Source organism: Caulobacter sp. FG121 (assembly GCF_057809815.1).
On record NZ_JBMDKR010000002.1, the window covers coordinates 277609 to 333313 of the forward strand.

Consider the following 55705-nt stretch of genomic DNA (forward strand, 5'->3'; position numbering starts at 1 on the left):
GACGCCGACGCCCTGAAAGCCGAGAGCAAGGCCGCCATTCCGGTCGACGCGGTGACCACCTCCGGTTCCGGCCTCGACCCGGACATCTCGCCCGCCTACGCCGAGCGGCAGGTCCAGCGGATCGCCGACGCGCGGGGCGTTTCGCCGGCCCAGATCCGGGCCATCATCGCCTCGGTGGCCGTCGGCCCGACACTGGGCTTTCTCGGCCAGCCGCGGGTCAATGTCCTGAAGGTCAATCTGGCGCTCGACGCCCGTCTCCCGGCGGCGCACGCTCCGGCGCAATGAGTCCGGACGAACCCAACAGACCCGATCCAGACGCCCTGCTGGCGACAGCGGGGCGTCATGGTCGGGGGCGGCTGAAGGTCTTCCTCGGCATGTCCCCCGGCGTCGGCAAGACCTATGGCATGCTCAACGCCGCCGCCCGTTTCAAAGCGGGCGGCGGCGACGTGCTTGTCGGCTTGGTCGAAACCCATGGCCGGAAGGAGACCGAGGCCCTGCTCGACGGCCTGGAGCTGTTGCCGCGCAAGCCGATCGACTACCGGGACCGAACCCTGATGGAGTTCGACATCGACGCCGCCCTCGCGCGTCGCCCCGGGCTGCTGCTGGTCGACGAATACGCGCACGCCAACGCCCCGGGCAGCCGCCACCCGAAGCGCTGGCAGGACGTCGAGGAACTGCTCGCGGCAGGGATCGACGTCTGGACCACCCTCAACGTCCAGCACCTCGAAAGCCTGGTCGACGTGGTCTGGAAGATCACCGGCGTGCGCCAGCGCGAGACGGTGCCCGACAGCGCCCTGTCGAAGGCCGACGAGATCGAGCTGATCGACATCACCCCGACCGAACTGCGCGAACGGATGGCGGCCGGAAAGGTCTATGTGCCGGAAACGGCCCGGCTGGCCGCCGACCGCTTCTTCAAGCCCGAGAACCTGACTGCCCTGCGCGAGCTGGCCCTGCGCCGCGCGGCCCAGACGGTCGACGACCAGCTGAACCAGGCGATGCGAGCGGCGGGCGTCGAGGGACCCTGGGCCGCCGGCGAACGGATCCTGGTGCTCGTCGGCCCGGACGCCATGGCCGGATCCCTCGTGCGGGCGGGCCGACGCCTGTCGGACATGATGATGGACGCGCCCTGGACGGTCGCCCACATCGAACGACCCAACAGGGTCGCCGGTGATCCGGTCGGCGGGGTGAAGCTCAACGAAGCCCTCAAGCTCGCCGAACAACTCGGCGGTTCTACCGTCGTCCTGACCGGCGATGATCTGGTCTCAGCGGTGCTCGATCATGCCCGGCGCAACAACGTCACGCAGATCGTCATCGGCAAGTCGCGGCGCTCGAGATGGCGCGGCCTGTTCGGGCGCGCGCTGGCGCCAGCGCTGCTTGATGAAGCGGCGGGCGCGGCGTTGCACATCATCACCGAGGCGGGGGCCGACGATCATCCCGTCCCGCCGGTCAGACGCGCCAAAGGCCTCGTCGTCTGGCGCGGCCATCTTGGCGCGGTTGGGCTGGTCGCCCTGGCCATGGGCGCGGCGGCCCTGATGGATCGTCGGGTTGAAAACGCCAATCTGGCGATGATCTTCATGCTGAGCGTGCTGGCCACCGGGCTGGCCTTCGGCTTCTGGCCCGCCCTCACAGCTGCCGCCCTAGCGGCGCTGAGCTATAACTTCTTCTTTCTCGATCCCCGGCTGACCTTTGTGATCGGCCATCCTGCGGACGTGCTGACCTTTGGCGTCTTCTTCGCGGTGGCGCTGACCACGGGCTGGCTGGCGGGACGCGTGCGTGACCAGGCGCGCGCCACCTCGCGCCGGGCCTCGGCTATTTCCGCGTTGCTCGCCGCCAGCCGCCGGCTGTCCGGCGCCGCGCGCAAGGAGGACGCCGCGACAGCCCTGGCCGAACAGCTGGCGGCGGCGACCGGCGGGCGGGCGGTGATCTTCCTTCCGGTCGACGGAGACATAGCGCCGACCGCGGCGTCGCCAGCCCTGGAACCACTGTCCACGGCCGACATGGCCGCCGCGCGCTGGGCCTGGGAAAAGGGCGAACCGGCCGGCGCCGGCACGGGCACCCTGCCGAACGCCGCCTGGACCTTCAGACCCCTGCAGGGCGTCAAGGCGCGCTCGGGCGTCGCCGGCCTCGAACCCCGCGCTCTGGCCGCCGAGGAAGACGAGCGCTTCGCCCTGGCCCTGATCGACCAGGGCGCCATCGCGCTGGAGCGGGCCGAGTTCGCCGCGGAGGCCGCCGATGCCGACGCGCTGCGTCGCGCCGACCGTCTGCGCTCGGCCCTGCTCAATTCCGTCAGCCACGACCTTCGCACGCCGCTGTCGACCGTGCTGGGCGCCGTGACCACCCTGATCGATTTCGGCAAGGCGATGCAGCCGAAGGTCCGGGCCGACCTGTTGCTGTCGATCCGCGAGGAGGCCGAGCGGCTGAACCGATACGTCGGCGACCTGCTGGACATGACCCGTCTGGAAGGCGGCGCGCTCAACACGCGCAAGGACTGGACCGACGTCCGCGACGTCCTCGCGGCGGCTATCGCTCGCGTCGAGCGTCGGCTGGAGGGCCGCCGGCTCGACCGCGACTTCCCCGTCCAGCTGTCGATGGTGATGGCGGACCCGTCACTGCTTGAGCAGGCGCTGGTGAACATCCTCGAGAACGCCATCGCCTACAGTCCCGACGGCTCGACGATCGAGACGGCCGCCTACGAGGACCGGGGCAATGTCGTGATCTCCATCGAAGACGAGGGCCGGGGTATCCCCACCGCCGAGCTGGAGCGTGTGTTCGAGCGCTTCCGGCGCATGGAGGAGGCCACTGACCGGGGCAAGGGCGCGGGCCTGGGTCTGGCCATCGCCAAGGGCTTCGTCGAGGCCATGGGCGGGCGGATCGCGGCGGCCAGCCCGATCCACGATGGACGCGGGACGCGTATCCTGATCAGCCTGCGCAAGGAAATCGTCACCCCCGGCCACATGCTTTGACCGCCCACCGCCCCCGTATCCTCGTCATCGACGACGAGCCACAGATTCACCGGTTCCTCGGCCCGGCGCTCGACGCGTCAGGCTATGAGCACGTCCGCGCCGACGATGCGGCGAGCGGCCTGCGGGAGATCGCCCGCAAGCCGCCCGACGCCGTCGTGCTGGACCTGGGTCTTCCCGATATGGACGGCAAGGAAGCCCTCGCGAAGGCCCGCGCCTTCTACGATGGCCCGATCCTGATCCTGTCGGCGCGCGACCGGGAAACCGAGAAGATCGACGCCCTCGACGCAGGGGCGGACGACTATGTGGAAAAGCCGTTTGGAGTCGGCGAACTCCTTGCCCGGCTACGGGTCGCGATGCGCCACCGTCTGCGCGGCGAAGGCGCGGAGCCGATCATGCGCGCGGGCGCCGTCGAGGTCGACCTGGTCAACCGCAGGGTCTCCCGGGCCGGCGAACCGGTGAAGCTATCACCCAAGGAATACGACCTGCTCGCCTGTCTCGCCGGCGGCGCAGGCCGGGTCCTGACCCACCGCCAGATCCTCACCACGGTCTGGGGTCCCGCGCACGAGCAGGATGTGCAGTACCTGCGGGTCTTCGTCGGCCAGCTGCGGCAGAAGCTGGAAGTGGATCCCGCCGCGCCCCGGATCATCACGACGGAGCCGGGCGTCGGCTACCGCTTCGAAACGGGCGACGCCTAGAAGCCCCGCGCGTCCAGCCAGCCGGTCACCGCCGCCACGGCCTGCGGCAGCAGCTCAGGGCGGTCGATGTAGTAGTGGTCGGCGTCCTTCACCTCGACGAAGGTCTTGTCCGCCGATCCCAGCGCCTCGTAGAGCCGCGCGGCGTGGCTGGGCGTGCAGGCGAGGTCGGCGGTGTTGGTGATCACCAGCGTCGGACAGGTCACGTTGGCGGCGTTCTTCAGGCCATGGGCGCGACTCTCGTCGTAGCTCCACTGCGACAGCCAGGAGCGCAGGGTGGTGAAACGGCCGAGGCCCACCGGCCCGTCGTTCACGATCCGCGGATCGCCGAGGTAGCAGGTGTAGGGCTTGCGGTCGGACGGATCCTGGGTCGGGTCGGTCCAGCGCACATCGCTCATGGTGCCATAGACGACGAACGGCCGCTCCATATCCGGGTCGGTCTTCTTCAGCTCGGCCAGGGTGGCCTTCACCCGGGCGGTGATGCGCCGGTTGCGGGCGATCTGGGCCTCACGGAAGCGGGCGACGAACTCGGCGCTGTAGGGGGGCTGGTGGGGGCAGGCCGGGTCGTAGATGTTCAGCTCGACGTCCCGCTCGAACGGCTTGTCCTCGTCGAGGATCGAGGGGTCCATCCATTCGGTCATGGTCACCGAGCGGCTGATGTGGGCGGCCAGCAGCATGATACCGTCGGCCGGCTGCAGGTTCGCGGCGGCGAGATCGATCGGGTCGCCGGCCGGCGTCTCGGTGATGGTCGGATTAACCGCCTGCTCCTGGTAGAACATCGACAGCGAGCCGCCGCCGGACCAGCCGCCGAGAATGACCTTTTCGTAGCCGAAGCGCTTTTTCAGGTCGGCGATGCAGGCGCCGAGATCGGTGACGCACTTCTCGAGGATCAGGGCTGTATCGTTCCCGCGATAGCGCGGGTTGCAGTAGATGACGTGCCGACCGGCGTGCGCCAGCGCGGTGACCAACGGCAGGAAGGAACCGCCGCCGATCGGATGGCTGAACAGGATGACCGTCTTCGACTCGCCCTCGGCCGGGCGGATGCGCATGCACTCGACGAACACCCGTCCCTCGGGGCCGCCGTAGGTCTCCTTCAGGCGGCTCGCCTCGGCGTAGGCGAAGCCATAGGGCTCGCGAATGATGCTCATGAGGTTCCCCTACGGCGCCTGTCCGCCCGCTTGCGGCGGGCCGTTGTTTCTGGTTTCTGAGTCCGGAATTCAGGGCGGAGAGTCAAGGAAACGACCATGTCCCAGCACCCTTCCGGCATCCATCACCTGGCCTTCATGGCCGCGGACATCAAAAAGCACATCGCCTTCTTCTCGGAGGTCATGGGCTGCCCGCTCGTGGCGCTGTTCGACATGCACGGCGTGCCGGGAGGCCTGCACGCCTTCCTGCGGATGAACGAGCACAGCTATTTCTCGATCGTCCAGCTGCCCGACGTCGACAAGATTCCGATCAAGCTGGGCGAGACCCATGCCGGCAACGGGGCCCTGCCCAGCGCCGCGGGCACGCTGCAGCACCTGGCCTTCCGGGCAGACACGCTGGAAGGCCTGATCGCCATGCGCGACCGGATCCGCAGCCACGGCGTCAATGTCATCGGTCCGATCGACCACGGCATGTGCCAGTCGATCTATTTCGCCGGGCCTGACCACATGACGCTTGAGGTGGCGACCGCCACCGGCGGCATCGACCCGGCCCTGTGGATCGACCCGGCCGTGCTGGCAAAGGCCGGCATCGACGACGCCGAAGCGGCACGCTTCAAGGCGCCCGCGCCCTACAACGGCCCCAGCCCCGTACCGCAACCGGCCTATGCCGAGGACAAGCCGCACATGGCCTACCCGAAGGAGGCCTATCTGAAGATGCTGGCCATTCCCGACGAGATGCTGACGGCCGGGGCCTCCTATGCCGAGCCGCCTGTGAAGGCGCACGCCTGATCCGGATGAGCGTCGCGGATCTCGCCGGCCGCATCGCCGATCGGGCCACGCCAGGCGAGGTTCTGGTCGTCGGCGTCACGGGCTCGGTGGCGGCGGGCAAGAGCACCCTCTGTGCAGCCCTCAAGGCGGCGCTGGAGCCCGCGCTGCGGGTCGAGGTGGTCTCGACCGACGGGTTCCTGTTTCCCAACGCGGCGCTGAACGAGCGCGGGACGCTGATGCGCAAGGGCTATCCGGAGACGTACGACGCGGCGGGGCTGGCGGCCGCGTTGCGCGGCGTGCGCGAGGGGCCGGTGACGGTCCCGGGCTACTCCCATGTGATCTATGACATCGACCCGGCGCTCGCCCGGGTTGTCGCTCCGCCAGACATTCTGATCGTCGAGGGTCTGGGCCTGACGCCCCGGCCCGCGGGGCTGGATCTGCTGATCTACATCGACGCCGAAGAGGCCGACCTGGAGGACTGGTTCGCCACGCGGTCCATGGACTTCTGGCGGGCGGCGGAGGCCGACCCGACGTCCTTCTACGCCCGCTTCCGGGCCATGTCGGAGACCGAGACAGAGGCGTTCGCGCGCGAGCGGGTCTGGACGCAGATGAACCTGCCCAACCTGCGGGAGCATATCATCAGGGCGCGGGACGAGGCGGACGTGGTGGTGCGCAAGCAGGCCGATCACAGCCTTCGGCTTGAACGGTAGTTACTTCCCGCCGCTGACGGTGATTTCCTTGATCAGCGCCTGGACCTGGGCCTTGCCGCCGGCGGCCCAGACCACCTTCAGGTGGGCGAGCGTACGCGCGGCGGCGTCATCGAAACGCCAGTCACAGGCATCGAAGCGGCAGTTGTCGAACACAGGCGGCTTGCCGCCGCTGAAGACCATGCGGCATTCGCGGAATTCGCAGTCGGTGAAGACTTCACCGTCCAGCGGGACAGTCTCGAGATTGAAGATGGTCGCGGTCTGCATGGCTGTCTCTATTCGTCGTCGTCATCGGCCGGCGCCGGGTCTTCCGGCTGGCCGGATTCGCGGGCGCGGCGCTTCGCTTCGGCCTTTTCGGCGGCCTTCACCGCCTTGAGCCGTTCGCGTTCACTGCGTTCGAAATTGTAGTTGGGTTTGCGGGCCATGGCGGCGCTCTCCGTCAGGGTCAGGGGCTATTGCCGGGCCTTGCGGGCGGCGTACTTGGCGTCGCGGGCGGCCTTCTGCTCGGCCTTGGTGAGGGCCTTGCGTTCCTTGCGCTCGCCGCGGCGGGCATCGAGGTCGGCTTCCGCGCGGGCGGCTTCGGCGAGACGCGCCGCTTCTTCAGCGTCGGCCTGGGCCTGCTTGGTGGCGGCCTTGGCGGCGGCGCGTTCCTCGCGGACCCGCTCCAGTTCGGCCGCCTTCATGGCGGCGCGCTCGGCGAACAGGGGATCGGTCACCGCGGCCTTCGGCTTCATCTTGGCCAGCAGGGCCTGTTTGGCTTCAGCGGCGGTCTTTAGCCGATCCGCGAAACCGGTCTTGAGAATATCGTTCATGTGTCTTTCGGACGTGCGGGCGCGAGCGGCCGGCCTATTCGGTCGGGTTCGGGGACTCGGGCGGCGTCTGGGGCTCGGTCGGCGTCGGAGGGTCGAGCGGCGGCTTGAAGGTGGCGGCGCAAATCGCTTCCAGATGCTTGCGGATCGAACGGGCCGCCAGCAGGGCGTCAACCGCGCGACAGCCTTCCGCCTTCAGTCGGTCCTTGAGGACATCGACATCGCGAAACTGGCCGGACCGGGCCAAGGCGTAAGCGCGTTGAACAGTGGACATGGTCTTGATCTGCTTGAGGACGCGCGGGCCGGGTCAGGCGCCGCACGATCAAAATGTCGGAGAGGAACGAGGGAGGCCCGGAACCCGATCCGAAGACCAAGTGTAGAGAGCAACCGAACCAGAACGAAATTCGACTTTGTCGTCATAGGGCAAAAGCCCGTCGGATGCCACTTAATAACGAAGCAGGCATCGGCACGTCTCCGGAAAGCGGGTCCGGACAACTGGATTTCCTCAATGATTGTGGGACCTCGGCAGTCGGAAGGCGGCGTCTCGAAAATGCCCGCCGCCCTCCGCGAAATGCTGCCCCGGTGAGTCGGTCAGGTCCGCGACCAGCCGCTCCCGTCAAGGTCCAGGCCCTTGGCGACCTCCTGAACCTCGGGAGAGAAGTCTTCCATCTCCTGGATACGCCGGACCTCTATGACCTCGTTCGGCTGGGCCGGGCACCGGGCGGCCCAGGCCGTGGCCTCTTCGAGCGAGCCGACCTCGATGATCCAGAAGCCGCCCAGCGCTTCCTTGGACTCGGCGAAGGGCCCGTCCGTGATCAACGGCTTTCCGCCGGCGAATGACACCCGCTTGCCGACGGCCGGCGGATGCAGGCCCTCGGCGGTGCGCAGGATGCCGGCGTCCACCAGGGACTGGTTGTAGGCCATCATCTTCTCGACCCCGTCGACCGGCAGGTCGAGCTCAGGGCCCGCGACCTCGTAGCCGCCGGGGATCATCAGCATCATGAATCGCATGGTCGGGATCCTGTACAGGAAGGGATGTCGTCAGGATGACGAACAGTCGCCGCCCATCCCGACAAACTTCTGTCAGTCAGCGCAGGTTGCGCCGGTAGAGCGACAGGATCCGCTCCCAGTGGCGCTCGGACGCTGCCTTGTCATAGGCCGCGCGCTGCGGAAAAACGTATCCGTGCTCGACGCCGGGGCACAGCTCGACCTCGGCCCTCACGCCGTTGGCGGCCAGGTCGTCGCGGAGCGGCGCGATGCTCTCCTCCGGGAACCAGCGGTCAATCTGGGCGCAGCCGAAATAGAGTTCCGCGTCGGTCTGGCGGGCCAGCAGGTGCGGGCTGTCGGGCGCGTCGGTCATCAGCGAGACGCCGTGGATCGAGGCGGCGGCCTTGACCCGGTCGCGGAAACGGGCGGCGGCGGCGATGGCGTAGGGGCCGCTCATGCAGTAGCCGACGGTCGCCACCGATTTTGTCCAGGCCGCCGGATCGCCCTCGGCGAAGGTCAGCAGGGTGGCAGCGTCGTCCATGACCAGCGGGATCGACAGGCTGTTCATCAGCTCGAACATACGCGCCCGGCCCGGATCGTTGGGGTCCGGCGACAAGGTCCCCAACTCCATCACGCCCGCACGATAATAGAGGTTGGGCAGCATGACGTAGTAGCCGCTGGTCGCCAGCCGCCGGGCCATGTCGCGCAGCTCCTCGCGGATCGCGGGCGCGTCCATGAAGAACAGGATGACCGGGTGCGGACCTTCCCGCTCCGGATGGACGATGAAAGTCGTGGTCGCGCCATCCTTCGTGCGGATGTCGAGCTGGCGTTCGATCATGGAGAATCCCCGGCTGTTCCGTCCGAGGCATATCAGGGCCGGGAAATCCTGTCCCGCGGTCAGCGCCGGCTGAAACGGGCCCCGACATCCGCGATCGCGGCCGGAGCCAGAAACCAGGGCTCGACCAGGTAGCGGTAGGCGAGCCGTTTCGGCTGGGACAGCAGGCGGTAGAGCCATTCGACGCCCAGCCGGCCGGTCCAGCGCGGCGCCGCCGCCTGTTCGCCAGCCTCGTAGTCGAAGGCCGCGCCGACGGGGAAGAAGACCCCCCGACCGATCCGGTGGCGGTTGGCGGCGATCCAGTCTTCCTGTCGCGGCATACCCATGCCGACGAGGATGATGTCCGGATCAAAGGCCGCGATGTCGTTACGCAGGGCGACGCTCTCTGCACTGTCCGGCGCGATGTCGAAGAAGCCGTTGCGAACGGCGAGGTTCACGCCCGGATGGCGACGACGGATCTCGACCGCCGCGCGCTCGCCAACGCCGGGCGCGCCGCCGACATGGAACACGCGCCAGTTCCGCTCACGGGCCAGAGCCCAGAAATCCTCGCGCCAGTCGAGATAGGTCGAGCGATGCTCGCGGCCGACCTTCAGGCCCATCAGCCGGCCCCAGAGGATCATCGGCAGGCTGTCGATCTGCGTCAGGTCCGCGTCTTCGAAGAAGGCGCGCAGGGCGGGTGTGCGCTGAAGAAGAAACAGACTGTGGCTGTTGTGGTTGGCGATCACGGCGGTGCCGCCCCCGGCGACGAAGATCTCGGTCGCCGCGAGCATCTCGGCGGGCGTGACGGGATCGACGTCTCCTCCAAGGAGATGCAGTCGCAGGGCAGGGGCGAAGAAATCCATGACCCGCAGGATGCACGGAGGCGATGTAGGGACGGTTAGGAGGCGTGGTTAAGGCCTTCTGAATTTCCACTTCAGCGCCAGCACCGCCCCGCTCAGAACCAGGCAGACCGTGTTGGACACCGCTACCGGCCAACTGCCGAGCATGATCCCGTAGGCCGTCCAAAGGCAGAAGCCTGTCACCGTCAGCAACCACATGCGCAGCGACACCGAAGAGGCGTCGCGGTCGCTCCATATCTTGAGGATCTGCGGCATGAAGCTGGCCATCGAACAGATCGCCGCCGCCGTGCCGATGGCATTGACCCAATGGGACGTCACGGGGTGCGCGGAAGGTCGTCAAGGCCCCAGCGGCTGGCCCAGGCCGGCGCGAGCTGCAACCCGGCGGGGGGCATGCCCGGCGCATGATCTTCGCGGAGGCAGACGCCGAGGTAACGCAGGGCCATCTTCACGCCATGCTCGGAATAGGGCTTGCCGATGACGCCGCAGGCGCCGGCGAAATCGTCGGGCAGGCGTTTGACGTTGGCCGTCATGAACAGGGCGACGCCGCCGCAGTTGCTGGTGATGGCGCGGGCGACGTCGATGCCGGTCGGACCGTCCTTCAGATGCACGTCGACCAGCGCCAGATCGGGGCGCAGCCGCGCGGCGAGGGCCAGGGCCTCGTCCGAAGACATGGCGTGGCCCACTTCACGGCAGCCGGCTTCTTCGATGAGGTAAGCCAACTCGGCCGCCAGAAGCACCTCGTCTTCGACGATCAGGATGTTGAGCGGGTCGGAGAACGCCATGACGGTTACTCAGGATCTGCCGTTTTCCGGAAACCGGATAACGGTTCGCACGCCGGGTTGGGCGTCTGTGGTCTCGTACCGTGCGCCGAGCTGTCCGCTCAGCAGTGACACGATCGTCCCACCAAAACCCGGTGCGGCGGCGGGAGTTCCCAAACCAACACCGTTGTCGGCGATCTCAATAGTGAACTCCCCCTGTTCGCGACGGACGGCGACGGTGATGACGCCGGCCCGACCGTCGGGAAAGGCATGGTGGATTGCATTGCTCAGAAGCTCATTGATCAGCAGCGCCAACGGGGCGGCGCCGGCCGCGGGAAGGTCCACGGGCTCGAGGTGCAATCGGCTCTGGATGTCTCGACGGCCCGACCCGCCGATCACGTCGGCAAGCAGATCCTGGACAAACGCGCCGACGTCGAAGCGCTCGACGTCCTCCCCGCGAAACAGACGGCGATGAACGGTCGCCACGGCATTGACCCGCTCCTGGGCGCCGATCAGGGCCCGCCGGACACTGGGGTCGCTTGATCGTCGCGCCTGCAACCGGAGCAGGGAGGTAATAAGCTGGAGGTTGTTCTTGACCCGGTGATCTATCTCGTGGAGCAGCGCGGATTTCTGTTGCAGCGCGTGGGCCAGGTCGCGGGTGCGGGAGTCGAGTTCGCCCTCGGCCACGATCCGCTGATCGACCTCATAGTCGCGTGAAAATTCGTCCTGCATGTCGCCTCGGGCTAGCCCAACCCCCGGCTGCAAACGAAGGAAACGCCGCCCGGTTCCTGACCGGACGGCGTTTCAGAGAGTGGCGCTCCATGCCGCCGCCGACATTACCCGCCCGGACGATAGATCCTGTCGAATACGCCGCCATCGGCGAAGTGGGCCTTCTGGGCCCTGGTCCAGCCGCCGAACGTGTCGTCGACCGTGACCAGGGGGATCTTCCTGAACTGTGCGCCGTACTTGGCCAGAGCCTGCGGATTGCGCGGCCGGTAGTGGTTCTTGCCGATCAGATCCTGCGCCAGCGGGCTGTACAGGAAGTTCAGATAGCCCTCGGCGACGGTGCGGGTTTTCTTCCGGTCAACGACCTTGTCGACGATGGCGACCGGAGGTTCCGCGAGGATCGACAGCGACGGATAGACGATATCGAACTTCGGCCCGAACTCCTCACTGGCGAGGTAGGCCTCGTTCTCCCAGGCCATCAGGACATCGCCGATGCCCCGCTGGGCAAAGGCCGTGGTCGAGCCACGAGCGCCGGTGTCGAGCACCGGAACGTGGCTGTAGAGCTGCTTGACGAAAGCCTCGGCCGTCGCGGGCGAACCGCCCGGCTGCTTGAGCGCCCAGGCCCAGGCGGCCAGGTAGTTCCAGCGCGCGCCGCCCGAGGTCTTGGGGTTGGGCGTGATCACGTCGATGCCGGGTTTGATCAGGTCGCCCCAGTCGCGGATCTTCCAAGGGTTCCCCTTACGGACCAGGAAGACAATCGTCGAGGAGTAGGGCGTCGAGTTGTTCGGAAGTCGCGATTGCCAGTTGGCGGGCAGCAGCTTCGCCTTCGCGGCGATCTCGTCGATGTCGTAGGCCAGCGCGAGGGTGACGACGTCGGCCTGAAGGCCGTCAATCACCGCCCGGGCCTGCTTGCCGGACCCGCCGTGACTTTGCTGGATGGTGATGATCTGTCCGGTCTTCGCCTTCCAGTACGCGGCGTAGGCCGTGTTGATGTCCTTGTAGAGCTCGCGCGTGGGGTCGTAGCTGACGTTGAGCAGGGTCAGCGGCTTGGCTTGCGCTTCCGCCGCGCCGGCGCCGAGCGCGGCCACCGCCGGTACCGAGAGGCCGCCAGCCAGCAGGCCGCGGCGCGAAGGGGTGTGGATCTTGTTGGTCATGCCCGGTGGCTCCAGCGGTCACGGCGACAGCCGCCTAACGCGTCAGAAGGCGATTGGGTGCGGAGGGAGAATATCTGCAGGTCCTGCCCAACCTGCTTGTTCAGCGCGGGGTCGAGCCGATAGCGGCGCTGGCCAACAGAACGGTGCGGAAAATTCCACGGGAGGCGGTCATGAATGTCCCCTCGATCCGCCGGTCGATCCCGGCGTGAACGGAGGTCAAGAAATCACCTAATTCCTATCGTATCAATATAGTTATAATTCGAAGCCCTTCAGGGAATCTGGTCTCTCCGCAGGAAGGTCAGATATTCGATGTCGGGACGGACGCGCCGCCAAACCTCCTGGGTTCGGCGGCGTCGCCTCAGAACATCATGCGGCCGGCGATCTGCAGGTTGTAGACGTCCTCACCGTCGGTCGCTTCGTATTCACCCTCGATGGCCACATAGGACATCGGCGTTCCGGCCTTGAGCGACAGGCCGATGATGGCCGCGCCGTCGGCGGCTTCGTCCGGCGTCAGGGCGACCAGCTGGCCGTTCTTGAAGCGGAACTGGGTCTGGCCGACCTCGCCGCCGAGGCGCGCGCGATAGCCGAGGCGGAGCTCGGGACGCCACCACAGTTCACGACCGAAGTTGGCGCCGAAGGCGACCTCGGCGGTGCCCGACAGGCGGCTGCTGTTGCGGCCATCGATGAACAGGTTGAACGCGTCCTGCCCGCCCGATTCCTGACGCGAGCCTTCGCTCAGGTACAGATAATCGACGCTGACCAGGGGCCGCAGATAGAAGATGCCGACATTGGCTTCGTAGGCGGCGCTGACACTGGCCGAGCCGGTAAAGCCGTTCCAGCCAGCGTCCGCCTGACGGATCAGGCTGTCGGTCGGCGATACGAAAACCCGGTCGCTGTCGAACCAGGCATAGCCGGCGCTGCCGCGTGCGCTGAAGAGCCAGTTGTTGACCGAACGACGCCAGTAAACGCCGGCTTCCAGCAGCGAAACGCTGGTGTTTTCGCCGACCTTTGAGATGTCGTCCTTTTCCTCGGACGTGACGAAGGCCAGCGTGGCGCCGAGCGCCCCGCCGTCCGCGCCCATGCTTTCGTACCCGCCCACAAAGCCGAAGGCCTGGGTGGTCGAGCCAACGCTGGCGCCCGCTTCGCGCATCACACTGACGTTGACTTCCTGCATCCAGAAACTGTCAGGGCCGTAGCGCTCGCGAGGATCGGGCCGGGTGGCGGCCAAGCGCGAGATCGTGCTCGTGATCGCGTCGAGTGACGAGAACATGCCTTCGCCCTGGTCGGGCAGCATCTGGTCATAGAGCGCAAGGAATTCCTTGCGGGTCTGGGCGCCAAGGAAGGCGTCGAGCACATCACTGTCGCTGCTCAGCGCGCTGTAAACGGCGTTCAGAGCCAGGGCCTCATTCGTCGACAGGCTCATTTCCGTAGCCGTCCGGCGGCGGATGTCCAGGTTGACCTCACCAGCAGTCGTGTTCGCCGACGCCGTGGCCACCACCATGAAGGGCGCATTGCCGAGCAGGCTGCTGTCGATCGTACCGACGGTGAGACCGCCGGGCGTGTCTGTCTTGATGATCGTGTAGTGCTGGGTCGTCGCCCCGACGAGGGTCGTCAGGTTCAGCCCCAGCTGGGCGCCGGTGGCGATATTGGCGGTGGCGACCGTGATCTGGGTCGCCGTGTTGCCGGTGGGGTCCGCCGTGACGATCAGGGTGGAGTCGGCCGACAGGGCGATGCTGGTCGCATCGATCACGCCGGTGTTGTTGAGCTGCACGGTCCCGTTGACGACGTTGATCGCCAGGTTGCCGTCGCTGTCGCTGATCGAACCGGAATAGCCGGCGACCCAGCTCCCGGACCCGACGTTGAAGGTGTCCGCACCGGCGCCGAACGCAATGTCGCCGATGATGACGCCATTCTGCAGGTTCAGCGTGTCGGCGCCCGAGCCCAGCAGGACCTCGCCGATAATCGACGCTTCCTGGGAGTCCGGAGCGCCGTCGCCATCGACGTCGTTGTTGTTGACCGTGTCGACCGTGTCGAGAATGCCGTCGTTGTCGTCGTCCGTGTCATCGGCGTTGATGATGCCGTCGCCGTCGATGTCCTTGTCGATCGTGTCCGGAACACCGTCGCTGTCGGTGTCGCCTGTATCAGAGACCTGGGTGATCGTGACGCCGGTGGTATTGTGGCTGAGGTCGATCGCGATCGCCCGGCCTGTGATGGTCTCGTTCGTCGCGTCCGTATCGGCGTCATCCGTATCGGAGGCGTCGTCGGTCGCCGTGACCAGGGCGTTGATCGAGCCGGTGTTGGTCACCGAGGTGAGCAGGCCCGAGCCGTCCCAGACGGAAATGGCGTTGCTGCGCTCGCCCAGCACCGAGGTCGTGATCGAACCGGAGTTGATCAGGCTCGTGGCCGTCGATCCGGCGTCGATGCGAATGCCATAGGCGTTGAAGGCGCCTTCGGTCGCGTAGGGAGCCGAGGTTGCGGTCAGGCCGGCGAAGATCGCGCCGGCGTTGTTTATGGTCGGGACCACCGCGCCGGAGGCGAGATGCAGACCCTGGGCCTGGGCGTTGTAACTCGTGACCGAGATGCTGCCGTTGATCAGCATGCCGTTGGTCAGTGTGGTGGCGAATCCGTTCGAGGCGCCGATCTTCACGCCCGTCGCGGAGATGTTGTCGTAGACGCCGTTGGCCGAGACGCTGCCCGCGATGATCAGGCCGTAATTCTGGGCGCCCGGGCCGACCACGCCGATGGTGATCGCCTGGGTGTCGGAGCCGATCAGCATGGCAGGGGCTGCGCCGCCGACGGAAATGTTGGCGTTGCCTTCGGCCGTGTCGATGATGCCGTCGCCGTCGGTGTCGCCGTCGATCAGGCCGTTGCCATCGTCGTCGGGGTCATCGGTGTCGAGAATGCCGTCGTTGTCGTCGTCGGTGTCCGTCGCGTTGGCCGTGCCGTCGTTGTCGTAGTCGTTGTCCTTGATGCCGTCGCCGTTGGCGTCGGCATCATCGGCGTCGAGAATGCCGTCGTTGTCGTCGTCCGGATCGGCCCCGTTCGTGAGACCGTCGTTGTCGATGTCGTCAATGACGGCCGGAGCCGACGCCAGATTGATGCCGCCTGTTACGTTGGCCGCGATACGGACCGCCGATCCGCTCTGGAGCAGATCATCGGCGTCGAGGATGGCGCGGGCCGCCGCGCTGGTCGGACGGGACGGATAACGATAGCCCGTGGCCGAAACAGCGCCCTGGAACTGAAGCGCGCCGGTGATATTTCCGTCGATCTCGACGCCCGTGGCGTTCAGACCAACCGCCGACACCGAGCCCGCGATGGTGACGTTGCCGGTGACGGGCCCGGCCATCTGGATGGCATAGGTGTTGTTGCCGAGAATATTGACCGTGCCGAAGTTCGTGAAATTCCCGTTCAGGGCGCTGTCGATGCGGACGCCCCAGGAATCATTACCCTCGACGGTGATGGAGCCGGCGATGTCGTTGAGGATGTTGCCCGTGAACGTGCCCGCGCCAGTCAGCAGCAGGCCGTAGCGGCCCGAGCCCGTCGCGTAGGCGCCGTCGAGGTCGCCGTCCTTGTCGGTGTCGTTGGCCGCCGCGTTCTGGTCGAACGAGTCGTTGATCGTGATCTGGCCATTGTTGGTGAATGACGTCGTCGTTCCGCCGTTCAGCTGAACGCCGATCGACCCGTTGACGTCCTGGGACGAGATCTCGCCCTTGTTCACCAGGGTATTGTTGGTGTTGACGTTGACGATGGGGCCGGCCGGCCCCGTCGAGGTCAGCTTAACGCTGCCGCCTGCGCCGATGATGATGTTGTCGGCCGCGCCGCCGTTGATCGTGCCGGTCGCGACAGGCGCGGTCCGCTTGTCGGTAATCGTCGTGTCGGCCATCGCCTGGCTCGCGAGGAGCAACAGGGGGGCGGCAGCGACAGTGGCGGCCAAACGCTTGCGGAACATGAACAGAGAACCCCGGACCTTATACGGCGACACGTTCGTCCCCTTTCGATGCGGCGAAATTGCGTCAGCCGTCATGAACCATCCCCAGGGACCCCGCCTCGTCTATCGCAAGGCCTGCAAGGGCGCCATATCTCCGCGCATCCTAGCCCGTCGAAAAAAATGAATCGAGGCTTTCGCGCCATGCCCCCACAGGATGACGTCAGGACGCATCGGCCGACGCTGTTGGCGGGGCTCGCCGCGGCCGCCGCGCCGCTCGCCCTGGCGGCCTTTGGCCAGGCGCAGGTCGGGCCGGCGATGATCGCCGCGCTGGCGGCCGGTGGGACGGGATTCTATCTGGCGAGGCGGCCGGTCGCCGAGTCAGCAACGGCCGCCTCTCCGGCGCCGCTGGCCGTCGCGACGGATCCCCTGCCCTGGGCCGCCATTATCGAGTCGCTCGAAGATCCCTTGCTGGTCGTCGCGGCGGGCGCGCCGAGCGAAATGGCGGGCCACCGCCTGGTGTTCGCCAACCTCGCCGCCCGGGCCCTGTTCAGGATTCAGCGGCAGGACGCCCGTCTGATCACCGCGATCCGCAATCCGCAAGTCATTGAACTGGTCGATGAGGCGCTCGTCGGCGGCATAGCCGGACATGCGGTGTTCGAGGCCGGCGGCGCCCTTGACCGAACCTGGACCGCGACCGTGCGTCCGTTGACCTCGCGTCTCGAGAACGCACCGCTGGCCCTGCTGGTCCTCAGGGACCAGACCGACCTGCGGCGGGCCGAACGGATGCGGGCCGACTTCCTGGCCAACGCCAGCCATGAATTGCGGACGCCGCTGGCGTCGCTGACGGGCTTCATCGAAACCCTGCGCGGGCCCGCGCGCGACGACGTAGACGCTCGCGACAGGTTTCTGGGGATCATGCAGACCCAGGCGGAGCGCATGGCCCGGCTGATCGATGACCTGATGAGCCTGTCCCGCATCGAGTTGAACGAGCACATCGCCCCACAGGGCAGCGTCGACCTGGCGCTGGCCGTCACTGATGTCGCCGACGCCATGACGCCGGTGATCCGCGACAAGGGCGTGCGAATTGACTGGACCGCGCCGGCCGACGGGTCCGCAAAGATCGAAGGCGACCGCGACCAGATCATCCAGGTGGTCCAGAACCTGATCGACAACGCGGTGAAATATTCTCCACGCGACAGCGTCGTTCGGGTCGAGGTGACGGCGCCAGTCGATGGCGATCCGCCACCCCTGCGTGATCCCGAGGCGGCGGGCCTCACCCTGCTCGCCCCGGATCATCGCCCGGGGGAGCTCTATGCGTTGCTGCGGGTCAGCGACGCCGGGCCTGGCATGCCGCGCGACGCCCTGCCCCGGCTGACCGAACGATTCTATCGCGTCGAGGGCCAGAAGAGCGGCGACAAGTCCGGCACGGGCCTTGGCCTCGCCATCGTCAAACACATCGTCAACCGCCACCGGGGCGGGGTTTCAGCGGAAAGCGCCGAGGGGCGCGGCGCGACATTTTCCGTATGGCTTCCGCTAACAGCGGCCGCGCGGGCGGCGCTACCAGCGCCCGTCACGAAGCTGTCATAGACCTGTCGCATAGGGGCAGCATCCCGCGGGCAGGTTCCGGGCGTCCCCCGCCGCCTCGCTTTTCGGACCCGCGATGACCGTATTGATCGCCCTGGCCGTGCTCGCCGCCTTTTCGGCCGGCGTGTACCTGATCGGCCGGCGCCGCGCCGTCGCCCTTTCGGGCGGCAAATCCGCCAGCCTGCACTCACTGCCAGGGTATCACGGCACATGGGTGGCCCTGTGGGCGGGCGTGCCGGCGGCGCTGATCGTCGTTCTTTTCGCCGTGTTGGGCAGTCGTCTCGAGGACGCGGCCTTGCGCGTGCAAGTCCCCGCCGCCGTCGCCGCCCTGGACGCTGAACGCCAGGAGGTCTTCTGGAGCGACGCCGGGGCCGCCGCCCGCGGCCAGTCCCAGAGCGAGATCCACTATCAGGGTGATCTGAAGGTCGCCCTCGACGCCAAGGCGGCCGAGGGCCGCCGGATCAGCGCGTTCGGCCTGATCACGGTGCTGGCGCTGTCGGGGGTCCTTGCCCTGTGCGGCTTCCTGCTGGCATTCCCGCGACTATCGAAGGATTTCCGCGCCCGCAATCGCGTTGAGGGCTGGACCGGCTTCCTGCTTGTCGCCTGTTCGACGCTGGCCGTACTGACGACCCTCGGCATCATCATGTCGCTGGCCCTGGAGAGCTTCCGCTTTTTCCAGGCGGTGTCGCCCCTGGAGTTTCTGACCGGCACACACTGGGACCCGCACATGGGCATCCGGCCCGACCAGGTCGCCTCGTCCGGCGGGTTCGGCGCCGTGCCGGTCTTCGCCGGCACCTTCCTGATCATGCTGATCGGCATGGCCGTCGCCGCGCCCGTCGGGCTGTTCTCGGCAATCTATCTGTCGGAGTACGCCGGCCCCGCCGCCCGGGCGACGATCAAGCCGCTGCTTGAAGTGCTCGCCGGCGTTCCGACCGTCGTCTACGGCTTCTTCGCGGCTCTTACCGTGGGTCCGATCTTCAGGGGATTCTTCAACTGGATCGGATCCCTGCTCGTGGACGGCCCCATGGACAGCCTGGGTCAGTACCTGGCCGGCGTTCAGAACCAGATGGCGCTGACCGCCGGGGTGGTCATGGGGATCATGCTCATCCCGTTCGTCTCCTCGCTGTCGGACGACATCATCAATGCCGTGCCGCAGACCCTGCGCGACGGCAGCTATGCCATGGGCGCCACGAAATCGGAGACGGTGAAGCGTGTCATCCTGCCGGCGGCCCTGCCCGGCGTGGTCGCCGCCCTGATGCTCGCCGTGTCCCGCGCCATCGGCGAGACCATGATCGTGACCATGGCGGCCGGCGCCCAGGCCAATCTGACGATCAATCCGCTGGAGACGGTGACCACCGTCACCTACCAGATCGTCTCGCTCCTCACGGGCGACTCCGCTTTCGACACCCCGACCACACTTTCGGCTTTCGGGCTTGGACTCACCCTCTTTGTCGTCACCCTGACGCTGAACGTCATCGCGCTCGGCATCGTGCAGAAATATCGCGAACAGTATGACTGACGCCTCCGCCACACACCTGAAGAAGCGACATGCCGCCGAGACCCGGTTCCGGATTTACGGCCGCGTGGCGATTACCGTTGCGCTGACCTTTCTGGCGATCCTGCTCGTACGGATCGGCATGCAGGGCTATTCGACCTTCACCACCAACTCGATTTCGATGTCGGTTTATCTCGACCCGACAAAGATCGACCGGACCGACCTCGAAGGGTCGAACTACGACTATGTCGTGGGCCTTTCGTTGCTGAAGAAACTGGGCGAGACGGAAGACGATCTGGGCCTGGCCTCCAGCGACGCGATGGCGCTGGTCAGCCGCGACCTGGGCTTCCAGATCCTCGACAAGGTCAAGGCCGACCCGAACCTGATCGGCAAGACCATCACCGTGACCGGCCCGGTCAAGGCCGACGCCGACCTCTATTACAAGGGTGAGCTGAAGCGCTCGACGGATGAGGCCGACCGCAAGCTGAACAACCGGCAACTGGACTGGCTCGACCGCCTGAAGAAGAGCGGCGCGGTGACCAGCGGGTTCAACGTCGGCTTCTTCACCCACGCGGACTCCACCGAGCCTGAACAGGCCGGCATTCTCGGCGCCGTGATCGGCTCGGCGATGATGCTGCTCGTCACAGCTCTGGTCGCCGTGCCGATGGGGGTGATGGCCGCGGTCTGGCTCGAGGAGTTCGCGCCCCGTAACCGCTGGACCTACCTGATCGAGGTCAACATCAACAATCTCGCCGCCGTGCCGTCGATCGTCTACGGCCTGCTCGGCCTGGCGGTGTTCGTGAACTGGTTCGGCGCCCCCCGCGGCGCCCCGCTGACCGGCGGCCTTGTGCTGGCGCTGATGGCGCTGCCGACCGTGATCATCGCCACGCGTTCGGCGCTCAAGGCCGTGCCGCCGTCGATCCGGGAAGCGGCCTGGGGCGTCGGCGCCTCGCGCACCCAGACCGTGTTCCACCACGTCCTGCCGCAGGCCATGCCCGGCGTCATGACCGGCACCATCCTTTCGCTCGCCCACGCCCTGGGCGAGACAGCGCCCCTGCTGATGATCGGCATGATCGCCTTCAACCCCGGCCTGCCCCAGGGCTTAACCAGTTCCGCCAGCGTGCTGCCGGTGCAGGTGTTCATCTGGGAAAACGCCTCCGAACGCGCTTTCCACGAGCGCACCGCCGCAGCCATCATCGTGCTGCTGGTCTTCATGATCGCGATGAACGCGGCCGCGGTAATCCTGCGCCGCCGCTTCGAGCGCAGATGGTAGCCCCCATGACCGCCCAACCGCCCGTTATCCGCACCGCCGCGCCGCACTCGCACAACCCGGCGCCCGTCAATCCGGCCAAGATCCTGGTTCGGGACGTCAGCGTCTTCTACGGCCCCAAGCAGGCCCTGTTCGACGTGACGCTCGACATCCCTGGCAAGGCCGTGACGGCTTTCATCGGTCCGTCGGGCTGCGGCAAGTCAACCTTCCTGCGCTGCATCAACCGCATGAACGACACGATCCCGGGATGCCGGGTGGACGGCGTCATCGAGATGGACGGCGAGAACGTCAACGACAGCCACATCGACCCGGTCGTTCTGCGCGCCAAGGTCGGAATGGTGTTCCAGAAGCCCAACCCGTTCCCCAAGTCGATCTTCGAAAACGTCGCCTATGGCCCGCGTATCCACGGCATCGCCTCGAGCAAGAGCGAGCTGGAAGGGATTGTCGAGGCGTCGTTGAAGAAGGCTGGCCTGTGGGCCGAAGTTTCCGACCGCCTTCACCAGCCTGGCACCGGCCTGTCCGGCGGCCAGCAGCAACGCCTGGTCATCGCCCGCGCCATCGCCGTCAGCCCGGAGGTCATCCTGATGGATGAACCCTGTTCCGCGCTCGATCCGATCGCCACCGCGAAGATCGAAGAGCTGATCGACGAACTTCGGCAACAGTACTGCATCGTCATCGTCACCCACTCGATGGCCCAGGCCGCGCGGGTTTCGCAACGCACGGCCTTCTTCCACATGGGCAAGCTGATCGAGACGGGATCGACCGAAGAGATCTTCACCAATCCGCGCGAGTCGCGGACCCAGGACTACATCACCGGCCGGATCGGCTGAGGCGCGCCATGAACGAACATATCGTCAGATCCTACGAAGAAGAGCTCAACCAGCTGGCCGCGGAGGTGGTCCGGATGGGCGGCCTGGCCGAGGCCCAGGTGGGCGAGTCGATCCAGGCCTTCGCCCGCCGCGACGTGCCGCTGGCCCAGGCGATGATCGGCCGGGACGGCAAGCTGGATACGATGGAGGCCGAGATCGAGCGGGCCGCCATCCGCATGATCGCGTTGCGTCAGCCGATGGCCAATGATCTCCGCCGAACCATGGCGGCGATGAAGATCGCGATGAATCTGGAACGCTGCGGCGACCTGGCCAAGAACATCGGCAAACGCACCCTGATCCTCGCCGAAGCCGAGCCCGCTGGTCCCGTGACCCGGTCGATCGAACGGATGGGCAAGCTGGTCGCTTCGCGTCTGAAGGAAGTCATCGACGCCTACACCGCGTCTGACGTCGATCGCGCCGTCTCGGTCTGGGTCCGCGACACCGAGGTCGACGAGCACTACGAAAGCCTGTTCCGCGAACTGCTGACCTACATGATGGGCGATCCAAGGACGATCACGGCAGGGGCCCATCTTCTGTTCGTGGCCAAGAACCTCGAACGCATCGGCGACCACGCCACCAACATCGCCGAAATCGTCCACTTCGAGATCACCGGCCAGGAAATCGTCTCCGAACGGCCGAAACTGGATGCACTCACGTCATGACGCCCACGGTTCTCGTGGTCGAGGACGAGGACGCCCTCGCCACCCTGCTGCAGTACAACCTCGAGAAAGAGGGCTATCGCGTTATCCACGCCGGCGATGGCGAGGAGGCGCTGATCCTGGTCCAGGAAGAGCTGCCTGATCTCGTGGTGCTGGACTGGATGCTGCCGAAAGTCTCGGGCATCGAGGTCTGCCGCCGTCTTCGACAGCGCCCCGAGAGCCGCAACCTGCCGATCCTGATGCTGACCGCGCGTGGCGAAGAGAGCGATCGCGTGCGCGGTCTCGACACCGGCGCCGACGACTATGTCGTCAAGCCCTTCGCCATGAGCGAGCTGACGGCCCGCATCCGGGCCGTGATGCGGCGCATCCGGCCGGGCCTGGCCGACGATCGGGTGACCTGCGGCGACATCATCATGGATCGCGTCGCCCACCGGGTGAAGCGCGCTGGCGCCGAGGTTCATCTGGGCCCGACCGAGTTCCGCCTGCTCGACCATCTGATGCAGCATCCGGGCCGGGTGTTCAGCCGTGAACAGCTGCTGGACGCCGTCTGGGGATCCGACGTCTACGTCGAGGCCCGAACCGTCGACGTGCACATCGGTCGGCTGCGCAAGGCGCTCAACGGCAAGGCGGACGCCGACCCGATCCGCACGGTGCGCTCGGCGGGCTATTCGCTGGACCTGGACGGCTAGATCGAAAAACGATCCGCCTATCCTCGTGCGGGCGAGGATAGCGGGAGATACTTGGGCGAGCCTTGACCTCGTTCCCTACCCGCGCATAACCCGACCATGAACATTCTCCTCGTCGGGTCTGGCGGGCGCGAACATGCGCTGGCCTGGAAGATCAACCAGTCGCCGCTGCTCACGCGGCTCATCGCGGCCCCGGGCAACCCGGGAATAGCCGGACTTTGCGAGACGCGGCCGGTCAAGGTCACCGACGTCGACGGGCTCGTGGCTCTGGCGCAGGAGATGACCGCCGACCTGGTGGTGGTGGGACCGGAGTCCGCGCTTGAGGTCGGTCTGGCAGACAGGCTCAACGCCCTCGGTATCCCCTGTTTCGGCCCAACGGCCTCGGCCGCGCGGCTGGAGACCTCCAAGGCTTTCAGCAAGGATTTCCTCGCACGGCACAACATGCCGACCGCGGCGTACGGCGTGTTCGAGACGACCGAAGCGGCGGCCGCCTTCCTCGACGAACAGACCGCGCCTTTCGTGATCAAGGCCGACGGGCTGGCCGCCGGCAAGGGTGTGGTCATCGCCGAGACGCGCGCCGATGCCGACGCCGCCGTGGCCGACATGCTGGGCGGTCGCTTCGGCCAGGCCGGCGCCCGTGTGGTCATCGAGGAATTCATGCCGGGGGAAGAGGCGTCCTTCTTCGCCCTGTGCGATGGCGAAACGGCCATCCCGTTCGGCTTCGCCCAGGATCACAAGCGCGCCTATGACGGCGACATGGGCCCCAACACCGGCGGCATGGGGACCTATTCGCCCGCGCCGGTTCTGACCGAGGCCCTGGCGAAGCGGGCTTTCGACGCGTGCGTGCTGCCGGCGGTGAAGGGCATGGCGGCAGAGGGCAATCCCTATCGCGGCGTGCTCTACGCGGGCCTGATGCTGACCCCGACGGGGCCCAGACTGGTCGAGTTCAATGCCCGGTTCGGCGACCCGGAATGCCAGGTGCTGATGCTGAGGCTGGAGAGCGACCTGGTTCCCTATCTGCTGGCCTCCGCCACCGGGAGACTGGCCGAACAACACGCCCCGGTCTGGAAGGCCGACGCGGCGATCTGCGTCGTGCTGGCCGCGGACGGCTATCCTGAAAGCCCGGTCAGCGGGGCCGTCATTCGCGGCGCCGACTCCGATTTCGCCGGTGAGTCGGTGGTGTTCCACGCCGGCACCGTCCGCGACCCGGACGGGACCCTGCGTTCGGCCGGAGGCCGGGTGCTGAACGTCTGCGCCATGGGGCCGTCACTGCAGGACGCGCGGGACAAGGCCTATGCGGCGGTCCAGGCGATAGACTTTCCTGGCGGGTTCTACCGGTCGGACATTGCGTGGCGGGCGCTCGAAAGAACCCCGTTATCTTAACGCATGACTAGAACATGACGGCGAATCTCAGCTTATAAGGGTATAATTCAGATCCGTGTACGTCGGGGGACGTCATGCCCTTCCATCTCGCCCAGTTCGTCCGATGCCTGTTGCGCCGGGAACATGCCTTCACGAACAGCAAGTCCAGACGCGGGTTCATGACCTGTCAGAAGTGTGGATATCGACGACGGTGGCGCTGACCCCAAGGCATCCTTGCGCCCACGGAGCCAACCCCTAAACTCACGCTCAAACAAGCGTACGAAACGGGGAAACGCCCATGGCTGATGCCGCCGCCGCGCCTACAGCGCAGGACCTGAACTCCGGCACAAAGCCGGTCGACCCGCGCCACGCCATCGACGAGGTCAAGCTTGCCGCCTGGTTGGCCGCCAATGTCGAGGGCTACGCAGGTCCATTGGAAGTGCGCCAGTTCAAGGGCGGCCAGTCCAATCCGACCTATCAGCTGGTCACACCGGGCAGGAAATACGTCCTGCGCCGCAAACCACCCGGCAAGTTGTTGCCGTCGGCCCACGCCGTTGACCGCGAGTTCAAGGTCATCTCCGCGCTGGGAACAACCGGATTCCCGGTAGCTCACGCCTATGCCCTGTGTACCGATGACGACGTCATCGGGACGATGTTCTACGTGATGGACAATGTCGAAGGCCGGATCCTCTGGGACCTGACCCTGCCCGACTACGCGCCGGCCGAACGCAACGCCATCTACAAGGCCAAGATCGGCACCCTGGCGGCGCTTCACAACACCGACTACGAGGCCATCGGCCTTGGCGACTACGGCCGCCCCGGCAACTATTTCAGCCGCCAGATCGACCGCTGGATGAAGCAGTACAAGGCCTCCGAGACGCAGGTCATTCCCTCGATGAACCGGCTGATGGAGTTCCTGCCGACGTCCGCGCCGGAAGACGACAAGACCTCGATCGTCCACGGCGACTATCGCCTCGACAACATGGTGCTGCACCCGACCGAGCCGCGCGTCGTCGCCGTGCTGGACTGGGAGCTGTCGACGCTCGGCAACCCGATGGCCGACTTTTCCTATCTGCTGATGCACTGGGTGATGCCCGGCGCTGAACGCGCTTCGCTGTCCGGGATCGAGGACCTCAAGGCCTGGGGCATCCCGACCATCGAGGAGGTTGTCGAGCAGTACTGCGGTCTGACCGGTCGCAGCGGCGTGCCGAACCTGGACTGGTACTTCGCCTACAACCTGTTCCGCCTGGCCGGCATCTGCCAGGGCATCGTCGGCCGCGTGCGCGACGGCACCGCCGCGAGCGCCCATGCCCAGACGATGGAGGCGCGGGTCCCCGCCCTCGCCGACGCAGCGCTGGCCTTCGCCATCAAGGCCGGCGCCTGATGGCCGGAGTCGGCGGGCGGATCGTCGCCGGAGCGATTCTGGCCGCGATCGCGGTCGGCGCGGGCCTCGGTCTGGCGCAGGCGCGCAGCACGCCGCCAGCGCCACCGTTGACCTATGTCCAGGCCGGCCGGCTGCTGGCCGATCCGGCCACCGGCAAGGTTGAGGCCCAGCGCACCCTGGTCATCCAGGACGGCAAGGTGCTGCGCGTCGAGGACGGCTACACCACGGCCGAAGGCGCGAAGGTCATCGATCTGCACGACAGCTTCGTCCTGCCGGGCCTGATCGACAGCCACGTCCACCTGACCAGCGAGCAGGGCCCCAATTCCCAGCTCGAGGACTACACCAAGACAAAGTCCGACCTCGCGCTGGACGGCGCCTGGAACGGCCTGAAAACGCTGAAGGCAGGCTTCACCACGGTCGCGGATCTGGGCGCGCCGAACGAGTCGATCTTCGCCCTGCGCGCCGCGATCCGCTCCGGCCGTATCCCCGGACCGCGGATCATCGCCGCCGGCTCGCCGATCTCCGTCCATGGCGGCCACGGCGATCCGACCAACGGCATGCCGGAAGAACTGGTGCATGTGTTCCGGCCGACCTCCGTCTGTTCCGGGGCCGACGACTGCCGCCGCGCGGTGCGCGAACAGGTCCGGGCCGGAGCCGACATCATCAAGATCACAGCCACCGGCGGGGTGCTGTCCAACACGGCCGCGGGCCTGGGCCAGCAGTTCTCCGACGAGGAGCTGCAGGCCATCGTCGAGACGGCCCATTCAATGGGCCGCAAGGTCACCGCCCACGCCCACGGCGCCGACGGGATCAACTCCTTCCTGCGAGCGGGCGGCGACTCGATCGAGCACGGCACCTATCTCGACGCGGAGTCGATCAAGCTGTTCAAGACGAGCGGCGCATGGCTGGTCCCGACGCTGATGGCGGGAGACTTCGTCGCGCGAGAGGCGGCCAAGCCCAACACCTTCCTGACCCCGGCCCAGCGCGACAAGGCGCTGCTGGCCGGGCCGCGCATGCTGGACATGGCAAGGCGGGCGCACGAGGGCGGCGTGAAGATCGCCTTCGGCACCGACACCGGCGTTTCGGCCCACGGCGACAACGCCGGCGAGTTCGCGCTGCTGGTCAAGGCGGGTCTGACGCCGCTTGAGGCGATTCGGGCGGCGACCATCTGGGCCGCCGAGCACCTCGGCCTGCTGGACCAGATCGGCTCGCTGCTGCCGGGCAAACAGGCCGACCTGATCGCCGTGCGCGGCGATCCGCTGACCGACGTGACCGTCCTGACGAAAGTGTCCTTCGTGATGAAGGGCGGGGTCGTCTACAAGGCGGACTGAAGCAGGGCGCGAACCGCCCCCTCATCCTCGAAGCGCGCCCGCACTGGCCAGACCGCGGCGCGGTCGCGCCAGGCCGGCGGCAGGCGGACCCAGTCCTTCTCGGTGGTCACCAGGCCCGCGGCATAACGGGCGGCGACCTCGTCCAGCAGACTCAAGTCGGCTTCGCTGTAGGGATGATGGTCGGGGAAGCGGACGAAGTCCTTCAGGTCGCAGCCGGCTGCTTCCAGCGCGCGCTCGACCTTCCACGGCTTGCCGATGCCGGCGAAGCCGACCTGCGGGCCGGCAGGCGGCGGGGCCGCCGGTTCCAGGCGCGCGATCAGCACCGGGCCTCCGGCGAAGAGGGCCATCAGCTCCGGATCGGGCGCCGCCATGTCTCCCGGCAACAGCATGACGACCGCATCGGTCCGCGCCAGACCGGCGGCCAGCGGCTCGCGCATCGGGCCGGCCGGAAACACCGCGCCGTCGCCGAACGGCCATTCGCCCTTGCGCGTCTCGCCATCGACCACGACCAGCGACAGCGTCTTCCTGAGCGTGGGGTTCTGGTGACCGTCATCCATCACCAGCACCGCCGCGCCGCCGGCCTTCGCGGCGCGGGCGCCGGCGACGCGGTCGGGCGAGATCCACAGCGGATAGTCGCGCGCCAGCATCAGGGGCTCGTCGCCGACGTCAGCCGCGGTGTGAATGGCGGGATCGACGCGCAGCGGACCCTTCAGCCGGCCGCCGTAGCCGCGGGACAGGCCGTGGGCGGCGACGCCCTGCTCGGTCAGCAGCCGCAGCAGCTCGCGGACCACCGGCGTCTTGCCCGTACCGCCGACCGTCAGGTTGCCGACGCAGATGACCGGCAGGCCGGCGTCCTCTGGAACGGTGCGGGCGATGCGGCGGGCGGTGACCACGGCCCAGATCCAGGACAGCGGCGTCAGGACCATACGCGTCACCCGGCGGGGCGCGTCGGTCTTCACATACCACCAGCGCGGCGTGGACAGCTTCATGGCAGCAGCGGCTCCAGCTGCGCCCAGAGGCGGTCGAGCACGCCGGCCTCCCTGTCCGCCGCCGCTCGCGCGGCCGCGCCGGTGCGATGGCGGAGGTCAGTGTCGCCGAGAAGACGGTCAAGCGCGGCTGTCAGTCCGGCAGGGTCGGCGCAACTGACGCCGCCTTCGCCCAGCGCGCCATAGACGTCGATCCAGTTGGCGTAGTGCTCGCCGTGCACCACCGGTCGGTCGAGCCGCGCCGCTTCCAGCGGGTTGTGACCGCCGATGTCGGGCAGGAAACTGCCGCCCATGACGGCGATATCGCCGAGGCGGAAGAACAGGCCGAGCTCGCCGAGCGTGTCGGCGATGTAGATGTCGGTGTCCGCCGTGACCGGCTCGCCGGCCGACCGCAGGGCGATGGTCCGGTTGTGCGCCCGGAGCGCCGTGGCCAGCGCCGGGCCGCGGACGGGATGGCGCGGAACGATCACCAGCAGGGGATAGCGCCCCGTCGCCTCGACCGCGTCGGCGATCAGCGGATCTTCGCCGGGATGGGTGCTGGCGGCCGTGACGATCAGCCGGTCGCCGGCCGCCGCCTTCAGCCGCGCCAGTTCGGCGGGATCGGTCGGCAGGACCTCTCCGACCAGCTTGAGGTTGGCGTAGCCATCGACCAGCGCCCCGAGATCCTTCAGCCGCACACCGGTACGAACGTCCTGTGGCAGGATCAGGTCGAAGGCGCCCAGCACCGCCCGGGCCAGCCCGGGAAACCGCAGCCAGCCCTTCGCGCTCTCCTGGGTCATGCGCGCCGAGACCAGCGCCAGCTTCGCGCCGCGCGCCTTCGCGCCGAGCAGAAGGTTCGGCCACAGTTCGCTTTCGACGAACACGGCAAGATCCGGTCGCCAGTGGTCGAGGAAGCGGGCGGCCGCGGCGGGCGTGTCGACCGGTATGTACTGGTGCAGGGCGCCCGCCGGCAGGCGCCGCGCCAGCAGGTCGGCGGAAGTCGCGGTGCCCGACGTTACAAGCACGGTGACCTCAGGACGCTCCCGCCGCAGTCGCTCGACGAGCGGCAGCAGCGACACCGTCTCTCCCACGCTTGCGCCATGCAGCCAGATCAGCGGCCCTGCCGGCCGTGTCCGGGAAGGTCGGCCAAGTCGCTCGTCCAGCCTGGCGGAGTCTTCCTTGCCGCGACGGGCGCGGCCGCGAAGGATCGACGGGACAGCGAAGCCCAGCAACGCCGTGGCGCCGCGGTAGAGGATCAGGGATATCGCCTGACGCACGGGCGCTCAGACCACGTCGGCGGGCGCGAGGTGGCAGGCATGACCGCCCGCGCCGCTCTCGATCTGCAAGGTCGCGTGGCCGATGCCAAAGCGGTCGTCCAGACCGTCGGACGTATCGTGCAGGAAGCTGTCCGCGTCGTTGTTCTCCGGACGGATCATGTGCACGGTCAGGGCCGTCTCCGTCGTGCTCATGGCCCAGATATGCAGGTCATGGACCTCGACTACCCCGGGCCGGGCGGCCAGCCAGGCGCGGACGGCGTCCGGGTCGATCCCGCGCGGCGCGGCGTCCAGCGCCATGTCCAGCGAATCCCGCAACAGGCCCCAGGTTCCGGCGATGATCACCGCGGCGATCACGAGGCTGACGGCCGGATCGATCCACGTCCAGGCCGGCATGAACCAGATGATCGCCGCCGCGAACACCACGCCCAGCGACACGGCCGCGTCGGCCGCCATGTGCAGGAAGGCGCCGCGAACGTTCAGGTCATGCTGGCCGCGCATGAACATCAGCGCCGTTGCCGTGTTGATGATCACGCCGATGATGGCGACGACCATGACCGGTCCGGGCGACAGGGGCTCTGGCGCGCCGAGGCGACGGATCGCTTCCCAGAAGATCGCCCCGACGGCCACCAGCAGCAGGCCGGCGTTGGCCAGCGAGGCCAGGATGGTGCCCTTGCGCAGACCGTAGCTGCGGCGCGCGGTCGGCAATTGCCGGGCCATCGCCGCCGCGCCCCAGGCCATCAGCAGGCCGAGCACGTCGGACAGGTTGTGACCCGCGTCGGCGACCAGGGCGAGCGAATGGGTGAAGATGCCGGCGGCAGCCTCGACCACCACGAAGGCGATGTTCAGCCCCGCCCCGATCGCGAAGGCGCGACCGAAGTCCGCGGGCGCGTGGCTGTGGCCATGGCCGTGGGAATGGCCATGGTGGCCATGGTCATGATCGTCGTGGCCGTGAGCGTGACCGTGGTCGTCGTGGGGCATGGCGGTCAGAGTCTCATTCCCCGCCGGCCGCGTCCACCAGCGCCTCGGCGCGGCGCTGCACGGCCGTCAGTCGGGCCGCCCATTGGGTGGTCATGGCGTCAGTATCGTCGCCCTTTGCGACATGGGCGGGACCGTCCCAGACGATGACGCCACGGGCGAAAGGCAGCGGAATGACCGTGCGGTCCCAGCTGCCGGCGCGCAGGCAGGGGCTCGTCGCCAGGCCACAGAAGATCGCCGGCGCGCCGGTGATGCGCGCCACGGTCAGAGCGCCGCCCTGCATGACCTCGGCCGGGCCGCGCGGACCATCCGGCGTGATGGCGATCCCGCCGCCGCCGCGAACCCATTTCGCCATCGCACGCACAGCCTGCTCGCCGTTCTTGTTCTTGTTGGGATCAGAGGCCTTCTTCGACGAACCGCGGATGGCCGGGAAGCCGATCTTCTGCACTGTCAGCGCGATGAACTCGCCATCGGCCGATTGAGAGATGAGCGCGCGCATATCCTGTCGGTCCGGCGACTGGGGCCAGCACCGTGGGGCCAACGCGATCTGGGCGTGCCAGAAGCAGAGGATCGCCCCGCCCTCGCCGGCCCAGACAGCCTCGGCCTTCGCCTGCCCTTCGAAGTTCCAGCGGGTGGTGGCGTAGCAGAACCTGAGCCAGGCCGCGAAAATCGTCGCCAGCGTCTGTTGCACGAAGGCGGACCGGAAGAAGGCCTTCACGCAGGAGACTCCTCGGGGACGCTGTCGAGATCCTGGGCCCTTGCCAGACGCGCATAGAGGCCCCGCTTGCGGGCCAGCGACGCGTGGGTTCCCGTCTCGACGACCTTGCCTCGCTCGATGACGTAGATGCGGTCGGCGTGTTTCACAGTCGACAGCCGGTGGGCGATGACGATGGTCGTGCGGCCGGCCATCAGTCGGTCGAGCGCCTCCTGGACCTGGGCCTCACTCTCGGTGTCGAGCGCGCTGGTGGCCTCGTCGAGCAGCAGGATCGGCGCGTTCTTGAGGAAGGCGCGAGCGATGGCGATGCGCTGACGCTGACCACCTGACAGGCGCGTGGCGGCCTCCCCGACAATGGTGTCGTAGCCGTCGGGCTGTTCGAGAATGAAGTCGTGCGCCGCGGCACGGCGGGCTGCCTCCTCGATCTCGGCATCGGTCGCCTCGGGGCGGGCGTAGGCGATATTGGCGCGGATCGAGTCGTCGAACAGGAAGGGCTCCTGGGTGACGAAGGCGATGCGATCCCGGAGGGAGGCGATGGTCACATCGCGGACGTCGGAACCGTCGACGGTCACCCGGCCGCCGGTGGCGTCATAGAAGCGAGGGATCAGCGACAGGATGGTGCTCTTGCCGCCGCCGGATGGGCCGACCAGCGCAACCATCTCGCCGCGGCGGGCCTCCACAGTCACGTCATCAAGAATAGGGCCGCCGTCGCCGTAGGCGAAACTGACGCTCTCGAGACGGACCTTGCCGTCGCCTGTGGCCATGACGCGGGCATTTGCCGTCTCCCGGACTTCCGGCTCGACGTCGAGCGCGACGAACAGCCGGCGGGCGGCGGTCATGCCCTCGGCGAAGACGGTCTGCAGATTGGCCAGCTGGCGCAGGTTCTGTCCCGCCATCCCCAGCAGGGCGAAGAAGGCCATGAAGTCGCCGGGGTTCATGTTGTGTCGCCAGCCGACGTACACAAAGATTCCGGCGGTCACAAAAACGGTGAGCAGTTCGGTGACCGGCGCCGCCTGGGCCCGGGCGTTGGCGCCCTTGATGATGAACTCCTGGCGGGCGTCGATGACCGCCGCGACGCGGGCCTCTTCATAGGCTTCGCGGTTCTCCATCTTGACCACGCGAACGCCGTCGAGGCTTTCCATCAGGGCCGTCGAGAGATCGCTGGTCGCCGCCATCGCGCCCTTGGCGGCCTTCTTCGACCGCTTCGAGAAGCGCCGCATCAGATTTCCGGCGAACGGGCCGACCAGCGCGACCAGTCCGGCGAGGATCGGGTCACGCTCGATCATCGCGATCATGCAGCCGCCGACGATCAGGACGTTCTGGGTCCAGTTTACGATGCCGCTGGTCGCCGCCTCTCGGATCAGGGCCGCGTCATAGAGCACCTGGGAAACAAAGCTGCCCGAGTGGGTCGCGCGTAGCCGGGCCAGGTCGGCGCGGACCATTCGGCCGAACAGCTCCTGCTGGATGTCGCCGACAAGCCCGTGGCCAATGGCGTTGACCAGCATGGCCTGGATAATCTGCGCCAGCGCGCGGCCGACGCCGTAGGCAATGATGGTCAACGGAATGACGACGATGGCGCCTGGCTTGGGATGGCGCGACAGCAGGTCGTTGACCGCCGGCTCGATCATCTGGGCCAGCAGGGTGCTGAAGATCGCCACCGCCACGGCGCCCAGCAGCGCGACGGTCACGCCTTTCCAGCGGCGCTTGAGGTAGGTTCGCCAGACGCGCGTCGCCAGCTGGCGATCGGTCATTTCAGCTGGCGCGGCGGCGGTCATGGAGTTGGGAATCGGCCCTGAAGTCGTTTGCGTTCGGCGCGGAGAGCCCTACTTAGGACGCTCTTGCAGGGAGCGCCACTTGTCCACGCGTTTCGACCTATCCACCGGCTGGGGCCGCTTCAAGGCCTACTGGCACTCCATCTGGGGCGATCACGCCTTCCTGCGCGTCGGATTCTCCAATGCCCACTGGATCGGACCGGACATGGTCCGCGCCGCCCAGCCCTGGCCGTTCCAGCTGCGCTGGTGGAAGCGGGACGGCATCAAGACCATCATCAACCTGCGCGGCGGGTTCGACACCGGCTTCTATGTGCTGGAGCGCGACGCCTGTGAGCGGCTCGGGCTGAAGATGGTCGACTTCACCATCACCTCCCGCGAAGTCCCGCGCCGCGAGACCGTGCTGGGCGCGCGCGACCTGTTCGCGAGCATCGAGTACCCAGCCCTGATGCACTGCAAGTCCGGGGCGGACCGGGCCGGCATCATGAGCGTGTTCTACCGCCACTTTCATCTCGGTCATTCGATCCGCGACGCAGTGACCGAGCTGGGTCTGCGCACCCTGCACATGAAGCAGGGCAAGACCGGCGTGCTGGACTACGTGTTCGAACGCTACCTCGAGGAGGCCGAACCCAAGGGGATCAGCTTCATCGACTGGGTGCAGAGCGACGCCTACGACCGCGTGAAGATCAAGAACGACTTCCAGGCCAGCTGGTGGGGCACGCTGCTGACCGACAAGCTGCTGCGCCGGGAATAGTCAGTCCCAGTCGCCATCGGCGACCAGATGGGCGCGAGCGATGAAGACGACAGCCCCTACCAGAGCGGCGAGCAGCGCATAGGCGACGGTCTGATACATGGGAGCCCCCGATCGAGGCCCACTCTCTAGCCGCGCCGCGTGACGGTTCGGCGACGCCTAATGCTGGTGATCGTCGTCGTCGTTCGGATCCAGCAGCTTGTGGGCGTGGATGATGAAGTAGCGGGCGTGGGCATTGTCGACGGTCGCCTGGGCCTTGGACTTCCAGGCCTTCCAGGCTTCAGCGTAGTTGGGATAGGCGCCGACGAACTCGACCTTGCTGAGGTCGCGGAATTCGACGTCCTGGACGTTCTTCAGTTCGCCGCCAATCACGATGTGCAGCAGTTGTCTGTCCGGCATGTGCGGAGGGCCCTTCGGCGAGTGTCAGTTTGGCAGGTCGATATGCCGGACCCGGTCGAGGATCAACGGGTGTAGCGCAGGCGCGGCGGAAATCAGGCTCGGCAGGCGGGGATTGGGCCGGTTGTAGGCATGGGCCCGCCCCTTGTGGTCGGTGCTGACGGCGCCGGCCTCGGCACAGATCAGGTCGGCCGCCGCCAGATCCCATTCGCTCTTGCCGCTTAGCGCCAGCGCCGCGTCGAACCGGCCGTCGGCGACCAGACACATGCGATAGGCGATGGAGTTGCGAGTCTCGATATGCATCGGCGGCCAGGGCTCACGCCAGGCGGGGTGACGGAACATCGGGGCGTCGCCGAGCATGCGGCAGTCTTCCACCCGGTCCTGGGCGCTGGCGGCGATCACCGCGCCGTTCAGGAAGGCGCCGGCCCCGACCGTGGCGGTGAAGGTCTCGTCCAGCTCCGGCGCGAAAACCACACCGGCGACCGGTTTGCCGTCCTCGACCACGGCGATGGACACCGACCACCAGGGCCGGTCCTTGAGGAACGCCGCGGTCCCGTCGATCGGATCAACGACAAACAGGCGTTTCCGCTCGAGCCGGGTCGGGTCATCCGCCGTCTCTTCCGACAGCCAGCCATAGTCCGGGCGGGCGGCCTCCAGACGGGCCTTGAGCAGTTCGTCGACGGCGATGTCGGCGTCGGTCACGGGCGAGCCGCCGTCCTTGGACCAGATCTTGAGGCCCTGCGCCTTCATCCGGCGGGCCAGTTCACCCGCTTCCCGCGCCGTCTCGAGGATCAGGGCGAGGTCAGCCTTCATCGGCCGGCGATCGCCAGGCCGTCGACCAGCAACGAAGGAGAATTGGCGGCCCCGCGGAATTCGAGATCGGACCCCGGGATCAGTCGGCCCCAGATATCGATCAGGTTGCCGGCGACCGTGATCTCGGTGACCGGATAGGCCATCTGGCCCTTCTCGAACCAGAACCCGGAACAGCCGACCGACCAGTCACCGGTGTTGGCGTTGAGCGACGGGCCGAACATCGAGGTGATCAGCAGCCCGTCCCCGGCGTCGGCCATCAGGCCCACGAGGTCGCGGTCGCCGGGCTCGACGGTCAGATTGCTGGTCGAGACGCCCGGCGCGCCCGCGAGTCCACGCGACGCGTGGCCCGTGGTCTGCAGACCAAGTTGCTTCGCGGACGATGTGTTCAGCAGCCAGCTGGTCAGGACGCCGTCCTCGATCAGCGCGAGACGGCCGTTGGCCACGCCCTCGTCGTCGAAGGGCGAGGAGCCGAGGCCGCGGACCTTGTGCGGATCATCGACGATGCTGACGCCCTTGCTGAACAGGGACTGGCCAAGGCGGTCCTTGAGGAAGCTGACGCCCCGCGCCACAGCCGGGCCGGAAACCGCACCGATCAGCGGCCCAATCAGGGAGATGGCCAGACGGTTCTCGAAGATCACCGGCGCGGTCGTGGAGTCGATCTTGCGGGCGCCGAGACGCTGCACGGCCCGCTTGCCGGCTTCGGCGCCGATGGCCGTCGCCGACGGCAGGTCCTGGCCATGGCGGGTCGAACGCCCTTCCCCGCCCCGCTCCATCTTTGAGCCTTCGCCGGCTACAGCCGAGGCCGACAGCGAAAAGCCCGAAGCCCGATGCTCGCCGGAAAAGCCGTCGCTGGTCACCAGCCGCCAGCGCGCCTGGGACCAGGCGGACGAGCCGCCGTCGGAATTGGTCACGCCCTCGACGCCGCGCGCGCCGGCTTCCGCCTCGCGGGCCTGGGTCTCGAGCGTTTCGGGCGTTGGTTCGCCGGCGTCGAACAGGTCGAGGTCGGGGAACGGTCCCTTCGCCAGCCGGTCGCGTGGCGCAAAGCCTGCCCAGGGGTCTTCCGGCGCGAGGCGGGCCATGGCGACGACCCGCTCGATCAGCTTTCGGCGCCCCTCGTCGGACACGTCGGAGCCGGACACGACCGCCGCCCTCTGGCCGACGAATACCCGCAGGCCCAGGTCCCGCGATTCCTCCCGTTCGACCTCTTCCAGCTCACCCAGCCGGACATTGACCGACAGGGACTGGCGTTCGGCGAATACGGCTTCGGCGGCGTCGGCGCCGGCTTTCAGCGCGGCGGCGACCGTCTCATGCAACAGGGCTTCATCCATGTCCCGGTTATGGGCGCCCGGACGCGCCGGGGCAAGGCGAGCGCCCTAGACGATGGAGGAAATCAGCAGGGCGGCGATGAGGAAGACGTAGGCGCACCAGGTCATGGTCATGCCCAGCGCCCGCGGGATCGACGTGCCGACGCTGTTGGACAGGCCCACGGCATGGGTCACCCGGCCGACCAGCAGGATGAAGCCGGCGATATGGATCACCAGCGGCGTGGCGCCCGACAGGTCGAGCACGATCAGGCCGGCCAGTCCCGGGGGCACGTACTCGGTGGCGTTGCCGAACGCGCGAATGGCCTGGGCCAGCTCCGGAATGCCCTCGTCGCCGAGGAACACCTTGTGCTTGTTGCGCAGCCTCACCACGAGCAGCGACAGCACGAGGATCAGCAGGATGTGCAGCCCGACCCAGAGGGCCGAGGCGTGTCCCGGATTGGCGACGTCCATCCTGCATCCTTTCCGGAAAGCACGGTTTCAGCGGGCCGGGATTAACCTTGCTTTCGCCCGGCAGGGCAAGCCCGGTCAGCCTCCGACTTCGCGACCCACCGGATAGAGCAGGTAATGATCGTCGAAATAGGGCGTGCGTTCGTAGAACCATCCCAGCCGCGCGTCGGCATCCGCCGCGAACGCCGGATCGGCCGCCAGCTTCGCCTCGAAGGCCGCCTTTAGCGCCGGATCCGCGGCCAGCATTCGGTCCGCCAGCGGCGCGATAGCGTAGCCTTCGATGTACTCGACCCGGTTCAGCACCTCCGGGATCATGCCCCAGGCGAAGAAGCTCTCCGACGACTGCGGCTCCAGCAGAAGCACGACCACATCGCCGAGCGGCTGGTCGGTCGACACCCGCACCGAGCCCGGCGGGAAGGTCCAGTCGCGCGGCTCCGGCGTGACGGTCTCGACGGTGATCTGGACGTGCCCCTCGTTGGTGCGCGGCGCGACTTTCGGGTCGTGAAGACGGAGCATCTCGACATGCACGGTCTTCGGCGCGGTCAGGGATTCCATGACCACGCCATGGATGCGCAGGCGCTCGATCAGGTCCTTGCGATAGCCGGGGATCCAGTAGGCCGTCGGCCGCTTCAGCTGGAGCGTCGGTCGCGAGCCGTAGAACGGCATCATCCACGGCTGCGGGTCCGGCCTGCCGAGCCAGCGGATCTCCGATCCCCCCGACGCCGGGCTGTCGTAGCGTTCGAAGAGGATGCCCTTGAAGGCGCGCGTCGAGACCGGCTGGTCGGTGGAGACGAAGTTGGCCGGGATCTCCGCCGGGCGCAGGGCGCTGTCCTCGCCGATCGCGGTGCGCAGCTCACCGCCGTGCGCGGCCAGCAGGCGCAGGGCTTCCTCGATGAAGACGTACGTCCCCAACACCCTTTGCTCGTGGGGCTTGAGGCTGTGGTTTTCGATCAGGATGGTCGGGACGTGCGCCGCCGAGCCCCAGCCGTTGGAGAAGCGCTCGCCCAGTCCGCCGTCGCTGAGACCTTTCTTCGGATCGCGATCGTCGATGGCGAAGACCAGCTCGCCCGGGATGTGCCCCTGGGCCTCCAGCGCGGCGTTGATCGCCGGCTTGAACGTGGCGTCGAGCCAGCCTGCGATCGCCGGGGAGCGCGACCAGGCGCCGTCCTCGCCGTTGTAGCCGTAGGTCACGTCGTACTGGTAGTCGATGCCGTCGGTCACATGGACGTCGACGTAGAGGTCCGGCCGGTACTTCACGATCAACGCCCGGACGGCCTGCATCTCGGGCTGGTCGAGCTTCATGTAGTCGCGGTTGAGGTTCTGGTTGGTCGCGGTGTTGCGCCAGCCCTGAATGCGCGGTCCGCGCTGGTTAGGCCGCGAGTACGGACTGGCCCGTTCATGACCGTCGACCGACAGGATTGGAATCAGGATCAGGTTCACCCGGTCGAGCAGGCCGTCCTTGCCGTAGAAGGCGATGTCGCGCAGCAGCATCATGCCCGCGTCCTTGCCGTCGATCTCGCCCGGGTGGATGCCGGCCTGGACCATCAGCACCGGCTTCTTCGGATCTAACCGCTTGCCGTCCTTGCTGGCGATCACTGCGTAGATCGGCCGCCCCTGCGGCGAGACGCCGAACTGTTCGAGCCGGATCAGTTTCGAAGCCTTGTCCAGCCGCTCGAACCACGCGCGGGTGTCGGCGTAGTTCGGGCTGAAGTCATGCGCCGGATCCTGCTCGAAGGCGCTGGCCCAGGGGTCGTTCGCCGGTCGCAGCAACGCCTTGCTGGCGCCGTCCCAGGCGGGCGCGGGGGGCAGGAAGGGCTGGTCCCAGGGGCGGGCATTGGGGATGGCGGACGGCGTTTGAGCCATGGCGGGAACTCCCGGAATCAGCAGAGCGAGCGCAAAAAGCAGCGGGCGCATGGAACCTCGAAATCAGACGGTCGGCAGACCTACCGCCTAACGGGGCCGGCGGAAACGCACGTCAGCGCGATGGTGGTCCGGCGGCGGTCGCTTCGTTGACCATCGACCACCCGCCGCCCTGAAACAGCGAGGCGGCAGAGCGGCCGACCGTGAAGGCATGATAGCCGACCAGGATGATCAGCGCCGTCAGCACGACGCGGCGGCGCTGGGCCAGGGCGGCCACCAGCGTTCCGGTGGTGAAGATCGCAAGTCCAATCCAGAAGATCGGCGGCAGATTCAGCCGTGGCAGCTCGCCGCTCAGCTTCGCGAAGGCGAAGAAGCTGATCGCCATGATCCAGTTCGCCGAAAGCACGCACAGCAGCACCAGCCGGCGATGGGCCCAGAAGTGCTCGTCCAGCGATTGGCCTCCCTTGATCTCGCGGGGAAACACCGAGGTGGCGGCGACATAGAAGGTGCTGGCGACGAACAGACCCAGCACGAGCAGCGACAGGTTGAAGGGCGCGTTGCGGAAGATCAGCCAGGCCTGGTTCCAGAACGTGGCGATATCGACCGCAACGAAGGCGCCCAGCAGCAGGGTAAGGGCGCCGATCCGCACCACCCGACGCTCATGAACCAGACGAGCGAACCCGCCGACCAGCTCGGCCGCTGAAAAGCCCAGCAGCAGGCCGTAGAAGCTGAAGAAGAATTCGAACGGACTCATGCGCCCCCCGGCGTCTGCTCATCAGGAAGGCTTACTTCCAGATCGGCTTTCCGTCGCCGGGCAATCCCAGCTTTCCCCAGATCTCGCTGACGCGGTCGACAACGTCCTGGTCCATACGGATCTTCTCGCCCCACTCGCGGTGGGTTTCGGGCGGCAGCTTGTTGGTGGCGTCGAGGCCGATCTTGCTGCCGAGGCCGCTCTCGGGGCTGGCGAAGTCGAGGTAGTCGATCGGGGTGTTCTCGATCACCGTTATGTCCCGCGCCGGGTCCATCCGTGTGCTGAGCGCCCACATGACGTCCTTCCAGTCGCGGGCGTTGATGTCGTCGTCCACGACGATCACCCACTTGGTGTACATGAACTGGCGAAGGTAGCTCCAGACGCCGAGCATGATGCGCTTGGCATGGCCGGGGTAGGCCTTCTTCATCGACACCACGGCGATGCGGTAGCTGCACCCCTCGGGCGGCAGCCAGAAATCGACCACCTCCGGGAACTGCTGCTGGAACAGGGGGATGAACACCTCGTTGAGCGCCTCGCCGAGCACGCTGGGCTCGTCCGGCGGACGGCCGGTGAAGGTGGTGTGGTAGATGGCGTCCTTGCGCATGGTGATCGCGCTGACCTTGAACACCGGGAACTTCTCGACGCTGTTGTAGTAGCCGGTGTGGTCGCCGTAGGGGCCCTCGTCCTCGAACTCGTCGAGCATGACGTGCCCCTCGATGACGATCTCGGCCTGGGCCGGGACCATCAGCGGCACGGTCTTGGCCGGCACGAGGTCGACCTTGGACCCGCGCAGCAGGCCGGCGAACTGGTATTCCGACAGGGTGTCGGGCACCGGCGTCACGGCGGCGAGGATAACCCCCGGATCAGCCCCGATCACCGCGCAGGCGGGCAACGGGTCGCGGCGGCCGGCCTTCTTGTGGCGACCGTAGTGCTGGGCTCCACCGCGGTGGGCCAGCCAGCGCATGATCGCCCGGTCCTTGCCCAGGACCTGCATGCGATAGATGCCGAGGTTGAAGTCGTCTTCCTTCGAATCCGACGGTCCCTTCGTCACGATCAGCGGCCAGGTGATCAGCGGCGCGGGCTCGCCCGGCCAACAGGTCTGGACCGGCAGCTTCGTCAGGTCGATCTGGTCGCCCTTGAGGACGATGTCCTGCACCGGCGCCTTTTTCACCGTCTTCGGCCGCATCGACATCACGGTCTGCGCCAGCGGCAGCAGCTCCATGGCGTCCTTGATGCCGCGCGGCGGCTCGGGCTGGCGCAGGAACGCCAGCAGCTCGCCGACCTCACGCAGTTCGCCGGCCGTGGTGCGCGGCTCGCCGCCGAGCGTCACGCCCAGCGCCACCCGCTTCACCGTGCCGAACAGATTGGCGAGGCAGGGCATCGGCGAGATTGTGCCGTCTTCCATCACCGGCTTCTCGAACAACACCGCCGGACCGCCGGTCGCCAGCAGTCGGGTGCAGATCTCGGTCATCTCCAGCACGGTCGAAACTGGCTCGGTGACCCGCACCAGTTCGCCATCCGCTTCCAGCTTGGCGATGAAGTCCCGCAGCGACCGATAGGCCAAGGTGTTGCTCCTGTTACGCGCGGCGGAAGCTAGGGCGAGAGGCGGGCTGTGTGAAGTGTTGGCGGTTCAAGGCAGGTGGACTAACTTAGTCCACATGAAGCAGGTCAACGTTCATCAGGCCAAGACGCAGCTCTCCCAGCTCCTCGCCGACGTCGAGGCCGGTCAGGTCATCGTGATCGCCAGGGCCGGCAAGCCGATCGCGCGGCTGACGGCTGAACCCATTGAGCGAAAGGTGCTTCGCCAACCGGGCGCGATGAAGGGTGAGTTCGTCTGGGATGAAGCGGCTTGGAAGGCCGGTGACGCCGAAATCCTCGAAATGTTCGAGGCGTCAATCAACGCGCCCTTGTTTCCGCCAGAGAATGACGAGGCGTCTTGAGCGGCCTAATCCTCGACAGCACCGCCCTTATCTGGTGGCTCGAGGATGCGCCGCGGATCAGGCGATCCGCCGCGGCGGACCGCATCGCCACCGATCCGCAGGTCATGGTCAGCATCGTCACGCCTTGGGAATTGTGGATCAAGGCCGCCTCGGGCCGGATCGGATTACCCGGCCGGTTCAGCGAACGCCTGCCCGACCTCGGTCTGGAGATCATCTCCCCGACCCTGCGCGACGCGCGGCTCGCCACAGCCTTGCCGCCGATTCACAAGGACCCCTTCGACCGCATGATCGTGGCCCAGGCGTTGAACCGGGGGGCCGTCATTGTCACGAGCGACAGGGTGCTGGCCGACTACGGCGTCGACGTCATCCTGGTCTAGCGCAGGAATCGGCCGCTAGGCGGTCTGCGGCCGACGTCGCGCCAGCCCGCCGTCGATCGCCACCAGCAGCAGGCCCGGCAGGTAGAAGCCGAGCACCAGTCCGACCATGTTCACCAGCACACCGGGGTAGCCCAGCTTCGCCACGTCCATGAAGGGATAGGGGTAGAAGCCGCTGACCGCGCCATGGGCCAGGGTCCAGAGGCCGTAGACCGCGGGCACGCTCAGCCAGATCGCCGCGTCCCGCCAGCGCAGTCCGCCGCGCGGCGTGAAGGCCAGCCAGTCCACGAGCATCGCCAGCGGCATGACGTAGTGCATCATGTAGTCGTTGGTCAGCTGCAGCCCCTGTGGATGCCAGAGCGATCGCAGCAGCAGGTGGTAGATGATCATCACCACCAGAGCGAACACCGTCGCCGCGCCCCGTGCACTGGCTGCGGACCACCAGCGACCCGCCGTCGAGTCGGGCGCGAAGGCGGGGAGCGTGAAGGCCAGCGCGATCAGGAAATTGGTCACGATAGTGAAATAGCTGACGAACTCGACCGTCCGGTCGAGGATCGCCGTCAGGGTCAGGGCCTTGAGAAACAGGCCGTACTGGATGCCCAGCGTCAGCCAGGCGAGCCCGGCGAAAATCCGTCGATACAGTGTCATGCGCCCCCCGGCGTCCTAACCGCCTGAGGCGGCGGCATCCCTGACCCTGACCATGGCCTTCGTCGCCGATTTTCGCCAGCGGCGTTCGAGGAAGCCCTTCAGCTGCTCCGGGTCGAGCGTGTCGATCCGCGCCAGCACGCACGGGTAGTCCTTGTAGTGGGCGGTGAAGTGAAACGTCCCGGGTTCGACCTCGAGCAGCAGATCGCGCTCGTCGAACGATACCTCCATGATCACCGCGCTGGCGTCTTCCTTGCGCAGGCGGGTGAAGAACTTGCCGTTCACCTTGTAGGCCGGCTGGCCGTAGCTGGGCCCTTCCTCGACGCCAGGAAAGGCCATGACGATGGCGTGGAACTCGTCGCGGGTCATGTCAGTGCCCTCCGGCGGCGGCCGGCGCGCATTTCGGATCGTCCCACGCCGTGGCGTAGGGCTCGTCGAAACAGACCGCCATGCGATCCAGCCGATCGAGGTTCATCGTGTCGCCCACCGTCCCGCGGGCCCGCAGAGCGGACCTGGTCATGTCGAGCGCCGGTCGATCCTTGAGGAAGAAAGCACGGGTGCCGGCGACATAGCTGTTCCAGTCGATGTGATAGTCGGGCGGCAGGTCCGACCGGCGCGCGAGCGCCACCGCGCGGGCAGCGGCGCGTTCATCGCCCGCCATGGCCAGGTACTGCGCCAGATGAAACGCCATGATCGCCCGCTCACCCGGTGTCCCGACCGGGCCGTTGGCGAGGTAGTCCTCGGTCGCCTCGGCGGCCTCGGCGTAGCAGCCGGCCTCGTCCAGTGATCGGGCGTTGGACGGCAGGGTGGTGCGCTGGTCGAAATGTTCGAAATCCAGAGTTCGGTTGGCGACCCGGTCGGCCAGCGTCAACGCACAGGTTCCGGCCGGCGGGTGCGTGGGCGCGGCGCCCAGACAGACCAGCGCCGCCGCGGCGGCTAACCCGGACAGGACTCTCATCGCGTGAACTCCTCCCTCAGTACGCCAGCGCCACGCCGTCCTTGCGCATCTCGGTCGCGGCGGCATAGCGGCCGGGCCAGCGCTCGATCGCCTGATAGCCGCCGAAGCCGCCATCGGATCCTCCGAGCGGCCAGCCCAGCGCGGCAAGCGCCTTCTTCGTCGCCTCCGGCACGCCGGTCTCCAGTCGCAGCAGGCCGGGCTGGCCGAGCTGTTCACCGGTGGGCTCGTTGCCGCCCTCGTGGTGCCAACGCGGGCTGTCGCCGGCGGCCTGCAGGTCGAGGCCGAAGTCGACCATGTTGCTGATGATCTGGGCCTGGCCCTGTGGCTGCATGTCCCCGCCCATGACGCCGAAACTCAGCCAGGGCGCGCCGTCGCGCACCGCGAAGCCGGGAATAATGGTCTGGAACGGCCGCTTGCCGGGCGCGAACACATTGGGGTGGCCGTCGGTCAGGGAGAACAGCTCACCCCGGTCCTGGAACATGAAGCCGAGGCCGTCCGGCGACAGGCCGCTGCCCATGCCGCGATAGTTGGACTGGATGATCGAGACCATCATGCCGTCGGCGTCGGCGGTGGTGAAGTAAGTGGTGTCGCCGTGGCTCGGCGCCTGACCCGGATAGACCGGATTGAGGATCGCGTCCGGCTTGATCTGCTTGGCTCGCTCGGCCGCGTAGGCCTTGGAGTTGAGCCACTCGACCGGGATCTTGCCGAAGTCGGGATCGGCGAAGTAGCGGGCGCGGTCCTCGTAGGCCAGGCGCTTGGCCTCGACCGCATGGTGGATCGCCTGGGCCGACTGAAAACCCATCGCCTTGACGTCGAAGGTCTCGAGGATGTTCAGCAGCTGTAGCGTCGACAGCCCCTGGCTGTTGGGCGCGAGGCCATAGACGTCGACGCCGCGATAGCCGGTGACCAGGGGCGTGGTCCATTCGCTGTGATGGGCGGCGAGGTCGGCGCGGGTCATCCAGCCGCCGATGCGTTTGAAGTAGCGCTCGATCCGGTCGGCGATCTCGCCGTTGTAGAAGGCGTCACGACCGCCGGCGGCGATCAGGCGATAGGTCTCGGCCAGCGCCGGATTGCGGAACAGCTCGCCCTCCAGCGGCGTGCGGCCGGTCGGCGCCCAGACCTTGTTGAAGTTGACGACCTCCTCGATGTTGGAGGTCGGGTTGTTGAACCGGCGGAACGAGGCCCCGTAGTAGTAGGCGACGTTCTGGGTGACCGGCGTCCCCTCTTCCGCAAAGGCGATGGCCGGGTCGAACAGGCTCTTCCACGGCAGCTTGCCGAACTTCTGATGCAGGTCCCACCAGGCCTGGACCGCGCCCGGGACGCTGACGGAGATCGCGCCGAAGCTGGCGATGCGGCCGTTCTTCGAGCGGGCGCGCTGGGTCTCAAGGGTCAGCGCGCGCGGCGACCGGCCAGAGCCGTTGAGGCCGACGACCTTCTTCGTCTTCGGGTCCCACAGCATGACGAAACAGTCGCCGCCGACGCCGCAGCTGATCGGTTCGAGAAAGCCCAGGCAGGCGTTGGCCGCGATGGCTGCGTCGACGGCCGAGCCGCCGCGCCGCAGGGTGTCGATCGCCGCCAGGGTGGCCAGCGGATGGGCCGTGGCCGCCGCGCCGTGCGCGCCCCAGGCCGCCGAGCGACTGGCGTAGGTCGCCCCGTCGATGCGGTCGCCGCCGTGCACGTCTGGCCGGTCGAGGTTGGGATTGGCCTTGCGGCTCTGGGCGAGGGTCGAGGTCGCGAAGGCGGCGGCAGGCAAAGCGGCGAGGAAGGTGCGGCGGCGCATCGGCGGGGTCCCCCAGTACTGTGTCCGGGGACTATAGGGCGGTGGTCGCGAGGGGCTAGGGGGCGCCTCCGTCCCCCTCGATGTCGCTCACCACCATGGCGTAGGGCGTCCGTTGGCCCTCGACCATGGCGAAGCCCGTGACGATCTTGTGGTCCGGATTGATGATCCCGAGGTCGATGTCCTCGTAGGGAAAGATGACGAAGCGGCGGTCGCCGACGGCCACGACAAGTTCATAACCCTCTTCCGTCCGCGAGCTCATCGCCTTGATGCGGGGATAGTAGGCGTCCTTGCGCCAGGCCAGCGGCTCAGACGGATCGACGACGATGTTCAGCCGGCGACCGTCCTGGTCGGTGAACATGACGAACTTCGCCCGGTTGGGCTTCCAGCTTTCGTCGAGCCGCTCGGAACTGAGCCACAGGCAGGTGAAGTCGCGGCAGGCTTGCGGCCGGTCGGCATAGATGCCGCAACCGCCGACACCCTTGCGGAAGTGGCCGCACCACTGGCCCGGCTCCTTCCTGATCTCGGCGATACCCAGCAGCTTGCAGCACAGGCCGCAGTCACCGCAGCTCTTCCCGCTCTCGCTCACGCCCGCCTCGCCCGTTGATCAGCGGGCGGAGGGTAGCGGGGGGATGTGACGGTTTGATCTCTTCAGATGCTCCCCATCGGGGGAGCTGTCGGCGAAGCCGACTGAGGGGGGCCGCTCGGGTCTCGGGTGACCCCCTCCGGCCCTTCGGGCCACCTCCCCCGATGGGGAGGATCAAGTCTCCGACCACACCCCCAGCTCATTCCCCGAAGGATCGGTGAAGTGAAACCGCCGCCCGCCCGGGAACGGGAAGATCGGCCGGGTGATCACGCCGCCCGCGGCCGTCACCTTGGCCGCCATGGCCTCGATGTCGTGGGCGTACAGCACTACCAGCGGCACGGTCGCGCCGTTCTCGTCGGCGGCATCGCCGTTGAAGCCGCCGTCCACACCCGCGTTGTCCACCGCCACATAGTCGGGACCGTAGTCGACCCAGGTCCAGCCAAAGGCCGCCGAATAGAAGGCCTTCACCGCCGGAATGGCCTTCGCGGGAAATTCCACATAGTCGATCTTGCCGTCTTCGCGCATCGGGCGAACTCCTGATGTTCCGTCTTTGTTCTATATCGCAGGCGTCAGGGCAGAGTCCAGACGCTGGTCTTCTTGACCTCGAAATCCTCAAGCTCGCGCGTGGTGGCGACCTGGTACTCCGCCAGTTTGATCAGGCCCGTCTTCGGGAAATAGGTCCGCCCCGGGTCACCGATCAGCACCGTGGCGCCGGCCGCGCGGGCGGCGGTCAGCCAGGCCATGACCCGCTCGGCCAGCGGCTTTTCGTAACAGATGTCGCCGGCGAGGAACACGTCCGCCGACGGCGGCGGGGCGTCGAGCAGGTCGGCGTCGGTGAAGTCGACCTCGACGTCATTGGCCGCCGCATTCAGGCCGATGGCCGCGCCGCAGTAGCCATCGATGTCGGCCGCCAGCACGCCGGCGGCGCCGGCCCGTTTCGCCGCGATGGCGACGATGCCCGAGCCCGAGGCGAAGTCGACCACGCGCTGGCCCGCCACCACGTGCGGGTTGTCGAGAATGTAGCGCGCCAGCGCCTGTCCCCCCGCCCAGGCGAACGCCCAGAATGGCGGTGGCAGGCCGATCTTCGCCAGGTCTTCTTCGGTCAGCCGCCAGATCGGGGTGATCTCGTCGGCCAGATGCAGCGTCAGCTCCGGCGCATGGGGCGGCGCCTGCAGGCGGGTGTTCTCAAGGATGAAGGCCCGGCGGTCGGTGATCATGGGGGCTTCATAGGCAGGTCTTCCGCGACTAGCCACCGGCGGCCTTGCGGCCCGACACGGACTGTCGTTTCCTGACCGGGTTCCGGAAGGGGTCGGTCATGTCCATTCGTCGCGTCGCCGCCGTAGCGGTCCTGACACTCGTCCTGGGGCCGGCGGGCATGGCGCTGTCGCGGGACGGACCGCCGAGCAGGCCGAGCGCCGGGGTCCCCACCGCGGAGTGGCACGAACCCACCCTCTGCGCGCCTCAGGAGAACGTCGTCTGGTCCTGCCGGACGAAGAAGAAGATCGTCAGCGTCTGCGCCTCGCGGACGATCACCGCCGGCGAAGGCTACATGCAGTACCGGATCGGCAAGCCCGGGGCGCTGGAGATGAGCTACCCGGATGCCCCGACGCATCCTCGCGGCAAGTTCCGCTACACCCTTTACATCCAGGGCAACCAGTCCCTCGAGTTCGACAAGGGCGGCTTTCACTATTCGGTTGTCGAGGACCTGCGGTCGGATGAGGACGGGGTCATCGTGACGAAGAACGACGTCGATGTGGCCAACATCACCTGCAACGGTGGTGGCGGCATCGAGATCGTCCGCCCCGATCTGCTGGGGCTCGCCGACACGCCCTACGGCAACTAGGCGGCCGTGACCGGGGCGACCTTGCTCGACGCCATCTTCAGCACGCTGACATAGCCCGGCGCGGTCAGCATGCGGTCCATCACGCCCTTCTGTTTCAACAGGCGATGCACCTTCGGCAGGTTCCAGCAGGGGACGTGCATGAACATATAGGATTACTGCTACAATTGCTCTAGCATGGCCGCATCATCGGAACTTGCGCCATGATCACAGCCTATCCCTATGTTCGGTTCTCGACAAAGGCCCAAGAACGCGGGACCTCGATTGAGCGACAGCGAAAGGCCATAAAATCGTTATGTGCCTCAAGAGGTTGGGTGATCGCGCCAGAAATATTGGATATTGGGCGGTCGGCGTGGAAGGGACACCACTTACGCGACGCGGCTGGCTTGGGAGGCTTCGTCGCTCGGGTAGACCGAGGAGAAATTGAAGCTGGAAGCGTGCTCGTAGTTGAGAACATCGACCGGCTATCGCGCCTTGAGCCCATCGACGTTTTTCAATGGATGGTCGGCCTCAGCAAGAAAGGTATCGGCATCGCCATCGTCGATGGCGGCCGAGTATTCGACCACGACAGCCTCCGGGGAGAGGAGGCCTTGCTTCGGGTGATGGAGGTCTGGTGGACCAGCGCGAGGGCAAAGGGAGAAAGTGACCGAAAGAGCAAAATCATGCGCCAGGTCTGGCGACGAAAGCACGAGGAAGCGGCGACCCACGGCCGCATACTCGGCACCAATGCGCCGAGATGGCTTCAGGTTCGCCCGGGAAAAACCGGGTTCGATGTCATTGAGCAGCGGGCAGACATCGTCCGCCAAATCTACACTCTATCGGCGGACGGGCTTGGCGTGCGTGGGATCGCCAAATGGCTGAATGGGCAAGGCTCAGCCCCCTGGGGTGCGCCGCGAAGATTGAATGGAGCCAGCGGCTGGAGTCCAACAAGCGTCCTTCGCATATTGGAAGCCTCACAAGTCGAAGGCGACTATGAGCCACGAAGCGTTCAACCGGATCAGCCACAACGGATCGTGGGATATTACCCGCGTATAGTGGAAGCGGAACTAGTCTCGCGAGCCCGAGCATCACTTCGGGCGCGTCAGGGGTTAGCGAACTCCGGCAACAGTCGCCAAACGTTCAATAACCTATTTACAGGGCTCGTGCGGTGCGCCGGCTGCCAAGGCGTCATGGAGTTTCGCAAGCCTAGCAAGGGCAGCACTAATGGTGCTGCTACTAGAAGGGGGTACTTCTCGTGTAGAAACGCGCTGCTTCGAAATGGCTGCGATCGCCGCACTATGTTTCGCTACGGTGAGTTCGAAGATGCCTGCCTAGAAACATTGATACACCTCACCCTGGACGACCGGAGTTTTCGCGAGCCGGACCAAAGGCTGGCAATCGAAAATGAAATTGCGGAGGCCGAAAAGCATATTGGTGACCTCGTGCAGCAGCGCGAACGCGCAATCGACTACATAGTTCGCGCCGATAGCGTCGCGATGGAAGAACGGCTGGCAGCGATCGAGCGCGAAATGGAGGCAACGAAAGCCAAATTTGATCGGCTTTCGCAGCAGCTCGAACAGGAAATAGCGTCCCTCTCACCGAACGAACAACTCGAACGTGTTCGAGAAGTTCGTGAGGCGGCAAATGATCAAAATCCCCAATCCCGACTGACCGCTCGACTTCGGATCCACCGCGCGCTCAAAGAAACAATCGATCTCGTTTCATGCAATGATCGCGATCAGGTCGATGGAGCTCGGTGCGCCACGATCACAGCAATTCTGTCGGGCGGCGCCTTGGCATTTCGCTTCAAGAATGGCGGCGGACTGATAGATGAGGCGGGCGCCCATAAACTGCTGGCGGCAGGCGACCTAACTTACGAATTGAAAGACGGATCATTCGTGACAGCCCCTGTTCTCTCCGTCCGTGACGCGCTGACCGGGGGCGACCCCGACAAGGAAGCCACCCTTGCAATTCTCCTTCGCAGGCAGAAGCGCTGGAGGCGACGAGGCTGCACCTAGCGGACGTGCCAAGGGGATGAATCGCCAACACGGCGGCACCGGCTGAGGATCCCGCTTGCCCGGACACCATCAACCACCGGCTTGCGTAGCTCATAAAACTGACTACACTCATATCTGATCAATGTCAGATACCGGCCGCAGATCGGCCCCTCCGACATTCGACCGCAGGCAACGAGGCATCCCGCGATCAGACGGGACAGGGAGGAAACGATGACGGCGCGCACGGGACAGCAGTACCTGGACGGCTTGAAGGATGACCGGACGGTCTGGCTCGGCAACGAGAAGGTCGATGTCCTGACCCACCCGGCCTTCGCCGGTTCGCTGAAGGGCATGGCGGCCTATTTCGACTGGCAGCACGCGCACGCAGATGAGTGCCTGGTCGAGGACCCCGAGACTGGCAAGCCGATGAGCGCCAGCCTAATCGTGCCGAAGTCGGCGGAAGACCTGCAGCGCCGCCACCGGGCGTTCGACTGTTTCGCCCGCTATTCCAACGGCATGCTCGGCCGCACGCCCGACTATGTGAACGTCACCCTGGCCGGCTTTGTCGCGCGCAGCGATATCTTCAACGCCAAGGGCGACACGACCCATTCCGAACGACTGAAGCGGTTCTATCGCGAGGTGGTCGAGAAGGACCTGTCGCTGACCCACACCATCATCCACCCGGTGGTCGACAAGGGACTGCCGGACACCGAAGGGGTCAACGGCGAGATCGCCTTGCGCGTCGTGCGCCGGACAGAGACCAGCATCATCGTGCGCGGGGCCAAGATCCTCGCCACGCTTGGTCCGTTCGCCGACGAGCTGTTCGTCTATCCGGGCCAGCCGCAGCCGCCCGGGACCGATCCCGCCACCCTGCTGGCCTTCTCCATTCCGATGGGGACCAAGGGCCTGATCACCCTCTGCCGTGACCACTATGGCGTCGCGGGCGCCGCCGGCGATCGGCCGTTCTCCAGCCGGTTCGACGAGCAGGACGCCTTCATGATCTTCGACGATGTCGAGATCCCGCTGGCGCGGGTGTTCATCGACGGCGACATCGATGTCTACAACGGCCTGATGCGGCACGGCTGGGCGGCCAACATCATGCAACAGACCTGCATCCGCGCCGCCGTGAAGCTGGAGTTCGCCTATGAACTCGCCGCCCGCATGGCCAAGGCGACGGGCGCCGACAAGCGGCCCGATACGGCGTCGCTGCTGGGCGAACTGTGGGGCTACGGCTGCCTGACCCGCTCGGCCGTCAAGGCGGCGGAAGCCGACTGCCGCGACTGGGGCAATGGCGCTGTCTTCTGCGACGACAAGCCCCTGCGGGCGCTGCGGGCGCAGATGCCGGGCTGGATGGTCCGGGCCAACGAAATCATCAAGGTCATCGGCTCGCACAACCTGCTGGCCACCGCCTCGCTGGACGCCATCGACAATCCAGAGATCGGCGGGCTGATCAACAAGTACATGCCCGGCGCCGGGGGCATGAGCGCCCGCGAGCGGGCCAAGCTGTTCCGGACGGCCTGGGACTTCGCGGGATCGGCCCTGGGCGCCCGCGCGGAGTTGTATGAACGGTTCTACCTGGCCAGCGCCCCGCGCAACTTCGCCCTGGACCATATGTTCGCCCAGATGGAGCGGCCTTGGACCCAGGCGCCGGAGATGTGGGCCGCCATCGGCGTCGACTGACCGTGGGATCGCGGGCTGACGTCGTCCATCCGGGCGGGGTCGGCCCTCCCTTCAAGACACAGAAAACGGGCGTGGCCGCCTGGCCGCGCCCGTTGCTCTTTGGACGGTTCTGCGGTGTCAGCCGGCGGTGGCGGGTTCCGGCGTGAAGGTGACCGGCAGGCGGGTGATGGCGTTGAACCAGATCGACCGCAGCCACTGGGGCTCCTCGCTGGGCCGCAGGTCGGGCATGCGGGTCACCAGCGCCTTCAGCAGCGCGTGGAGTTCCATGCGGGCAAGGCCCGCGCCGATGCAGACATGGGGGCCGGTGCCGAAGGCGAGATGCTTGCGGGCGTTGGGCCGGGTGATGTCGAACACGTGGGGGTCGGCGAACACCTCCGGGTCCCGGTTCGCCGCCGCGTAGGAGAGGTAAATCTTGTCGCCCTTCCTGACCGGGCGGCCGCCGATCTCCGTGTCGACGGTCGCCGTCCGGCGGAAGTTGGTGGTGGTCGAGCTGAAGCGCAGCACCTCCTCGATGGCGTTTTCCAGATGCGCGTCCACGTCGCTCCGGAGCAGCGCGTATTGCTCGGGATGGGCGTTCATCAGCTGGATGAAGTGAGCCGCTGTGCTGCGCGTGGTCTCATGCCCGGCGACCGCGAAGACGACGAAGAACATGTTGATGTTCATCGGGTTCAGCCCGAGCGTCTGGTCGTGAACCATCAGGCTCATGAGCGAGCCGTCCGGCTCTCGCCGCTTCTGTTCGGCCACGTCCTGGGCCAGGGCGAACAGGTGCAGCGCCGGGTCGACATCATGGGCGCCGTGGGTCTCGACATCGGCCATGGCGTTGCCCAGCTCGACCACCCGCTCGCGCATCGCCTCGGGAATGCCCATCAACTCGCAGAAGGTATAGACGGGCAGCTTCGAGGCGACATCGAAGACGAACTCGCAGCGGCCCTGGCCGGCGATGTCATCGACGATCTGGCCGGCGACCCGCTCAATCTCCGGCGCCAGCGCCTTGAGGGCCTTGGGCGAGAAGGCCGGCGTCAGGAGCCGTTTGACCGGGGCGTGGTCGGCGGGCGCCATGCCCATGAAGTTGGCGCGATGACGCTGCAGTTCTTCCTCATCCAGATCCCAGATGACGAACCCCTCGTCATGGGAGCTGAACCGTTCCTGGTCGCGCGAGACGTCAAACACATCCTGATAGCGGGTCAGGACCCAGAACCCCTTGGTCATCGCCGAGTGGGGAATGTCCGGCGCATAGGACGCCGTGGGCGGGTTCCAGTGCACCGAGTCGGTCTCGCGCCACAGGTCGAACAGGGCGTGCGGCGGCCCCTGCTCCGAAGGGAAGATGTCGGGGTCCAGGATGTTGGCGTCTGCCGGCCAGGATTTCATGGTCTTTGCCTCAGGTGCGCGGCGGAAACTGGCCGAGCGCCACGCGCCAGACTGCCTCGGTGTTGGTTGGCTGGTGACCGACCTGATGGGTCGGCGCCGGCGTCTCCTGGACAGTGTTGCTGAGGCGGCCGATGCCGGTCACCTCAACCTCGACAACGTCGCCGGGCTGCATCGGCCGGGAGTTGGCCGGGGTGCCGGTCAGGACCAAGTCACCGGGCAGGAAGGTGATGTGCCGTGACAGGTCGGCCATGATGTAGGGGATGTCGAAGGTCATCTCGCTGACCGGACCGTCCTGCACGACCTGGCCGTTGATATAGGTCCGCACGGTGGACTCGCGGATGTCGACACCCCGCACGATGCCCGGACCGATCGGGCAGAAGCCGTCCTGCCCCTTCACCCGCAGCATCGAGCCGGCGTCCGTGTCGCGGAAATCCTGGGCGCCGACGTCATTGGCGACCGCGAACCCGGCGAGATAGTCCCAGACCTCGTCCGGGCCGACGTTGCGCATCGGCTTGCCGACGATGGCGGCGATCTCGCCCTCGTAGTTGAGATACTGGCAGTCCGCCGGCCGGTTCAGCTTGCCGCGATGGGCGTTGAGCGTCGTCAGCGGCTTCTGGAAGTAGGTCGGGGTCTTCAGCGGCGGGGCCTGGAACTCGACCCGGCGGGACTCGTAGTTCAGGTGGATGCAGATGATCTTGGTCGGATCGCACGGCGGCAGATAGATGGCCTCCGCCTCCGAGGTGGTGCGGCCGTCGCCGAGGCGCAGAACCTCGCCCTCCGGCCGAACCCAGGTGGGCGTGCCCTCGAACAGGATGCGGCGCCATTCCTCGCGCGGGCCAGTGAGTACGGACATGCTTTTTCTCCAGAAGGCTTGAGGGTCAGGCGGCGACGTGCACGCGCCCGTACTGGCCCGCCAGGTAGGCGAGCGGGGTGTCGTCGCGGCGCTCGAAATGCTCGACCTGGCCGAGGTAGACCTCGTGGTCTCCTGCCCGGGTCACGGTCGCGATGGTGCATTCAAAGACGGCCGAGGCGTTCTCGATGACAGGCGCGCCGCCGAGACCGTCGCGGATCGGCACGCCCTGCAGGCGCCGGTCAAGGGGCCGGGCCAGATCGCCGAGCAGGGACCGCTGGTCTTCGGACAGGATGCTGACCGCGAAGGACGGGGCGGCGGCAAAGACCGGACGGCTGCGCGCCGCCAAGCCGAGGCACCAGAGCACCATCGGCGGCGTCAGCGAGACCGAGGTGAAGGAGTTGATCAGCAACCCCGCCGCCTCACCGTCCGGCGTGCGGGCCGCCACGAAGGCCACGCCCGTCGGAAATCGCCCCAGCGCGTGCCGGTACTCGCGCGCGCGGTCCTCACGGCCTGACAAAGGCCCATCGCGGTCGGTCATGAGGCAGTCCTCCTGCGGTCCCGGGCTCGCGCACGGGCGCGTCTTGCCAATCAGGCCGGGACCATGAAGCCCTTCATGGTCCCCGGGACCGGCGCATGACCGAAGGCGTCGCGCTGGTAGTATTCCGACTGATGCACCGCCGGGCGGCCACCCCAGCCGATCTCGCTCAGGAAGCCTGACGGGTTCTTGAAGTAGAACGAGAACATCTGGTCGTTGGCGTGGCTGCCCGGCTCGATGATGATCGGCAGGCCCGCCTGTTTGACGAGGTCGTGGGCCAGGCCGACGTCGGCCATCTGCTCCACCTCCATCATGATGTGGTTGACCCGCTTCTCACCCGGACCGGCGAAGGCGAAGGTGTGCTGACGCTCGTTGCAGTGCATGAACATCAGCGGGATCGGACCCGGCGCGCCGGGAACGTCCAGCTTGTATTCAATGCCGCCGCGCATCCCGAGGAGACGGTAGAAGGCGTAGTTCTCCTCCAGACTGGCCTTCGTCGACTGCATCACGTGGCCAAGCCCGCCCAGACCCGTCTTGAACGGTCCATGCATGCGGTGGCCCGGATGGAAGGGCTTGTCGAACTGCACCAGCGGACCGTGGAAGATCTCCACGGCGTAGCCGTTGGGATCGGTCAGGGCCATGACCGCGAGCACCCCACGCGCCACCGCTTCGGCTTCGGACAGGACGCTGACCGAAACACCTCCGTCACGCAGCTGAGCGGCCATTTCGATGAACTCGTCCTGGCCGGCGACGCGCAGGCCAGTGACCTTCAGATCGTCGGAACCGTCCTCGATCAGGGTGATCCGGTGATGCCAGTAGTCCATGCGCAGCCAGCAGCGGTCCGGCGCGCCGGTTTCGACGACCTCCAGACCCAGGACATTGGCGGCGAAGCCCTTCCAGGCGGCGAGATCGCTGACGCCGAGGGTCAGGTACCCAAGCTCGGTGACTGAAGCCATGTTACGCCGCCTTTCCTGAGAAGGAGCCCTTGCGGACCGAGATGTTCTTGATGTCGCTGTAGAAATCGAAGCTCCAGGTCCCGCCCTCGCGGCCGATGCCGGAGTTGCGGCTGCCGCCGAAGGGCGCCGCCAGATCACGGATGAAGAAGCAGTTGACCCACAGGGTGCCGGCGACGACCTGGGAAGCGATGCGCATGGCGCGGGCCTCGTTCTGGGTGAACAGCACCCCGGCCAGGCCGTACTTGGTGCCGTTGGCCGCAGCGATCACTTCGTCGTCGGTCTCGAAGGTCTGCCAGGTCAGGACCGGCCCGAAGACCTCCTGCTGGGCGATCTCGGACGCCGGGTCGACGTTGGCGAACAGGGTCGGCTGGAAGTAGAGGTCGCCGAAGTTGGCCGGCGAGCCGCCCCACAGGGCCTCGGCGCCGTCCGCCTTGGCCCGCGCCACAAAGCCCGCGACGCGGTCGAAGTGTTCCCGGGTGATCAGCGGGCCGACGCGGGTGGCCGCGTCGCGCGGGTCGCCCACGACCATGTGGCCGGCGGCGTCACGCACCTTGGCGAGGAACACCTGCTCGATCGACTTCTCGACCAGCACCCTCGTGCCCGCGAGGCAGACCTGGCCGGCGTTCATGTACTGGCCGGCGACGGTCTGGGCGGCGGCGTCGAGATCGGCGTCAGCGCAGACGATGAAGGGCGACTTGCCGCCCAGTTCCGAGCTCATGGCGGTGATCGAGCGGGCGGCGGCCTGACCGATCAGCTTGGCCGTCGCTGTCGAGCCGGTGAAGCTGATGCGGTCGAGATCGGCATTGTTGACGAGGGCGTCGCCGGCGGTCTCGCCGATGCCCTGCAGCACGTTCAGCACCCCGGCGGGAATGCCGGCGGCATGGGCGATGTCGGCCATCAGCGAGCAGGTCATCGGCGCCCACTCCGGCGGCTTGACCACCACCGTGTTGCCAGCGGCGAGCGCCGGGCCGACCTTCCAGGTGGTCAGCATCAGCGGCGCGTTCCACGGCGTCACCAGCGCCGAGACGCCGGACGGGTCGTAGCGGACGTGGTTGACCACCTCGGGGGAGTCGATCACGTGGTCCTGCAGGGTCAACGCCCAGTCGGCGAAGAACTCGATGTTCTGGGCCGCGCGGGGGATCACCCGGTGCGTATTGCCGGCCAGCAGCGAGCCATTGTCCATGGTCTCGACGGCGGCGAGGTCCTTGGCCCGCTCGCGGAT

The 55705-nt window shown here is 67.0% G+C and carries 58 protein-coding genes (2 of these 58 running past the window's edge); 20 read left to right on the forward strand and 38 right to left on the reverse strand.

Features of this window, described 5'->3' with window-relative positions; translation table 11 throughout:
• The 3 genes in view from kdpC to ACODSL_RS07285 are tightly spaced (each overlapping or abutting the next) and all read left to right on the forward strand, a layout consistent with a single transcriptional unit that may run on beyond the window.
• On the forward strand, window positions 1-285 hold the 3' end of the coding sequence (gene kdpC, locus ACODSL_RS07275) for a potassium-transporting ATPase subunit KdpC (RefSeq protein WP_488899994.1). It extends 303 nt beyond the left edge of the window; 285 of the gene's 588 nt are visible here — the last part of the coding sequence; the start codon falls outside the window, past its left edge; its stop codon occupies window positions 283-285.
• The gene (locus tag ACODSL_RS07280; RefSeq protein ID WP_488899995.1) at window positions 282-2963 is read left to right on the forward strand and encodes a DUF4118 domain-containing protein; all 2682 of its coding nucleotides are present in this window, start codon (window positions 282-284) and stop codon (window positions 2961-2963) included. The genes kdpC and ACODSL_RS07280 overlap by 4 nt, the downstream gene beginning before the upstream one ends.
• Window positions 2960-3658, forward strand: coding sequence for a response regulator (locus ACODSL_RS07285; protein ID WP_488899996.1), 699 nt, complete (start codon window positions 2960-2962; stop codon window positions 3656-3658). Before ACODSL_RS07280 ends, ACODSL_RS07285 begins: the two co-directional genes overlap by 4 nt.
• Here ACODSL_RS07285 and ACODSL_RS07290 read toward each other — a convergent pair.
• Window positions 3655-4803 carry an alpha/beta hydrolase family protein gene (locus ACODSL_RS07290; RefSeq protein WP_488899997.1) on the reverse strand — a complete coding sequence of 383 codons (1149 nt, stop codon included), beginning with the start codon at window positions 4801-4803 and terminating at the stop codon, window positions 3655-3657. The genes ACODSL_RS07285 and ACODSL_RS07290 overlap by 4 nt on opposite strands.
• A gap of 96 nt (window positions 4804-4899) precedes the next feature.
• On the opposite strand from ACODSL_RS07290, the gene ACODSL_RS07295 reads away from it, so the two are divergent.
• Complete coding sequence (locus tag ACODSL_RS07295) at window positions 4900-5589, forward strand: VOC family protein (protein WP_488899998.1); 690 nt, start codon at window positions 4900-4902, stop codon at window positions 5587-5589.
• 5 nt (window positions 5590-5594) lie between these two features.
• A complete protein-coding gene (locus ACODSL_RS07300; protein ID WP_488899999.1) occupies window positions 5595-6278 on the forward strand; it encodes a type I pantothenate kinase in 684 nt (227 codons plus the stop codon).
• On the opposite strand, the gene ACODSL_RS07305 is transcribed toward ACODSL_RS07300, so the two are convergent.
• The 12 genes from ACODSL_RS07305 to ACODSL_RS07360 all read right to left on the reverse strand — a co-directional run bounded on the left by ACODSL_RS07305 (window position 6279) and on the right by ACODSL_RS07360 (window position 16332).
• Window positions 6279-6542, reverse strand: coding sequence for a hypothetical protein (locus ACODSL_RS07305; RefSeq protein ID WP_488900000.1), 264 nt, complete (start codon window positions 6540-6542; stop codon window positions 6279-6281). It abuts the gene before it with no gap.
• A gap of 8 nt (window positions 6543-6550) precedes the next feature.
• Window positions 6551-6700: a hypothetical protein gene (locus ACODSL_RS07310; RefSeq protein WP_488900001.1), complete on the reverse strand. Its 150-nt coding sequence runs from the start codon at window positions 6698-6700 to the stop codon at window positions 6551-6553.
• Between the two features lie 27 nt (window positions 6701-6727).
• Window positions 6728-7087 (reverse strand): DUF6481 family protein, encoded by a 360-nt coding sequence (locus ACODSL_RS07315; protein ID WP_488900002.1) that lies wholly within the window; start codon window positions 7085-7087, stop codon window positions 6728-6730.
• 34 nt (window positions 7088-7121) lie between these two features.
• Window positions 7122-7358 carry a hypothetical protein gene (locus ACODSL_RS07320; protein WP_488900003.1) on the reverse strand — a complete coding sequence of 79 codons (237 nt, stop codon included), beginning with the start codon at window positions 7356-7358 and terminating at the stop codon, window positions 7122-7124.
• Between the two features lie 317 nt (window positions 7359-7675).
• Window positions 7676-8095: a YciI family protein gene (locus tag ACODSL_RS07325; RefSeq protein WP_488900004.1), complete on the reverse strand. Its 420-nt coding sequence runs from the start codon at window positions 8093-8095 to the stop codon at window positions 7676-7678.
• 76 nt (window positions 8096-8171) lie between these two features.
• Window positions 8172-8909, reverse strand: coding sequence for a dienelactone hydrolase family protein (locus tag ACODSL_RS07330; protein WP_488900005.1), 738 nt, complete (start codon window positions 8907-8909; stop codon window positions 8172-8174).
• Between the two features lie 59 nt (window positions 8910-8968).
• Entirely contained in the window at window positions 8969-9748 is a 780-nt protein-coding gene (locus tag ACODSL_RS07335) for a WecB/TagA/CpsF family glycosyltransferase (protein WP_488900006.1), read from the reverse strand.
• Between the two features lie 48 nt (window positions 9749-9796).
• Window positions 9797-10063 carry a SemiSWEET family sugar transporter gene (locus tag ACODSL_RS07340; RefSeq protein ID WP_488900007.1) on the reverse strand — a complete coding sequence of 89 codons (267 nt, stop codon included), beginning with the start codon at window positions 10061-10063 and terminating at the stop codon, window positions 9797-9799.
• Window positions 10060-10527, reverse strand: coding sequence for a response regulator (locus tag ACODSL_RS07345; RefSeq protein WP_488900008.1), 468 nt, complete (start codon window positions 10525-10527; stop codon window positions 10060-10062). Before ACODSL_RS07345 ends, ACODSL_RS07340 begins: the two co-directional genes overlap by 4 nt.
• A 9-nt stretch (window positions 10528-10536) precedes the next feature.
• Window positions 10537-11235 carry a sensor histidine kinase gene (locus tag ACODSL_RS07350; RefSeq protein ID WP_488900009.1) on the reverse strand — a complete coding sequence of 233 codons (699 nt, stop codon included), beginning with the start codon at window positions 11233-11235 and terminating at the stop codon, window positions 10537-10539.
• A 104-nt stretch (window positions 11236-11339) separates the two neighbouring features.
• Window positions 11340-12383 carry a sulfate ABC transporter substrate-binding protein gene (locus ACODSL_RS07355; RefSeq protein WP_488900010.1) on the reverse strand — a complete coding sequence of 348 codons (1044 nt, stop codon included), beginning with the start codon at window positions 12381-12383 and terminating at the stop codon, window positions 11340-11342.
• A gap of 358 nt (window positions 12384-12741) precedes the next feature.
• Entirely contained in the window at window positions 12742-16332 is a 3591-nt protein-coding gene (locus tag ACODSL_RS07360) for an autotransporter domain-containing protein (RefSeq protein WP_488900011.1), read from the reverse strand.
• A gap of 180 nt (window positions 16333-16512) precedes the next feature.
• On the opposite strand from ACODSL_RS07360, the gene ACODSL_RS07365 reads away from it, so the two are divergent.
• From ACODSL_RS07365 to ACODSL_RS07405, 9 genes are all read left to right on the forward strand, one after another.
• Complete coding sequence (locus ACODSL_RS07365) at window positions 16513-17898, forward strand: sensor histidine kinase (RefSeq protein ID WP_488900012.1); 1386 nt, start codon at window positions 16513-16515, stop codon at window positions 17896-17898.
• A 73-nt stretch (window positions 17899-17971) separates the two neighbouring features.
• On the forward strand, window positions 17972-19414 hold the full coding sequence (pstC, locus tag ACODSL_RS07370; RefSeq protein ID WP_488900013.1) for a phosphate ABC transporter permease subunit PstC: 1443 nt from the start codon (window positions 17972-17974) through the stop codon (window positions 19412-19414).
• Window positions 19407-20663 (forward strand): phosphate ABC transporter permease PstA, encoded by a 1257-nt coding sequence (pstA, locus tag ACODSL_RS07375; protein WP_488900014.1) that lies wholly within the window; start codon window positions 19407-19409, stop codon window positions 20661-20663. Before pstC ends, pstA begins: the two co-directional genes overlap by 8 nt.
• A gap of 5 nt (window positions 20664-20668) precedes the next feature.
• Window positions 20669-21490, forward strand: a complete 822-nt coding sequence (gene pstB / locus ACODSL_RS07380; protein WP_488900015.1) for a phosphate ABC transporter ATP-binding protein PstB — start codon at window positions 20669-20671, stop codon at window positions 21488-21490.
• Between the two features lie 8 nt (window positions 21491-21498).
• On the forward strand, window positions 21499-22191 hold the full coding sequence (gene phoU / locus ACODSL_RS07385) for a phosphate signaling complex protein PhoU (RefSeq protein ID WP_488900016.1): 693 nt from the start codon (window positions 21499-21501) through the stop codon (window positions 22189-22191).
• The gene (phoB, locus tag ACODSL_RS07390) at window positions 22188-22877 is read left to right on the forward strand and encodes a phosphate regulon transcriptional regulator PhoB (protein WP_488900017.1); all 690 of its coding nucleotides are present in this window, start codon (window positions 22188-22190) and stop codon (window positions 22875-22877) included. Before phoU ends, phoB begins: the two co-directional genes overlap by 4 nt.
• A 96-nt stretch (window positions 22878-22973) precedes the next feature.
• The gene (gene purD / locus ACODSL_RS07395; protein ID WP_488900018.1) at window positions 22974-24257 is read left to right on the forward strand and encodes a phosphoribosylamine--glycine ligase; all 1284 of its coding nucleotides are present in this window, start codon (window positions 22974-22976) and stop codon (window positions 24255-24257) included.
• A 277-nt stretch (window positions 24258-24534) separates the two neighbouring features.
• On the forward strand, window positions 24535-25620 hold the full coding sequence (locus ACODSL_RS07400) for a phosphotransferase (RefSeq protein WP_488900019.1): 1086 nt from the start codon (window positions 24535-24537) through the stop codon (window positions 25618-25620).
• Complete coding sequence (locus tag ACODSL_RS07405) at window positions 25620-26951, forward strand: metal-dependent hydrolase family protein (protein WP_488900020.1); 1332 nt, start codon at window positions 25620-25622, stop codon at window positions 26949-26951. The genes ACODSL_RS07400 and ACODSL_RS07405 overlap by 1 nt, the downstream gene beginning before the upstream one ends.
• Here ACODSL_RS07405 and lpxK read toward each other — a convergent pair.
• From lpxK to ACODSL_RS07430, 5 genes are read right to left on the reverse strand one after another with little or no spacing between them, the layout of a single operon-like run.
• Window positions 26936-27940, reverse strand: coding sequence for a tetraacyldisaccharide 4'-kinase (lpxK, locus tag ACODSL_RS07410; RefSeq protein ID WP_488900021.1), 1005 nt, complete (start codon window positions 27938-27940; stop codon window positions 26936-26938). The two genes, ACODSL_RS07405 and lpxK, sit on opposite strands and share 16 nt — an antisense overlap.
• A complete protein-coding gene (locus ACODSL_RS07415) occupies window positions 27937-29193 on the reverse strand; it encodes a 3-deoxy-D-manno-octulosonic acid transferase (protein WP_488900022.1) in 1257 nt (418 codons plus the stop codon). Before ACODSL_RS07415 ends, lpxK begins: the two co-directional genes overlap by 4 nt.
• 6 nt (window positions 29194-29199) lie before the next feature.
• Window positions 29200-30171, reverse strand: coding sequence for a cation diffusion facilitator family transporter (locus ACODSL_RS07420; RefSeq protein WP_488900023.1), 972 nt, complete (start codon window positions 30169-30171; stop codon window positions 29200-29202).
• 13 nt (window positions 30172-30184) lie between these two features.
• A complete protein-coding gene (locus ACODSL_RS07425; protein ID WP_488900024.1) occupies window positions 30185-30886 on the reverse strand; it encodes a lysophospholipid acyltransferase family protein in 702 nt (233 codons plus the stop codon).
• Window positions 30883-32658, reverse strand: coding sequence for an ABC transporter ATP-binding protein (locus ACODSL_RS07430; protein WP_488900025.1), 1776 nt, complete (start codon window positions 32656-32658; stop codon window positions 30883-30885). Before ACODSL_RS07430 ends, ACODSL_RS07425 begins: the two co-directional genes overlap by 4 nt.
• A gap of 79 nt (window positions 32659-32737) precedes the next feature.
• On the opposite strand from ACODSL_RS07430, the gene ACODSL_RS07435 reads away from it, so the two are divergent.
• Window positions 32738-33406 (forward strand): fused DSP-PTPase phosphatase/NAD kinase-like protein, encoded by a 669-nt coding sequence (locus ACODSL_RS07435; protein WP_488900026.1) that lies wholly within the window; start codon window positions 32738-32740, stop codon window positions 33404-33406.
• A 156-nt stretch (window positions 33407-33562) separates the two neighbouring features.
• Here the strand turns inward: ACODSL_RS07435 and ACODSL_RS07440 are convergent, their stop codons facing one another.
• The 7 genes from ACODSL_RS07440 to ACODSL_RS07470 all read right to left on the reverse strand — a co-directional run bounded on the left by ACODSL_RS07440 (window position 33563) and on the right by ACODSL_RS07470 (window position 40559).
• The gene (locus ACODSL_RS07440; RefSeq protein ID WP_488900027.1) at window positions 33563-33802 is read right to left on the reverse strand and encodes a DUF4170 domain-containing protein; all 240 of its coding nucleotides are present in this window, start codon (window positions 33800-33802) and stop codon (window positions 33563-33565) included.
• A 24-nt stretch (window positions 33803-33826) separates the two neighbouring features.
• Window positions 33827-34612 (reverse strand): 3'(2'),5'-bisphosphate nucleotidase CysQ, encoded by a 786-nt coding sequence (locus tag ACODSL_RS07445; protein WP_488900028.1) that lies wholly within the window; start codon window positions 34610-34612, stop codon window positions 33827-33829.
• Window positions 34609-35940 carry a TldD/PmbA family protein gene (locus ACODSL_RS07450; protein ID WP_488900029.1) on the reverse strand — a complete coding sequence of 444 codons (1332 nt, stop codon included), beginning with the start codon at window positions 35938-35940 and terminating at the stop codon, window positions 34609-34611. Before ACODSL_RS07450 ends, ACODSL_RS07445 begins: the two co-directional genes overlap by 4 nt.
• 45 nt (window positions 35941-35985) lie before the next feature.
• Window positions 35986-36387, reverse strand: a complete 402-nt coding sequence (locus tag ACODSL_RS07455; protein WP_488900030.1) for an MAPEG family protein — start codon at window positions 36385-36387, stop codon at window positions 35986-35988.
• 75 nt (window positions 36388-36462) lie between these two features.
• On the reverse strand, window positions 36463-38247 hold the full coding sequence (locus ACODSL_RS07460) for a M14 family metallopeptidase (protein WP_488900031.1): 1785 nt from the start codon (window positions 38245-38247) through the stop codon (window positions 36463-36465).
• A gap of 112 nt (window positions 38248-38359) precedes the next feature.
• Entirely contained in the window at window positions 38360-38998 is a 639-nt protein-coding gene (locus ACODSL_RS07465) for a hypothetical protein (protein ID WP_488900032.1), read from the reverse strand.
• A gap of 31 nt (window positions 38999-39029) precedes the next feature.
• Window positions 39030-40559, reverse strand: a complete 1530-nt coding sequence (locus tag ACODSL_RS07470; protein WP_488900033.1) for a UbiD family decarboxylase — start codon at window positions 40557-40559, stop codon at window positions 39030-39032.
• A gap of 94 nt (window positions 40560-40653) precedes the next feature.
• On the opposite strand from ACODSL_RS07470, the gene ACODSL_RS07475 reads away from it, so the two are divergent.
• Together ACODSL_RS07475 and ACODSL_RS07480 are read left to right on the forward strand one after the other, a co-directional pair.
• The gene (locus ACODSL_RS07475) at window positions 40654-40935 is read left to right on the forward strand and encodes a type II toxin-antitoxin system Phd/YefM family antitoxin (RefSeq protein WP_488900034.1); all 282 of its coding nucleotides are present in this window, start codon (window positions 40654-40656) and stop codon (window positions 40933-40935) included.
• Window positions 40932-41312, forward strand: coding sequence for a type II toxin-antitoxin system VapC family toxin (locus ACODSL_RS07480; RefSeq protein ID WP_488900035.1), 381 nt, complete (start codon window positions 40932-40934; stop codon window positions 41310-41312). Before ACODSL_RS07475 ends, ACODSL_RS07480 begins: the two co-directional genes overlap by 4 nt.
• A gap of 15 nt (window positions 41313-41327) precedes the next feature.
• Here the strand turns inward: ACODSL_RS07480 and ACODSL_RS07485 are convergent, their stop codons facing one another.
• The 7 genes from ACODSL_RS07485 to ACODSL_RS07515 all read right to left on the reverse strand — a co-directional run bounded on the left by ACODSL_RS07485 (window position 41328) and on the right by ACODSL_RS07515 (window position 46492).
• Window positions 41328-41957: a Pr6Pr family membrane protein gene (locus tag ACODSL_RS07485; protein WP_488900036.1), complete on the reverse strand. Its 630-nt coding sequence runs from the start codon at window positions 41955-41957 to the stop codon at window positions 41328-41330.
• Window positions 41958-41972: 15 nt separating this feature from the next.
• Entirely contained in the window at window positions 41973-42323 is a 351-nt protein-coding gene (locus ACODSL_RS07490; protein WP_488900037.1) for an MmcQ/YjbR family DNA-binding protein, read from the reverse strand.
• Window position 42324: 1 nt separating this feature from the next.
• Window positions 42325-42912 carry a hypothetical protein gene (locus ACODSL_RS07495; RefSeq protein ID WP_488900038.1) on the reverse strand — a complete coding sequence of 196 codons (588 nt, stop codon included), beginning with the start codon at window positions 42910-42912 and terminating at the stop codon, window positions 42325-42327.
• Window positions 42913-42928: 16 nt separating this feature from the next.
• Window positions 42929-44692, reverse strand: a complete 1764-nt coding sequence (gene ggt / locus ACODSL_RS07500; RefSeq protein ID WP_488900039.1) for a gamma-glutamyltransferase — start codon at window positions 44690-44692, stop codon at window positions 42929-42931.
• Window positions 44693-44747: 55 nt separating this feature from the next.
• Complete coding sequence (locus ACODSL_RS07505) at window positions 44748-45278, reverse strand: YkgJ family cysteine cluster protein (protein ID WP_488900040.1); 531 nt, start codon at window positions 45276-45278, stop codon at window positions 44748-44750.
• Between the two features lie 171 nt (window positions 45279-45449).
• Entirely contained in the window at window positions 45450-45800 is a 351-nt protein-coding gene (locus tag ACODSL_RS07510; protein ID WP_488900041.1) for a VOC family protein, read from the reverse strand.
• Window positions 45801-45844: 44 nt separating this feature from the next.
• Window positions 45845-46492, reverse strand: coding sequence for a class I SAM-dependent methyltransferase (locus ACODSL_RS07515; RefSeq protein ID WP_488900042.1), 648 nt, complete (start codon window positions 46490-46492; stop codon window positions 45845-45847).
• A gap of 98 nt (window positions 46493-46590) precedes the next feature.
• On the opposite strand from ACODSL_RS07515, the gene ACODSL_RS07520 reads away from it, so the two are divergent.
• A complete protein-coding gene (locus ACODSL_RS07520) occupies window positions 46591-47118 on the forward strand; it encodes a hypothetical protein (RefSeq protein ID WP_488900043.1) in 528 nt (175 codons plus the stop codon).
• Here the strand turns inward: ACODSL_RS07520 and ACODSL_RS07525 are convergent.
• Window positions 47115-47264 (reverse strand): hypothetical protein, encoded by a 150-nt coding sequence (locus ACODSL_RS07525; protein ID WP_488900044.1) that lies wholly within the window; start codon window positions 47262-47264, stop codon window positions 47115-47117. The two genes, ACODSL_RS07520 and ACODSL_RS07525, sit on opposite strands and share 4 nt — an antisense overlap.
• A gap of 54 nt (window positions 47265-47318) precedes the next feature.
• Between ACODSL_RS07525 and ACODSL_RS07530 the strand changes: the two genes are divergently transcribed.
• Both ACODSL_RS07530 and ACODSL_RS07535 read left to right on the forward strand, forming a co-directional pair.
• On the forward strand, window positions 47319-49112 hold the full coding sequence (locus ACODSL_RS07530; RefSeq protein WP_488900045.1) for a recombinase family protein: 1794 nt from the start codon (window positions 47319-47321) through the stop codon (window positions 49110-49112).
• Between the two features lie 210 nt (window positions 49113-49322).
• Window positions 49323-50771, forward strand: a complete 1449-nt coding sequence (locus tag ACODSL_RS07535) for a 4-hydroxyphenylacetate 3-hydroxylase N-terminal domain-containing protein (RefSeq protein WP_488900046.1) — start codon at window positions 49323-49325, stop codon at window positions 50769-50771.
• A 117-nt stretch (window positions 50772-50888) separates the two neighbouring features.
• On the opposite strand, the gene ACODSL_RS07540 is transcribed toward ACODSL_RS07535, so the two are convergent.
• The 5 genes in view from ACODSL_RS07540 to ACODSL_RS07560 are tightly spaced (at most 50 nt apart) and all read right to left on the reverse strand, a layout consistent with a single transcriptional unit that may run on beyond the window.
• Window positions 50889-52139, reverse strand: a complete 1251-nt coding sequence (locus tag ACODSL_RS07540) for a cytochrome P450 (RefSeq protein WP_488900047.1) — start codon at window positions 52137-52139, stop codon at window positions 50889-50891.
• 10 nt (window positions 52140-52149) lie between these two features.
• The gene (locus ACODSL_RS07545) at window positions 52150-52992 is read right to left on the reverse strand and encodes a fumarylacetoacetate hydrolase family protein (protein WP_488900048.1); all 843 of its coding nucleotides are present in this window, start codon (window positions 52990-52992) and stop codon (window positions 52150-52152) included.
• Between the two features lie 25 nt (window positions 52993-53017).
• The gene (locus ACODSL_RS07550) at window positions 53018-53530 is read right to left on the reverse strand and encodes a flavin reductase family protein (RefSeq protein WP_488900049.1); all 513 of its coding nucleotides are present in this window, start codon (window positions 53528-53530) and stop codon (window positions 53018-53020) included.
• Window positions 53531-53580: 50 nt separating this feature from the next.
• Window positions 53581-54483, reverse strand: coding sequence for a VOC family protein (locus ACODSL_RS07555; RefSeq protein ID WP_488900050.1), 903 nt, complete (start codon window positions 54481-54483; stop codon window positions 53581-53583).
• 1 nt (window position 54484) lies between these two features.
• On the reverse strand, window positions 54485-55705 hold the 3' portion of the coding sequence (locus ACODSL_RS07560; RefSeq protein ID WP_488900051.1) for an aldehyde dehydrogenase. 252 nt of this gene lie beyond the right edge of the window; only the last 1221 of its 1473 coding nucleotides appear in the window; its start codon lies off the right edge, out of view; it ends in the stop codon at window positions 54485-54487.

Coding starts and splice junctions, on each gene's coding strand:
- ACODSL_RS07280 (WP_488899995.1), top strand. CDS start 282: ATGAGTCCGGACGAACCCAACAGACCCGATCCAGACGCCCTGCTGGCG.
- ACODSL_RS07290 (WP_488899997.1), bottom strand. CDS start 4,803: ATGAGCATCATTCGCGAGCCCTATGGCTTCGCCTACGCCGAGGCGAGC.
- ACODSL_RS07295 (WP_488899998.1), top strand. CDS start 4,900: ATGTCCCAGCACCCTTCCGGCATCCATCACCTGGCCTTCATGGCCGCG.
- ACODSL_RS07300 (WP_488899999.1), top strand. CDS start 5,595: ATGAGCGTCGCGGATCTCGCCGGCCGCATCGCCGATCGGGCCACGCCA.
- ACODSL_RS07305 (WP_488900000.1), bottom strand. CDS start 6,542: ATGCAGACCGCGACCATCTTCAATCTCGAGACTGTCCCGCTGGACGGT.
- ACODSL_RS07310 (WP_488900001.1), bottom strand. CDS start 6,700: ATGGCCCGCAAACCCAACTACAATTTCGAACGCAGTGAACGCGAACGG.
- ACODSL_RS07315 (WP_488900002.1), bottom strand. CDS start 7,087: ATGAACGATATTCTCAAGACCGGTTTCGCGGATCGGCTAAAGACCGCC.
- ACODSL_RS07320 (WP_488900003.1), bottom strand. CDS start 7,358: ATGTCCACTGTTCAACGCGCTTACGCCTTGGCCCGGTCCGGCCAGTTT.
- ACODSL_RS07325 (WP_488900004.1), bottom strand. CDS start 8,095: ATGCGATTCATGATGCTGATGATCCCCGGCGGCTACGAGGTCGCGGGC.
- ACODSL_RS07330 (WP_488900005.1), bottom strand. CDS start 8,909: ATGATCGAACGCCAGCTCGACATCCGCACGAAGGATGGCGCGACCACG.
- ACODSL_RS07335 (WP_488900006.1), bottom strand. CDS start 9,748: ATGGATTTCTTCGCCCCTGCCCTGCGACTGCATCTCCTTGGAGGAGAC.
- ACODSL_RS07345 (WP_488900008.1), bottom strand. CDS start 10,527: ATGGCGTTCTCCGACCCGCTCAACATCCTGATCGTCGAAGACGAGGTG.
- ACODSL_RS07350 (WP_488900009.1), bottom strand. CDS start 11,235: ATGCAGGACGAATTTTCACGCGACTATGAGGTCGATCAGCGGATCGTG.
- ACODSL_RS07355 (WP_488900010.1), bottom strand. CDS start 12,383: ATGACCAACAAGATCCACACCCCTTCGCGCCGCGGCCTGCTGGCTGGC.
- ACODSL_RS07360 (WP_488900011.1), bottom strand. CDS start 16,332: ATGTTCCGCAAGCGTTTGGCCGCCACTGTCGCTGCCGCCCCCCTGTTG.
- ACODSL_RS07365 (WP_488900012.1), top strand. CDS start 16,513: ATGCCCCCACAGGATGACGTCAGGACGCATCGGCCGACGCTGTTGGCG.
- pstC (WP_488900013.1), top strand. CDS start 17,972: ATGACCGTATTGATCGCCCTGGCCGTGCTCGCCGCCTTTTCGGCCGGC.
- pstA (WP_488900014.1), top strand. CDS start 19,407: ATGACTGACGCCTCCGCCACACACCTGAAGAAGCGACATGCCGCCGAG.
- pstB (WP_488900015.1), top strand. CDS start 20,669: ATGACCGCCCAACCGCCCGTTATCCGCACCGCCGCGCCGCACTCGCAC.
- phoU (WP_488900016.1), top strand. CDS start 21,499: ATGAACGAACATATCGTCAGATCCTACGAAGAAGAGCTCAACCAGCTG.
- phoB (WP_488900017.1), top strand. CDS start 22,188: ATGACGCCCACGGTTCTCGTGGTCGAGGACGAGGACGCCCTCGCCACC.
- purD (WP_488900018.1), top strand. CDS start 22,974: ATGAACATTCTCCTCGTCGGGTCTGGCGGGCGCGAACATGCGCTGGCC.
- ACODSL_RS07400 (WP_488900019.1), top strand. CDS start 24,535: ATGGCTGATGCCGCCGCCGCGCCTACAGCGCAGGACCTGAACTCCGGC.
- ACODSL_RS07405 (WP_488900020.1), top strand. CDS start 25,620: ATGGCCGGAGTCGGCGGGCGGATCGTCGCCGGAGCGATTCTGGCCGCG.
- lpxK (WP_488900021.1), bottom strand. CDS start 27,940: ATGAAGCTGTCCACGCCGCGCTGGTGGTATGTGAAGACCGACGCGCCC.
- ACODSL_RS07420 (WP_488900023.1), bottom strand. CDS start 30,171: ATGCCCCACGACGACCACGGTCACGCTCACGGCCACGACGATCATGAC.
- ACODSL_RS07430 (WP_488900025.1), bottom strand. CDS start 32,658: ATGACCGCCGCCGCGCCAGCTGAAATGACCGATCGCCAGCTGGCGACG.
- ACODSL_RS07440 (WP_488900027.1), bottom strand. CDS start 33,802: ATGCCGGACAGACAACTGCTGCACATCGTGATTGGCGGCGAACTGAAG.
- ACODSL_RS07445 (WP_488900028.1), bottom strand. CDS start 34,612: ATGAAGGCTGACCTCGCCCTGATCCTCGAGACGGCGCGGGAAGCGGGT.
- ACODSL_RS07450 (WP_488900029.1), bottom strand. CDS start 35,940: ATGGATGAAGCCCTGTTGCATGAGACGGTCGCCGCCGCGCTGAAAGCC.
- ACODSL_RS07455 (WP_488900030.1), bottom strand. CDS start 36,387: ATGGACGTCGCCAATCCGGGACACGCCTCGGCCCTCTGGGTCGGGCTG.
- ACODSL_RS07460 (WP_488900031.1), bottom strand. CDS start 38,247: ATGGCTCAAACGCCGTCCGCCATCCCCAATGCCCGCCCCTGGGACCAG.
- ACODSL_RS07465 (WP_488900032.1), bottom strand. CDS start 38,998: ATGAGTCCGTTCGAATTCTTCTTCAGCTTCTACGGCCTGCTGCTGGGC.
- ACODSL_RS07475 (WP_488900034.1), top strand. CDS start 40,654: ATGAAGCAGGTCAACGTTCATCAGGCCAAGACGCAGCTCTCCCAGCTC.
- ACODSL_RS07485 (WP_488900036.1), bottom strand. CDS start 41,957: ATGACACTGTATCGACGGATTTTCGCCGGGCTCGCCTGGCTGACGCTG.
- ACODSL_RS07490 (WP_488900037.1), bottom strand. CDS start 42,323: ATGACCCGCGACGAGTTCCACGCCATCGTCATGGCCTTTCCTGGCGTC.
- ACODSL_RS07495 (WP_488900038.1), bottom strand. CDS start 42,912: ATGAGAGTCCTGTCCGGGTTAGCCGCCGCGGCGGCGCTGGTCTGTCTG.
- ggt (WP_488900039.1), bottom strand. CDS start 44,692: ATGCGCCGCCGCACCTTCCTCGCCGCTTTGCCTGCCGCCGCCTTCGCG.
- ACODSL_RS07510 (WP_488900041.1), bottom strand. CDS start 45,800: ATGCGCGAAGACGGCAAGATCGACTATGTGGAATTTCCCGCGAAGGCC.
- ACODSL_RS07515 (WP_488900042.1), bottom strand. CDS start 46,492: ATGATCACCGACCGCCGGGCCTTCATCCTTGAGAACACCCGCCTGCAG.
- ACODSL_RS07520 (WP_488900043.1), top strand. CDS start 46,591: ATGTCCATTCGTCGCGTCGCCGCCGTAGCGGTCCTGACACTCGTCCTG.
- ACODSL_RS07525 (WP_488900044.1), bottom strand. CDS start 47,264: ATGTTCATGCACGTCCCCTGCTGGAACCTGCCGAAGGTGCATCGCCTG.
- ACODSL_RS07530 (WP_488900045.1), top strand. CDS start 47,319: ATGATCACAGCCTATCCCTATGTTCGGTTCTCGACAAAGGCCCAAGAA.
- ACODSL_RS07535 (WP_488900046.1), top strand. CDS start 49,323: ATGACGGCGCGCACGGGACAGCAGTACCTGGACGGCTTGAAGGATGAC.
- ACODSL_RS07540 (WP_488900047.1), bottom strand. CDS start 52,139: ATGAAATCCTGGCCGGCAGACGCCAACATCCTGGACCCCGACATCTTC.
- ACODSL_RS07545 (WP_488900048.1), bottom strand. CDS start 52,992: ATGTCCGTACTCACTGGCCCGCGCGAGGAATGGCGCCGCATCCTGTTC.
- ACODSL_RS07550 (WP_488900049.1), bottom strand. CDS start 53,530: ATGACCGACCGCGATGGGCCTTTGTCAGGCCGTGAGGACCGCGCGCGC.
- ACODSL_RS07555 (WP_488900050.1), bottom strand. CDS start 54,483: ATGGCTTCAGTCACCGAGCTTGGGTACCTGACCCTCGGCGTCAGCGAT.